The following is a 57,671-nucleotide window of genomic DNA, read 5'->3' as shown; positions in this document are numbered from 1 at the left end:
GAATACAAGACCCTCTCGGTGAAGGTGCCAGCCGGTGTCGACACGGGCGATCGTATCCGCCTGTCCGGCGAAGGCGAGGCCGGGCCTCAAGGTGGTCCCGCCGGAGATCTGTACGTGGTGATCAGCGTGCGCGAGCACGCGATCTTCCAGCGCGATGGCAAACACCTGTATTGCGAAGTGCCAATCAGCTACACCGATGCTGCCCTGGGTGGCGAGCTGGAAGTGCCGACCCTGGATGGCCGCGTCAAGCTGCGTATCCCCGAAGGGACCCAGACCGGCAAGCAGTTCCGGCTGCGCGGCAAGGGCGTAGCGCCGGTTCGCGGTGGTGCGGCGGGCGACCTGCTGTGCCGCGTCGCGGTGGAAACGCCGGTCAACCTCAGCCGTCGCCAGCGCGAGTTGCTCGAAGAGCTGCGTGACTCGCTCGAGGGCGACAGCTCCCACTCACCCAAGGCCAGCGGCTGGTTCGAAGGTGTGAAGCGCTTCTTCGGCGATCTCTGACAAGGAACAGGCTATGCGACGTATTGCGGTAATGGGCGCGGCAGGTCGAATGGGCAAGACCCTCATCGAAGCCGTGCAGCAGACTTCCGGTGCCGGGTTGACGGCCGCGGTCGATCGCCCGGACAGCTCCCTGGTGGGCGCCGATGCCGGCGAGCTTGCGGCCCTGGGTCGCATCGGTGTGCTGTTGTCCGACGACCTCACCAAGGTGGTTGATGACTTCGATGTGCTGATCGATTTCACTCACCCCTCGGTGACCCTGAAGAACCTGGCGTTCTGCCGCAAGCACGGCAAGGCGATGGTCATCGGTACCACCGGCTTCAGCGTCGACGAGAAGCGCTTGCTGGCCGAGGCTGGCAAGGACATTCCCATCGTCTTTGCCGCCAACTTCAGCGTGGGCGTGAACCTGTGTTTGAAGCTGCTGGATGTCGCCGCCCGTGTCATGGGCGACGAGGTGGACATCGAGATCCTCGAGGCCCATCACCGGCACAAGGTCGATGCGCCTTCGGGCACGGCACTGCGCATGGGTGAAGTGGTGGCCCAGGCCCTGGGTCGGGATCTGGAGAAAGTGGCGGTGTACGGGCGTGAAGGGCAGACCGGCGCTCGCGAGCGCGAGACCATCGGTTTCGCCACCGTGCGCGCAGGCGATGTGGTCGGCGATCACACGGTACTGTTCGCCGCCGAAGGCGAGCGGGTGGAGATCACCCACAAGGCGTCCAGTCGCATGACGTTCGCCAAGGGTGCGGTGCGGGCTGCGTTGTGGCTGGACGGCAGAGCTGCCGGACTGTACGACATGCAGGACGTCCTGTCCTTGCATTGATCCGGCGCGCGAGTTGTCCGTGCAGCACTCGCCAGCACTCCCTGGCAGCAGCGGTACACGCCGCATTCATGGCTGGGAGTCAGGCGTTACGGCTGGCTTCGATGATCTGAGCGGAACCTGCTGGTCGCACCACTGTCTACGTACGTCACAATTGCGGTAGACCCAGCAGCAGGTTTTCTGTAAACTACAGCTTTAGTGTATCCACTAAAAGCGCGCAGTGAATTGAATTCAGCACATAAAAAGCGGGGTGACGTATCCATACGGCACTCCGCTTTTTTGCAACCTGCGATCGCCCCTTCATGCGTCACTTACGGGAGGTCTTCTTGACAAAGCCAGCCATACTCGCCCTTGCTGATGGCAGCATTTTTCGCGGTGAGGCCATTGGGGCCGACGGGCAAACCGTTGGTGAGGTGGTGTTCAACACCGCTATGACCGGCTACCAGGAAATCCTTACAGACCCTTCCTACGCCCAACAGATCGTCACGCTGACCTATCCGCACATCGGCAACACCGGCACCACCGCCGAAGATGCCGAGTCCGATCGCGTCTGGTCGGCCGGCCTGGTGATCCGCGACCTGCCGTTGCTGGCCAGCAACTGGCGCAACACCCAGTCGCTGCCGGACTACCTCAAGGCCAACGGCGTGGTCGCCATCGCTGGCATCGACACCCGTCGCCTGACCCGCATCCTGCGCGAGAAGGGCGCCCAGAACGGCTGCATCCTGGCCGGTGACGATGTCACCGAAGAGGCGGCCATCGCCGCAGCTCGCCAGTTCCCCGGGCTCAAGGGCATGGACCTGGCCAAGGAAGTGTCGACCAAGGAGCGCTACGAGTGGCGTTCGAGCGTCTGGGAACTGAAGACCGACAGCCATCCGACCCTCGAAGCCTCCGAGTTGCCCTACCACGTCGTGGCCTACGACTACGGCGTCAAGCTGAACATACTGCGCATGCTGGTCGCCCGTGGCTGCCGCCTGACCGTGGTGCCGGCGCAGACCCCGGCCAGCGAGGTCCTGGCGCTCAACCCCGATGGCGTATTCCTGTCCAACGGTCCCGGTGATCCGGAGCCGTGCGACTATGCCATCCAGGCGATCAAGGACATTCTCGAAACCGAGATCCCGGTGTTCGGCATCTGCCTGGGTCACCAGTTGCTGGCCCTGGCCTCCGGCGCCAAGACCCTGAAGATGGGCCACGGCCATCACGGTGCCAACCACCCCGTGCAGGACCTGGACTCCGGTGTGGTCATGATCACCAGCCAGAACCATGGCTTCGCCGTCGACGAGGCCACGCTGCCTGGTAACGTGCGTGCCATCCACAAGTCGCTGTTCGACGGCACCCTGCAAGGCATCGAGCGCACCGACAAGAGCGCGTTCAGCTTCCAGGGTCACCCTGAAGCGAGCCCGGGCCCGACCGACGTCGCGCCCCTGTTCGATCGTTTCATCGATGCCATGGCCAAGCGCCGCTGAGCATCCTGCATCGAGGCCCCGGACCGGCGAGCGCCGTGTCCGGAAGCGCCTGACCCAGATTGTTCAAGACGGCTTGCCGACTGACCCGCGGATTTGAGTGACAACCATGCCAAAACGTACAGACATCAAAAGCATCCTGATTCTTGGTGCCGGCCCGATCGTGATCGGCCAGGCCTGTGAATTCGACTACTCCGGCGCCCAGGCCTGCAAGGCCCTGCGCGAGGAAGGTTTCCGCGTCATCCTGGTGAACTCCAACCCGGCCACCATCATGACCGACCCGGCCATGGCCGACGCCACCTACATCGAGCCGATCAAATGGCAGTCGGTGGCCAAGATCATCGAAAAAGAGCGCCCGGACGCAGTCCTGCCCACCATGGGCGGTCAGACTGCGCTGAACTGCGCGCTGGATCTGGAGCGCCACGGCGTACTGGAGAAGTTCGGCGTCGAAATGATCGGTGCCAACGCCGACACCATCGACAAGGCCGAAGACCGCTCGCGTTTCGACAAGGCCATGAAGGACATCGGTCTGGAATGCCCGCGCTCCGGTATCGCCCACAGCATGGAAGAGGCCAACGCGGTGCTGGAGAAGCTCGGCTTCCCGTGCATCATCCGTCCGTCCTTCACCATGGGCGGCACCGGCGGCGGCATCGCCTACAACCGTGAAGAATTCGAAGAGATCTGCACCCGGGGTCTGGACCTGTCGCCGACCAAGGAACTGCTGATCGACGAGTCGCTGATCGGCTGGAAGGAATACGAGATGGAGGTGGTCCGCGACAAGAAGGACAACTGCATCATCGTCTGCTCCATCGAGAACTTCGACCCGATGGGCGTGCACACCGGCGACTCCATCACCGTCGCGCCAGCGCAAACGCTGACCGACAAGGAATACCAGATCATGCGCAACGCCTCGCTGGCGGTGCTGCGTGAGATCGGTGTGGAAACCGGCGGCTCCAACGTGCAGTTCGGCATCTGCCCGAACACCGGGCGCATGGTCGTCATCGAGATGAACCCACGGGTGTCGCGTTCATCGGCCCTGGCGTCCAAGGCCACCGGTTTCCCGATCGCCAAGATCGCCGCCAAGCTGGCCGTCGGTTACACCCTCGACGAGCTGCAGAACGATATCACCGGTGGTCGCACCCCGGCGTCCTTCGAGCCGTCCATCGACTATGTGGTCACCAAGCTGCCGCGCTTCGCCTTCGAGAAATTCCCCAAGGCCGACGCCCGCCTGACCACCCAGATGAAATCCGTCGGTGAGGTCATGGCGATCGGCCGGACCTTCCAGGAGTCCCTGCAGAAAGCCCTGCGCGGCCTGGAAGTGGGCGCCTGCGGCCTCGATCCGAAGGTCGACCTGGCCAGCCCGGATGCCGCCAGCATCCTCAAGCGTGAGCTGACCGTGCCTGGCGCCGAGCGCATCTGGTACGTGGCCGATGCCCTGCGCTCGGGCATGACCTGTGAAGAGATCTTCGCCCTGACCGGCATCGACATGTGGTTCCTGGTGCAGATGGAAGATCTGATCAAGGACGAGGACAAGGTCAAGACCTTGGGCCTGGCCGACATCGACAAGGCCCAGATGCTGCGCCTGAAACGCAAGGGTTTCTCCGACCAGCGCCTGGCCAAGCTGCTTGGCGTCACCGAGAAGAACCTGCGCCGCCATCGCCACAAGCTGGACGTGCTGCCGGTGTACAAGCGCGTCGACACCTGCGCTGCTGAATTCGCCACCGACACGGCCTACCTGTATTCCACTTACGAGGAAGAGTGCGAGGCGCAGCCGTCCGGTCGCGACAAGATCATGATCCTCGGCGGTGGCCCGAACCGCATCGGCCAAGGCATCGAGTTCGACTACTGCTGCGTGCACGCCGCTCTGGCGCTGCGTGAAGACGGTTACGAGACCATCATGGTCAACTGCAACCCGGAAACCGTCTCCACCGACTACGACACCTCCGACCGCCTGTACTTCGAGCCGCTGACCCTGGAAGACGTGCTGGAAGTGTGTCGCGTCGAGAAGCCCAAGGGCGTCATCGTCCACTACGGCGGCCAGACCCCGCTGAAACTGGCGCGCGCGCTGGAAGAGGCCGGTGTGCCGATCATCGGCACCAGCCCGGACGCCATCGATCGCGCCGAAGACCGCGAGCGCTTCCAGCAGATGGTGCAGCGCCTGAACCTGCTGCAGCCGCCGAACGCGACCGTGCGCAGCGAAGACGAGGCCATCCGTGCCGCCGGCGACATCGGCTATCCGCTGGTGGTGCGTCCATCCTATGTACTGGGTGGGCGGGCCATGGAAATCGTCTATGAACTGGACGAGCTCAAGCGCTACCTGCGTGAAGCCGTGCAAGTGTCCAACGACAGCCCCGTGCTGCTCGACCACTTCCTCAACTGCGCCATCGAGATGGACGTGGATGCGGTGTGCGATGGCACCGACGTGGTCATCGGCGCGATCATGCAGCACATCGAACAGGCGGGTGTGCACTCCGGCGACTCCGCGTGCTCGCTGCCGCCTTACTCGCTGAGCCAGGACGTGCAGGACCAGGTGCGCGAGCAGGTCAAGAAGATGGCCCTGGAGCTGGGTGTGGTCGGCCTGATGAACGTGCAGCTGGCGTTGCAGGGCGACAAGATCTACGTCATCGAGGTCAACCCGCGTGCTTCGCGTACAGTGCCCTTCGTGTCCAAATGCATCGGCACTTCACTGGCCATGATCGCAGCCCGCGTGATGGCGGGCAAAACGCTGAAAGAACTGGGCTTCACCCAGGAGATCATCCCGAACTTCTACAGCGTGAAGGAAGCCGTCTTCCCGTTCGCCAAGTTCCCGGGGGTTGACCCGATCCTCGGTCCTGAGATGAAATCCACCGGTGAGGTCATGGGCGTCGGCGACAGCTTCGGCGAAGCCTTCGCCAAGGCCCAGATGGGCGCCAGCGAGGTGCTGCCCAGCGGCGGTACGGCGTTCATCAGTGTGCGCGATGACGACAAGCCCCAGGTGGCTGGCGTTGCCCGCGACCTGATCGCCCTGGGCTTCGAAGTGGTGGCCACTGTCGGCACCGCCAAGGTGATCGAGGCCGCTGGCCTGAAAGTACGTCGCGTGAACAAGGTGACCGAGGGGCGTCCGCACGTGGTCGACATGATCAAGAACGACGAAGTGTCGTTGATCATCAACACCACCGAGGGTCGCCAGTCGATCGCCGATTCCTACTCGATTCGTCGCAATGCGCTGCAGCACAAGATCTACTGCACCACCACCATTGCGGCCGGTGAAGCCATCTGCGAGGCGCTGAAATTCGGTCCGGAAAAGACCGTTCGCCGCCTGCAGGATCTGCACGCAGGACTCAAAGCATGAGCATGACCAAGTACCCGATGACCGTTCAGGGCGCTCGCGCCCTGGAAGACGAATTGCATTTTCTCAGCAAGACCGAGCGTCCGCGCCTCAGCCAGGCTATCGGCGAAGCGCGCGAACTGGGCGATCTCAAGGAGAACGCCGAGTATCATGCTGCCCGTGAAGAGCAGGGCATGGTCGAGGCGCGTATCCGTGACATCGAGGGGCGTCTGCAGAATTCGGTGGTCATCGACGTCACCACCATTGCCCATACGGGCAAGGTGATCTTCGGCACCACCGTGGTACTGGCCAACACCGAAACCGATGACGAGGTGTCCTACCAGATCGTCGGTGAGGACGAGGCCGACGTGAAGCAGGGCAAGCTGTCGAGCAGCGCGCCCATCGCCCGTGCCATCATCGGCAAGGAAGAAGGTGATACCGTCGTGGTCAAGACGCCCAGTGGTACGGTCGAGTACGAGATTGTCGAAGTCAAGCACATCTGACCGGCGCCAGCGAGCGCCTTCCCTGGAGGGAATCCTCTGGCAACTGGCCCAGGTGTTCTGGGTCGGCGGCCTGTGGGTCTTTCATGTCGGATTGATTCCCGCGCTCAAGGTCAGTGGCCTGGCACCCTTACTGGTGCAGGACATCGCCGGTCAGATCGACCGTTGGCTGATTGGCGTGGCGTTGCTGGGGCTGCTGACTCAACTCGCCGTGCTCTGGCGAGTGGAAGGGTTGGCCGCCTGGTGGCGACAATTCCGCGGGCAGATGCTGCTACTGGGCCTGGGCGCCTGCGTGGGGTACTACACCCTGCGCTACGGTATCTCCGTCGCGGAGCGCTGGCAGATGTTCTGCTTCCTGGTGCTGGGCTTCTCAGGCATCGTGCTGGTGGCCCAGCCGGTGCCGATCAGGGCGCGCAAACCGCGCCCCTGACCGGGCAGCCATCACTTGTAGCGATGGATGTTGGACAACTGCTTGTTCGGCTGTGGATTCTTGCGGTAGATCAGCGCCTTCTTGCCAATGGTCTGCACCCGTTCGGCGCGACCGACCTTGCACAGTTCGTCAATCGTAGCAGCGCGCTCTTCGCGATCTTCCGAGCGGATCTCGATCTTGATCAGTTCGTGATCGGTCAACGCGCGCTCCAGTTCGGCGATCACGCCCTCGTTGACGCCATTTCCCGCGACGATCAGGACCGGCTTCAGGTCATGGCCAATGGACTTGTACTGTTTCTTCTGCTCGTTATTGAGCGGCATAATCTGACCCTTTTCGTCTGATTCTGTAAAATTGGTAGCCATTTTACCCGAGGGCCACTGGCTCCGCCCAGTCAATCACGACGCTAATCATCGAGGTGCCCCGTGGCGCAGCGTTCCAAAAGCAGCCATAACTGGCTCAGAGAGCATTTCAACGACCCCTTCGTCAAACAGGCACAGAAGGACGGGTACCGGTCTCGCGCCAGCTATAAATTGCTGGAGATCCAGGAAAAGGACCGGTTGATCCGCCCTGGCATGAGCGTGATCGACCTGGGCGCCGCGCCTGGAGGCTGGTCGCAGGTCACCAGCCGGCTGATCGGCGGGCAGGGGCGATTGATCGCTTCGGATATCCTGGAAATGGATTCCATCCCCGATGTCACGTTCATCCAGGGCGACTTCACCCAGGACGCCGTGCTCGAGCAGATCCTGCAGGCCGTCGGCGATTCCCATGTGGACCTTGTGATTTCCGATATGGCCCCCAATATGAGTGGTACGCCTGCCGTGGATATGCCACGCGCCATGTTCCTCTGCGAGCTGGCCCTGGACCTGGCAGCCCGTGTACTCAAGCCTGGAGGCGACTTTCTGATCAAGATCTTCCAGGGCGAGGGGTTCGACGTGTACCTCAAGGACGTGCGCAGCAAGTTCGACAAGGTACAGATGCGCAAGCCGTCGTCCTCCCGGGATCGCTCCCGGGAACAATACTTGTTGGCGCGGGGATACAAGGGTGAGTGAGCGGCAAGGCCCACGGTGGCCGATAGTAATTTCCAATCGGCCATGAAATCAGCAGCGTCCGAACTTCGTGTAGTCTAGGTTCACAAAGGGTTACAGACGGTGCCTGCGGATGCGCAGGTAATGTAGTAAGTTAGGGCGGTGATTATCATGCGAGGCACGGCTGCGTCGTGCGCCGACCTCAGAGGGTAGCTAATTGAACGACATGGCAAAGAATCTGATCCTGTGGTTGATCATCGCCGCCGTCCTGGTGACGGTGATGAACAACTTCTCCAGCCCTAACGAGCCGCAGACCCTCAACTATTCCGATTTCATCCAGCAGGTCAAGGAAGGCAAGGTCGAGCGTGTCACCGTCGATGGCGCCGTCATCACCGGCAAGCGCACCGACGGCGACAACTTCAAGACCGTTCGCCCGGCCATCGCCGACAATGGCCTGATCGGCGACCTGGTGGACAACCGCGTGGTCATCGAAGGCAAGCAGCCGGAGCAGCAGAGCATCTGGACGCAGTTGCTGGTCGCCAGCTTCCCGATTCTGGTGATCATCGCCGTGTTCATGTTCTTCATGCGGCAGATGCAGGGCGGTGCAGGCGGCAAGGGTGGCCCGATGAGCTTTGGCAAGAGCAAGGCTCGCCTGCTTTCCGAGGATCAGGTCAAGACGACCCTGGCCGATGTCGCCGGTTGCGACGAAGCCAAGGAAGAAGTCGGCGAGTTGGTCGAGTTCCTGCGTGATCCGGGCAAGTTCCAGCGCCTGGGCGGTCGCATCCCCCGCGGCGTACTGATGGTCGGCCCGCCCGGTACCGGCAAGACCTTGCTGGCCAAGGCGATCGCCGGCGAGGCCAAGGTGCCGTTCTTCACCATCTCCGGTTCGGACTTCGTCGAGATGTTCGTCGGTGTGGGTGCCAGCCGTGTGCGCGACATGTTCGAGCAGGCCAAGAAGCACGCGCCGTGCATCATTTTCATCGACGAGATCGACGCGGTCGGCCGTCACCGTGGCGCCGGCATGGGCGGCGGTCATGACGAGCGCGAGCAGACCCTCAACCAGTTGCTGGTGGAGATGGACGGGTTCGAGATGAACGATGGCATCATCGTCATCGCGGCCACCAACCGTCCTGATGTGCTCGACCCCGCGTTGCTGCGTCCTGGTCGCTTCGACCGCCAGGTGGTGGTCGGCCTGCCGGACATTCGTGGCCGCGAGCAGATCCTCAAGGTGCACATGCGCAAGGTGCCGGTCAGCGAGAACGTCAATGCTGCCGTCATCGCCCGCGGTACGCCTGGCTTCTCCGGTGCCGACCTGGCCAACCTGGTCAACGAGGCGTCGCTGTTCGCCGCTCGGGCCAGCAAGCGTCTGGTCGAAATGAAGGAGTTCGAGCTGGCCAAGGACAAGATCATGATGGGTGCAGAGCGCAAGACCATGGTCATGTCCGAGAAGGAGAAGCAGAACACGGCCTACCACGAGGCCGGTCATGCCATCGTCGGGCGTATCGTTCCCGAGCACGATCCTGTCTACAAGGTCTCGATCATCCCGCGCGGACGCGCCCTGGGTGTGACCATGTTCCTTCCGGAAGAAGATCGCTACAGTCTGTCCAAGCGCGCATTGATCAGCCAGATCTGCTCGCTGTACGGCGGCCGTATCGCCGAAGAAATGACTCTGGGCTTCGATGGCGTCACCACCGGTGCCTCCAACGACATCATGCGCGCCAGCCAGATCGCCCGTAACATGGTCACCAAGTGGGGATTGTCCGAGAAACTCGGGCCGCTGATGTACGCCGAAGAGGAGGGCGAGGTATTCCTGGGGCGCAGCGCCGGCAGCCAGCAGTCCAGCGTGTCGGGTGAAACGGCCAAGCTGATCGATTCGGAAGTGCGCAGCATCATCGATCACTGCTATGCCACGGCCAGGCAGATCCTCACCGACAACCGCGACAAGCTCGACGCGATGGCCGAGGCGCTGATGAAGTACGAGACCATCGATGCCGATCAGATCGACGACATCATGGCTGGCCGCGCCCCGCGCGAACCGCGTGACTGGGACAACGACGCAGGCACCTCGGGTACATCGGCTGCCCAGGGGGACCGTCCCGAGTCGCCGATCGGTGGTCCAGCGGCTCAACACTAAGGGTTTCCATGTCCCTCCAGCAGTATCCGACCCGGTTGCCATGTGGCAACCGGGTTCTTGATTTGTCCCGTACCCATGTCATGGGTATTCTCAATGTCACCCCAGACTCCTTTTCCGACGGCGGGCGCTTCGACCAGCGCGACGCCGCGTTGCGTCATGCGCAGTCCATGGTCGACGCGGGCGCGACCCTGATCGACGTGGGTGGCGAGTCCACTCGGCCAGGCGCCCGTGTGGTATCGGCGGCCGAGGAGCTGGAGCGCGTGGCCCCGATCGTCGAGGCCATCGCCAGTCGGCTGGACGTGATCGTCTCGGTCGATACCTCCACGCCTGTGGTGATGCGCGAGGTCGCCCGGCTGGGCGCCGGCCTGATCAACGACGTTCGCGCGCTGGAGCGTGACGGCGCGCTGGCCGCAGCGGCAGAGACAGGCTTGCCCGTGTGTCTGATGCACATGCGCGGCGAGCCGGGTAACATGCAGGATGACCCGCGCTACGACGACGTCACCGCCGAGGTGGCACGGTATCTCGAGCAGCGCATGGCGGCCTGCGCAGCGGCGGGGATCGAGGCTGAACGCATCGTGCTCGACCCCGGTTTCGGCTTCGCCAAGACCCTGGCGCACAACCTGAGCCTGTTCAAGCACATGCAGGCGCTGCATAGCCTGGGGCGCCCGATTCTGGTGGGTGTGTCACGCAAGAGCATGATCGGCCTGGCGCTCGACCGCCCGGTCGGTGAGCGTCTGTACGGCAGCCTGGCGCTGGCGGGGTTGGCCATGACCATGGGAGCGCGCATCCTGCGCGTGCATGACGTGGCCGAGACCGTCGATGTGGTACGCATGATCGCCGCTGTGCAGAACGCCGAATAAGAACGTTTGGAGACCCTATGAGCAGGAAATACTTTGGTACCGATGGTATCCGTGGCCGCGTCGGCGAATTCCCGATCACCCCCGACTTCATGCTGAAGCTCGGCTGGGCGGCGGGCATGGCATTTCGCAAGCAGGGCCATTGCCGAGTTCTCGTGGGCAAGGACACGCGAATTTCCGGTTACATGTTCGAGTCGGCGCTGGAAGCCGGTCTTTCTGCGGCAGGCGCGGATGTCATGCTGCTCGGGCCCATGCCCACCCCGGCCATCGCCTACCTGACGCGCACGTTCCACGCCGAGGCGGGGATCGTCATCAGCGCTTCGCACAACCCCCACGACGACAACGGCATCAAGTTCTTCTCGGGCAACGGCACCAAGCTGCCGGATGAAGTGGAGTTGATGATCGAGGAGCTGCTGGATCAGCCGATGAGCGTGGTGGAGTCGAGCAAGCTCGGCAAGGTGTCGCGCATCAACGATGCGGCTGGGCGCTACATCGAGTTCTGCAAGAGCAGCGTGCCCAGCAGCACCGACTTCGCCGGCCTCAAGCTGGTGGTCGACTGCGCCCACGGCGCGACCTACAAGGTCGCCCCCAGCGTGTTCCGCGAGTTGGGTGCCGACGTCACGGTGCTCAGCGCTCAGCCCGACGGGCTGAACATCAACGAGAACTGCGGCTCCACACACATCGAGTCGCTGCAGGCCGCGGTGCTGGTGGGGCATGCCGATCTGGGCATCGCCTTCGACGGTGACGGCGACCGGGTGTTGATGGTCGATCACACGGGTGCCATCGTCGATGGCGACGAGTTGCTGTTCATCATCGCCCGCGACCTGCAGAACCGCGGCAAGCTGCAAGGCGGCGTGGTGGGTACGTTGATGAGCAACCTGGGCCTGGAGTTGGCACTCAGGGACCTGGATATCCCATTCGCGCGCGCCAAGGTCGGCGATCGCTATGTCATGGCCGAACTGCTCGAACGCGAGTGGCAACTCGGTGGCGAGAATTCCGGGCACGTGGTGTGCTGCAATCACACCACCACGGGCGATGCCATCATTGCCGCGCTGCAGGTCCTGATGGCGCTCAAGCGCCGCGGTGAAACCCTTGCCCAGGCGCGTCAGACCATTCGCAAATGCCCTCAGGTGCTGATCAATGTCCGCTACGGCGCAGGCAGTGGCGATCCGCTGGAGAATCCTGCGGTGCAGGATGCCAGTGCGAAGGTGACGGAGGCCATGGCGGGGCGCGGGCGCGTGTTGCTGCGCAAGTCCGGCACCGAGCCGCTGGTGCGGGTGATGGTCGAAGGTGACGATGAAAACCAGGTGCGCGGCCATGCCGAGGCTCTGGCCAAGGTGGTTGCCGAAGTTTGTGCCTGAAAGACGCTTGCCAGCGCGATTCTGGTTGGGTAAGATCTGCGCCCACTTTGACCGACGAGGTAGAGCATGCGTCGCCCCATGGTAGCTGGTAACTGGAAGATGCACGGTACCCGCGCCAGCGTCGCTGAGCTGAGCCTGAACCTGAAGAATCTGGTTCTTCCGGGAAGTGTCGAAGTGGCGGTGTTTCCGCCGGCATTATTTATCGAGCGTGTGCTTGAGGAATTGGCCGACAAAGGAATCGTCGTTGGAGCACAGAATTCTGCAGTACAGCCCGAACAGGGCGCGCTGACCGGCGAAGTTTCACCGAGTCAGTTGGCCGAAGTCGGTTGCAAGTTGGTGTTGATTGGCCATTCCGAGCGCCGCCAGATTGTCGGTGAAACGGATGAAGTGATCAGCCGAAAGTTTGCAGCGGCTCAGGCGGGTGGATTGAAGCCGGTACTTTGCGTGGGGGAGACCCTAGAAGAGCGCGAGGCTGGCAAGACGCTCAAAGTGGTTGGGCGGCAACTAAGCAGTATTACCGATGCATTGGGTATTGCTGCCTTTGCCAATGCTGTCGTCGCTTATGAGCCTGTCTGGGCCATCGGCACGGGTTTGACGGCCTCGCCACAGCAAGCTCAGGATGTGCATGCCGCCATCCGGGCTCAGCTGGCGGCGCTGGACGCTGAAGTTGCAGCCAATGTGCAGCTTCTCTACGGCGGTAGCGTGAAGGCGGCCAATGCGGCCGAACTGTTCGGCATGCCGGATATTGATGGGGGGCTCATTGGTGGAGCATCCCTGAACGCAGACGAATTCGGTGCAATTTGTCGCGCCGCAGGAAACTGAACATATGCTGGAAACAGTCGTAGTTGTTTTTCATCTGTTGGCTGCACTGGCGCTGGTGGCGCTGGTATTGATGCAACAGGGTAAAGGTGCGGAAGCAGGTGCATCTTTCGGCGCAGGCGCTTCGAATACTGTGTTCGGAAGTCAAGGTTCTGCTACCTTCCTGAGTAAATTCACTGCTATACTTGCTGCCACTTTCTTTTTGACTGCACTTGGGTTAGGATACTTCGCCAAGCAGCAGGCACACCAGCTGACTCAAGCCGGTTTGCCAGATCCAGCGGTACTGGAAGTCAAAGAGCAAAAGCCGGCAGTCAATGATGATGTACCGGTGCTCCAGGAACAGAAGAGTGATGTTGCCCCGAAAGGTGATGTTCCATCTTCGACCGAAGAGCAGAAGTAACGGGTTTCAAGTTGTAAAATTGCCGAGGTGGTGGAATTGGTAGACACGCAACCTTGAGGTGGTTGTGCCCATAGGGTGTAGGGGTTCGAGTCCCCTTCTCGGTACCAATTGAAGCATGAAGGCCCGCTTTGCGCGGGCTTTCTTGCAGGTGCAAGTCGGATTGACCCAGTAGCGGGTTCGGTCTTATACTTGCGCCCCAGCTTTGTCGCGGGGTGGAGCAGCTTGGTAGCTCGTCGGGCTCATAACCCGAAGGTCGTTGGTTCAAATCCAGCCCCCGCAACCAGTATTAGCGGAGCCCCTTTTCAGGGGCTTTTTGCTAGCTGGACAGTTCTTCGCGTCGTTGTTCAACGGCGCTTTCAGGGATGGGCGCTTCGCCCATTTTTTATTTGCACAGCATGCACGAGGGGGTTCAGGTGTCGAGCAAGCTAGAACAGTTGCAGGCCTTGTTGGCCCCGGTTGTCGAGGGTCTGGGCTATCAGTGCTGGGGGATCGAATACGTTTCCCAAGGCAAGCACTCGGTACTGCGCATCTATATCGACAAGGACGGCGGGATCCTGGTGGACGACTGCGAAGCGGTCAGCCGCCAGGCCAGTGCCATCCTCGACGTCGAAGACCCGATCAGCAGTGAATACACCCTCGAGGTGTCCTCTCCAGGCATGGACCGCCCGCTGTTCACACTGGAACAGTTTGCTTCGCATGCGGGCGAGCAAGTGAAGATCAAGCTGCGTACGCCTTTCGAAGGGCGGCGTAACTTCCAGGGCCTCCTCCGCGGTGTGGAGGAACAGGACGTGGTGGTTCAGGTGGACACCAACGAATTCCTGCTGCCGATCGACTCGATCGACAAGGCCAATATTATTCCCAGTTTTGACTGAGACGTGCCGGGCCCGGTGCACATTCCGGGCCTAATGGCTTGCGCAAGGCGAGGCGTACGATGAGCAAAGAAGTACTGCTGGTTGTTGAATCGGTATCCAACGAAAAGGGTGTACCGCCCGGCGTCATTTTCGAAGCGCTCGAGGTGGCGTTGGCCACCGCGACCAAGAAGCGGTTCGAAGACGAGGTCGATCTGCGTGTGGAAATCAACCGCCACACCGGTAGCTATGAAACTTTCCGTCGCTGGACCGTGGTCGACGAAAACGATCTGGACGATCCGGCGATCGAGACCTGGCTGGACAAGATCAAGGATACGCATCCGCAAGCCAAGATCGGCGACGTGATCGAAGAGAAGATCGAGTCCATCGAGTTCGGCCGCATCGCTGCCCAGACCGCCAAGCAGGTCATCGTGCAAAAGGTCCGCGAGGCCGAGCGCGCCCAGGTGGTCGACGCCTACCGCGAGCGTGTCGGCGAGATCATCTCCGGCACCGTGAAGAAAGTCACCCGCGACAACGTCATCGTCGACCTGGGCAACAATGCCGAGGCGCTGCTGGCCCGTGAAGACATCATCCCGCGCGAAACCTTCCGAGTCGGCGTGCGCTTGCGCGCGCTGCTGAAGGAAATCCGCACCGAGAACCGCGGTCCGCAGCTGATCCTGTCGCGCACCGCGCCGCAGATGCTGATCGAACTGTTCCGCATCGAGGTGCCGGAAATCGCCGAAGGGCTGATCGAGGTGATGGCGGCCTCCCGTGACCCGGGATCGCGGGCCAAGATCGCCGTGCGCTCCAAGGACAAGCGCATCGACCCGCAAGGCGCCTGCATCGGCATGCGTGGTTCGCGTGTACAGGCCGTTTCCGGCGAACTGGGCGGCGAGCGCGTCGATATCGTCCTGTGGGACGAGAACCCGGCGCAGTTCGTCATCAACGCCATGTCGCCGGCCGAAGTCGCGGCGATCATCGTCGATGAAGATGCCCATGCCATGGACATCGCTGTCGCCGAAGACAACCTGGCCCAGGCCATCGGTCGTGGCGGTCAGAACGTTCGCCTGGCCAGTCAGCTGACTGCCTGGACACTGAACGTGATGACTGAAAAGGATATCCAGGCCAAGCAACAGGCTGAAACAGGTGACATCCTGCATAACTTCATCGAGGAACTGGAGGTCGACGAAGAGCTGGCACAGGTGCTGGTCGACGAAGGCTTCACCAACCTCGAAGAAATTGCTTACGTACCGTTGGAAGAAATGCTCAACATCGATGGCTTCGACGAGGAAATCGTCAACGAGCTGCGTGCTCGTGCCAAGGACCGTTTGTTGACCAAAGCCATCGCTACCGAAGAAAAACTGGCAGACGCCCATCCGGCCGACGACCTGCTCTCCCTCGAGGGCATGGACAAGGATCTGGCGGCGGAACTGGCGGTGCGCGGCGTGGTTAACCGCGAAGACCTGGCCGAGCAGTCGATCGACGACCTGCTCGACATCGACGGCATCGACGAAGAGCGTGCCGGCAAGTTGATCATGGCCGCCCGAGCCCACTGGTTCGAGTAATTAGGCGCGGCCTGAGGAGAGAAGTGCATGACGCAAGTCACGGTGAAAGAACTGGCCCAAGAGGTCGAGGCACCGGTAGAGCGCCTGCTGCAGCAGATGCGTGAGGCAGGTCTGCCGCACACCGACGCCGGTCAGGTAGTGACCGACAATGAGAAGCAGGTTTTGCTGACTCATTTGAAGAGCAGCCACAAGAGCAAGGCGGAAGAGCCACGCAAGATTACCTTGCAGCGCAAGACCACCAGCACCCTGCGTGTCGCCGGTAGCAAGAGCATCAGCGTAGAAGTACGCAAGAAGAAAGTATTCGTGCAGCGCAGCCCGGAAGAGATCCAGGCCGAGCAGAAGCGTGAAGCCGACGAGCGCCGTGCTGCCGAAAACGCCGCGCGCGAGAAGGTCGAGGCCGAAGTTCGCCAGCGCAACGAAGAGCAGGCACGCCGTCAGGCCGCCGATGCTCCCGCCGCGCCCGCCGCTGCCCCCGCCGCGCGCGTCGAATCCGCACCTGCTGCCCAGCCTGTCGTGGCCGAGGCGCCGGTGTCCGAAGACGCCGCTGCCCGCGCTGCCGAGCGCAAGAAGGACGAAACCCGTCGCAACGAAAGCCGCGGCCGTGACGACGATCGTCGTGGTGGTGCTGGCGAGCGCCGCGGCGAGGCGCCGCGCGTGTCCATCAAGGTCAAGGTCAAGGAGAAGGAAAAAGCGCCGACTCCACGTGCTGCTCCGCGCACCACGGACGAAGAAAGCGATGGGGCACGGCGTGGTCGTGGTGGCAAGGGCAAGCTGAAGAAACGCAATCAGCATGGTTTCCAGAGCCCGACCGGCCCGGTCATTCGCGACGTCAGCATCGGCGAGACCATCACGGTTTCCGAGCTGGCCCAGCAGATGTCGGTCAAGGCCGCCGAAGTGGTCAAGTTCATGTTCAAGCTGGGGACTCCGGTCACCATCAACCAGGTGCTCGACCAGGAGACCGCTCAGCTGGTCGCCGAAGAGCTTGGCCACAAGGTCAAGCTGGTCAGCGACACTGCCCTGGAAGACTCCCTGGCCGAATCGCTGAAGTTCGAAGGTGAAGCCGAGTCCCGCGCGCCGGTCGTGACCGTCATGGGTCACGTCGACCACGGCAAGACCTCGCTGCTGGACTACATCCGTCGTGCCAAGGTCGCCGCAGGCGAGGCCGGTGGTATCACCCAGCACATCGGTGCGTACCACGTGGAAACTGACCGAGGCATGGTCACCTTCCTCGATACCCCGGGCCACGCCGCGTTCACCCAGATGCGTGCCCGTGGTGCCAAGGCCACCGACATCGTCATCCTGGTGGTGGCGGCGGACGACGGCGTGATGCCGCAGACCAAGGAAGCCGTTCAGCATGCCAAGGCTGCTGGCGTTCCACTGGTCGTCGCGGTGAACAAGATCGACAAGCCGGGTGCCGACCTCGATCGCATCCGTAACGAACTGGCCGTCGAAGGCGTCACCTCCGAGGACTGGGGCGGTGAAACCCCGTTCGTCAAGGTTTCGGCGAAGATGGGTACCGGTGTCGACGAGCTGCTCGAAGCGGTGCTGCTGCAGGCCGAGATTCTCGAGTTGACCGCTACGCCGACCGCGCCGGGTCGTGGTGTCGTCGTCGAGTCGCGCCTGGACAAGGGCCGTGGTCCGGTGGCCACCATCCTGGTTCAGGACGGTACGTTGCGCCAGGGCGACATGGTCCTGGTCGGCTCCAATTATGGCCGCGTGCGCGCCATGCTGGACGAGAACGGCAAGCCCGTGAAGGAAGCCGGCCCGTCGATTCCGGTCGAGATTCTCGGCCTGGACGGCACGCCCGAAGCCGGTGACGAGATGTCCGTGGTCGCCGACGAGAAGAAGGCGCGTGAAGTGGCCATGTTCCGTCAGGGCAAGTACCGCGAGGTCAAGCTGGCCCGTGCTCACGCCGGCAAGCTGGAAAACATCTTCGAGACCATGGGTCAGGAAGAGAAGAAGACCCTCAACATCGTGCTCAAGACCGACGTGCGCGGCTCCCTGGAAGCGCTCCAGGGCTCGCTCGGCAGCCTGGGCAACGACGAGGTTCAGGTTCGCGTGATCGGCGGCGGCGTCGGTGGTATCACCGAAAGCGACGCCAACCTGGCACTGGCTTCCAATGCGGTGCTGTTCGGCTTCAACGTGCGTGCCGATGCCGGCGCGCGCAAGATCGTCGAGCAGGAAGGTCTGGATATGCGTTACTACAACGTGATCTACGACATCATCGAGGACGTGAAGAAGGCCCTGACCGGCATGCTCGGCAGCGATGTTCGCGAGAACATCCTGGGTGTGGCCGAGGTGCGTGACGTGTTCCGTTCGCCGAAGTTCGGCGCCATCGCTGGCTGTATGGTCATCGAGGGCACCGTGTACCGCAACCGTCCGATCCGCGTACTGCGCGAGGACGTGGTCATCTTCGAGGGCGAACTGGAATCGCTGCGTCGCTTCAAGGACGATGCTGCCGAAGTGCGTAACGGCATGGAGTGCGGTATCGGCGTCAAGAGCTACAACGACGTCAAGGTCGGGGACAAGATCGAAGTCTTCGAGAAGGTCCAGGTTGCTCGTACCCTTTAAGGTGCGGGCTTGGCCACCGTCCTGCCGCGCTGCGGTGGGGCCGGCCTCTGCAGGCAGCGCCCGGTCAGGCTCAAGCGTCTGACCGGGCGTTTGCCGCTTCAAGATACAGGTAGCAAGAATGGCAAAAGAATACAGCCGTACCCAACGTATCGGTGACCAGATGCAGCGCGAGCTGGCCGATCTGATCCGCCGTGAAGTCAAGGATCCGCGCGTCGGCCTGGTGACCATCACCGCGGTCGATGTCAGTCGTGACCTCGGTCATGCCAAAGTCTATATCACCGTCATGGGTGAGGAAGGCAGCGATACCGTGGCGCAAACGCTCAAGGCCCTGAACAGCGCAGCCAGCTTCCTGCGCCTTCACCTGGGACGCGCCATGCAACTGCGCAGTGTGCCGCAGCTGCATTTCCATTTCGATGAGAGCGTCAGCCGGGGCGTACACCTGTCGGCCCTCATCGAACGTGCGGTGGCCGAAGACCGCCTGCACAAGGACGCCGACGAGCTGGACGCCAAGGAGTAAGCGGTGGCCCAGGTCAAACGCATCCGCCGCAATGTCAGCGGCATCATTCTGCTCGACAAGCCTCTGGGCTTCACTTCCAACGCTGCCTTGCAGAAGGTGCGTTGGCTGCTCAACGCCGAGAAGGCCGGCCACACCGGCAGCCTGGATCCGTTGGCCACGGGCGTACTGCCGCTGTGCTTCGGTGAGGCGACCAAGTTTTCCCAGTACCTGCTCGATTCCGACAAGGGCTACGAGACGGTCATGCAACTGGGGCAGACGACCAGCACGGCCGACGCCGAAGGCGAAGTCCTGCAGAGCCGCGAAGTGACCGTTGGTCGTGCGGACATCGAGGCCGTTGTTCCGCAGTTTCGCGGCGAGATCCGCCAGATTCCGCCGATGTACTCGGCGCTCAAGCGCGATGGACAGCCACTGTACAAGCTCGCTCGCGCTGGAGAGGTAGTGGAGCGCGAGGCGCGTTCTGTTACTATTAACCGGCTGGAGCTGCTCGAATGCGAAGGCACCCGCGCGCGCTTGTCGGTGGGTTGCAGCAAAGGCACCTATATTCGCACCCTCGTGGAGGATATCGGTGAGGTTCTGGGCTGTGGGGCTTACGTTGCTGAATTGCGACGCACTCAGGCCGGACCTTTCATGCTGGCGCAGACGGTCACGCTCGAGACGCTCGAGCAGGCTCACGCCGAAGGCGGCAACGAGGCGCTCGATCGCTTCCTCATGCCCTCCGACAGCGGGTTGCAGGACTGGCCATTGGTGTTGCTGTCCGAGCACAGCGCATTCTACTGGCTCCATGGCCAACCGGTGCGGGCGCCCGACGCCCCGCAGTTCGGCATGGTGCGAGTACAGGATCACACAGGTCGCTTCATCGGGATCGGTGAAGTGAGCGAGGACGGGCGCATCGCGCCGCGTCGACTGATTCGGTCGGAATGACCGAAACCGCAGGGCAGGGCTTCGGTCAGGTCTTGCGGGTACGAGGATGGCTGTCAGTAGGCACGGTCACCCCTCTTTTATTCATACAGGGAGAAATCCCTGGCCTATTGGACCCCGTTCGCGGGATCCGTTTGATTGGAGAAGCCAGATGGCCCTCAGCGTCGAAGAAAAAGCTCAGATCGTTACCGACTATCAGCAAGCCGCCGGCGATACCGGTAGCCCGGAAGTGCAGGTTGCTCTGCTGACCGCCAACATCAACAAGCTGCAAGGCCACTTCAAGGCCAACGAGAAAGACCACCACTCCCGTCGTGGTCTGATCCGTATGGTCAACCAGCGTCGTAAGCTGCTGGATTACCTGAAGGGCAAAGACACCACCCGTTACAGCGCCCTGATCGGTCGTCTGGGCCTGCGTCGCTAATAGCGGCTCGGCCAGTGGTGTGCATGGCGTTGCGCATGCATGGGAGGCGCTGCCTGGCAGCGCTATCCCTGGGAACGCCAGGCGTATCTTCGAGGTTGGCAGTCTGCTGCCGTCGTGCGTGATGTACGCCCGGCGCTCAGGCTCCCAGCCTCGTGTTGTATCTGGACGGCCGATGGAGACGACGCTCCTCACCGCCCCCCTATTCGCAAGATCTCGTATTCCAAGTTCCCCCAAGAGCCACTGAAAAGGTAGGAAACCGTGAACCCGGTAATCAAGACGTTCCAGTTCGGTCAGTCGACCGTCACTCTCGAAACGGGCCGCATCGCCCGTCAGGCCACCGGCGCCGTGCTGGTCACCATCGACAACGATGTCACCGTGCTGGTGACCGTGGTCGGTGCCAAGCAGGCTGATCCAGGCAAGGGCTTCTTCCCGCTGTCCGTGCACTACCAGGAAAAGACCTACGCTGCCGGCAAGATCCCAGGCGGTTTCTTCAAACGCGAAGGTCGTCCTTCCGAGAAAGAAACCCTGACCTCGCGCCTGATCGACCGTCCGATCCGTCCGCTGTTCCCGGAAGGGTTCATGAACGAAGTGCAGGTCGTCTGCACCGTGGTTTCCACCAGCAAGAAAACCGATCCTGATGTCGCGGCGATGATCGGCACCTCCGCCGCCCTGGCGATTTCCGGTATTCCATTCGAAGGCCCGATCGGCGCTGCACGCGTTGCCTTCCACGAAAGCACCGGCTACCTGCTGAACCCCACCTACGAGCAACTGCAGGCTTCGAGCCTGGACATGGTCGTGGCCGGCACCGAGACTGCCGTGCTGATGGTGGAGTCCGAAGCCAAGGAGCTGACCGAAGACCAGATGCTGGGCGCCGTGCTGTTCGCCCACGATGAGTTCCAGGCTGTCATCAAGGCCGTCAAGGAGCTGGCTGCCGAAGCGGGCAAACCGACCTGGGACTGGCAGCCTGTGGCCGCCAACACCGAATTGCTCGACCGCGTGCGCGGCGAGTTCGGCGAGGCCATTTCCCAGGCCTACACCATCACCCAGAAGGCTGATCGCTACAACCGCCTGGGCCAGCTGCGCGACGAAGCCATCGCCCGTCTGTGCAACGAAGAGACCGGCCCGACCGCCGGCGCCATCAAGGACATCTTCGGTGAGCTGGAATACCGCACCGTTCGCGAGAACATCGTCAACGGCAAGCCGCGTATCGACGGTCGCGACACCCGCACCGTGCGCCCGCTGAACATCGAAGTCGGTGTACTGCCCAAGACCCACGGTTCGGCATTGTTCACCCGTGGCGAGACCCAGGCGCTGGTCGTAGCGACCCTTGGCACCGCTCGCGACGCTCAACTGCTCGACACCCTTGAAGGTGAGAAGAAAGACGCCTTCATGCTGCACTACAACTTCCCGCCGTTCTCGGTTGGTGAGTGCGGTCGCATGGGGGGCGCTGGTCGTCGTGAAATCGGTCACGGCCGTCTGGCCCGTCGCGGCGTCCAGGCCATGCTGCCGAGCGACAGCGAGTTCCCGTACACCATTCGCGTGGTGTCGGAAATCACCGAGTCCAACGGTTCCAGCTCCATGGCGTCGGTGTGCGGTGCCTCCCTGGCACTGATGGACGCTGGTGTGCCCATGAAGGCACCGGTGGCCGGTATCGCCATGGGTCTGGTCAAGGAAGGCGACAAGTTCGCGGTCCTGACCGACATCCTGGGTGACGAAGACCACCTGGGCGACATGGACTTCAAGGTAGCCGGTACCGCCAAAGGCGTCACCGCGCTGCAGATGGACATCAAGATCAACGGCATCACCGAAGAGATCATGGAAATCGCCCTGGGCCAGGCCCTGGAAGCGCGCCTGAACATCCTCGGCCAGATGAACCAGATCATCGCCCAGTCGCGTACCGAACTGTCGAGCAATGCGCCGACCATGATCGCCATGAAGATCGACACTGACAAGATTCGTGACGTCATCGGTAAAGGCGGCGCCACCATTCGTGCGATCTGCGAAGAGACCAAGGCCTCGATCGACATCGAGGATGACGGCTCGATCAAGATCTTCGGCGAAAGCAAGGAAGCGGCAGAAGCGGCCAAGCAGCGCGTGCTGGGCATCACCGCCGAGGCCGAGATCGGCAAGATCTACGTGGGCAAGGTCGAGCGTATCGTCGATTTCGGCGCCTTCGTCAACATCCTGCCGGGCAAGGACGGTCTGGTGCACATCTCCATGCTCAGCGACGCTCGGGTCGAGAAGGTAACCGACGTACTGAAGGAAGGCCAGGAAGTCGAAGTACTGGTGCTGGACGTGGACAACCGCGGGCGTATCAAGCTGTCGATCAAGGACGTCGCTGCCGCCAAGGCATCGGGTGTCTGAGCCTGACTGGCGCTGACTGAGAGAGGACCTCTACGGAGGTCCTTTTTTTATGTCTGCGAAAAGCCAGGCGGTCCTTGCATCTTGCATGCGATTTTCTTGCGGGACTTGCAAATTGCACGAATTGGTCAGATTGTGTTTTTTATTAAGCTATTGATATATATAGTTTTTTAAGAATTCTGAAAGCTGGCACAGCCCCTGCAACTACCTCATTACCTGCTGCCAGGAACCGAGGCGCAGATCTTTCGATAAACAGGAGTGACCCATATGAAGAAGTTCGCTATTGCTGCCGCTGCTGCTACCGCTCTGACTATGTCCATGGCTAGTGCCGTGTTCGCTGCTGAAGCGACTCAAGCCCCGGTAATGCTGGCTTCCAACCAGCCAGCAGCAGATGCCAAGCAAGAAACCGTGGACACTTGGATCACCACCAAGGTCAAGGCCGACCTGCTGACCGAGAAAGGTATTCCGGGCTCCGATATCAAAGTCGAAACCACCCATGGCGTGGTCGCCCTGTCCTCCAAGGATGGCGTCACCCTGACTTCGACTCAGAAAGAAACCGCTGTAGCAATCGCCAAAAAGATCAAAGGCGTGAAGAGCGTTACCGCTGAAGCACTGAAGGCTCAGTAAGTCTTAGTGCTAGGCCCGATGGAACGGGCCAGATAAAAGAAAGCCCTGGCCATTGGCCAGGGCTTTTTAGTTGGTTAGGGGACAGCTAGTCGGTTTGTTCGGCATTCACTCCGCGTCCAGATGCATCGGTGTCACCACCCACCCACTCTTCTGCGCTTGTCCAAGGGACGTGTCGATGAAGTACACCCGGTCGTCTTCCAACTTGCCTTTTTCCACCAGGTAGTCTTTGATGCTGCTGGCCCGGTCCTGAGCCAGGGTCCGCAACAGTGCCGTACTTTGTGCCCAGGATTGAATGACTGCATCGCGCAGCTTGCCGGTGCGCTCGTCGCGGCCGAGCTTTTCCCACTCCGCAGGCGGCTGTTGTTTGAGGCGTGTACGGTAGATGCCTTCCAACATGGCAGGCTTGTCACCGTCATCCACCTTGAGCAAGGACGCATTGGCCGGCACCTTGTCGCCGCGGCGCTGCAGAATCTTGTACCAGGTGGTCTGGTATTCACGCTCCAGGCGCTCTTGTGCGATCAAAGGCCCATCGCTGCTCTGAGCGCTGGTGCCTTCGATCTCGAGCTTCAATTCAGGCCGCTGCTTGAGCGCGGCGGCCAGTTTGTCCAGATCGGCCTGGGCACCCGTGCTCAGCTCGCTGGTGCCAGGCGCGAAGGACACCGTGCCCAGATCCTGAGAACCGCCGCCGGCGATCAACCCTCCGATGAATTTGAACGGTGCCTGGGCGGCCCGCAGCACCAGATTGCGCATCGTCTGCCAGACGATGGGCATGACGCTGAACTGGGGATTGTTCAAGTCGCCCGCCACGGGCAGCTCGATGGAGATCCTACCCTGGGTGTCCTTGAGCAAGGCAACGGCCAGACGAATCGGCAGATCCACGGCGTCGGGACTGTCGACCCTCTCGCCCAGTTGCAGTTGTTCGACCACCACCTTGTTTTCGGCCTTGAGTTGACCTTTGGTGATGACGTAATGCAGGTCCAGATCCAGACGTCCCTTGCGGATGCGATAGCCGGCGAACTTGCCGGAATAGGGCGTCAGGGTGGTCAGCTCGACTCGACGGAAACGCGTGGCGATGTCCAGGCTGGCCATTGGATCGAATGGATTGAGCGCCCCTTTGATGGTGACTGGCGCGTAGCGGTCGACCTTGCCTTGCACGTCGACCTTGGCCGGCTGTGACTGGCGATTGTCGAGAGTGCCGATCTGGCCGTTGAGTTGTTGCACGGCAGTGGCGAAGTTCGGCGTGAGCGTCAGGTCGGCGAAGTTGGCCGAACCGTCGTCGATGTCGATCCGACCGATACGGATGCCCAGGGGTTTTTCATTGCCACTGCGTGCCGGCTTGGTTTGCGGGCTGGGCTGTGTGTCCTTGGGTTGTGGGATCAGCAGGTCGTCGATGCTGGTGGTGCGGTCTTCGTTGATGATGAAGCGTGCGTAGGGCTGCTCCAGGGTGACTTTGTCGATGGTCAGCGCATCGCCGTGCACATAGGAGAGGCCATCGACGTTGACCTGCTGCCATTTTACGAAGTCGCGGCTTTTGATGGTGTCGAGGGTATGCAGTTGGTTGACCTGAGCCTTGCCGGTGATGCTGAGCGCCAGCGGCTCGGTGCTTTTCAGGTTCACGTCCAGATCGCTGGCGAGCATGCCGCTGCGCAGCTCCAGGCGGATGAACGGACTGATGTAGGCCTGGGCCACCCGCAGATCGATGTCCTGTGTGCTGACATGCAGCTTGGCCGAGACCGGTGCCAGATTCACCTGGCCTGACGCCTGAAGCTTGCCCTGACGGCCCACACCACTGTCCAGCTTCAGCGTGAAGGGCGTCTTGTTGAGGCTGTCGAAGCCTTTCAGGTCGAGATTGAGCGGCCCGACGTCGAGGTCTACAGGTTCGGCGCGGCTACGATCGGCCAGGTGGATCAGGTAGTTGCGCGCCTGTACATCCTTGAGCAGTACCTGCCAAGGCTTGGCTGGCACTTTGGGAGTGGGCGCATCGGTACGCGCGGCCACTGCGGCGGGTTCGGCCTGGGGCTTGGACGTGGCCTTGTCCGGCGAACTGGCGAACAGCTTCTGCCAGTCGAGCTGGCCGTCACGTTCCAGCGCCGCCCAGGTCTCGAGTTTGTCGCTGCGCACCTTGCCGACGATCACTCGCTGCTTGGCCAGGTCGACCGAGGTGTCACTGATCTGCAGGTTGGCCAGGCGTGCCAACTGGCGACCATCCGGCGCCTTGATGGCGAACGGCGCGATGCGTAGCGAGGCCTTGTCCAGTAGCAGCTCGGTATTTTCGGCCAGGTTCAGGCTGTAGTGGGTGTCTAGACTGAGCGTGCCATTTTCCAGCACCAGTGGCACGGCGTCGCGCACGTAGGGCCAGAACAGCTTCATCTTGCCGTCGGTGATCTTCAACGTGCCTTGCGAGGCGATCGGCGACAGGCTCAGGTTGCCGGTCCAGTCGATACGGCCGCCGTTCGGCCCATTGGCCACCAGGGTCATGTCGGCGCTGTCGTCCGGCAGGGTGCTGAGGTTCTTCAGCTCCAGGTTGAGCGAGTCGTAGAGAAACTCGATGGGCTCGCTGGGACGCTGGTCCTCGAAATGCAGATAGCCTTCGCTGAGCTTGATGCTGGCGATGCGCAGCGGGAACGGCTTGCCGGGCGCTTCGTCCGGCTTGGCCTCGCTGGCAGGCAGGTTGAACAGGTGGGACAGGTTGAGCGTGCCATCCTTGGCGAACAGCAGTTCGGTGCGCGGCTTGTCCAGCTCGACGGCCTCCAGGCGCAGTGCTCCGGTCCACAGGCTGGCGAGCGACAGGTTGGCGTAGAGACGCTCGAAGCCGACCTGCTCCTTGCCCGGTTCACCGATCTGCAGCCCCCATAGGGTCAATTCCAAGGTGAAGGGGTTGAGCTCGACGCGTTGCAGATGGGCCGGCACGGTAGCGTAGTGGGCCAGTTGCTGATTGGCGATACGCAGGGCGATGCCAGGGAGGATGAAAAAGCCGAGCAGGCTGTACAGGGCCAGGAGGGCCAGCAGGGCGCCAATGGCGCGGATCAATCCTTTGGGCATGTGCAGGCGTCATCTGTCGCGAACGGAGGTGCCTTGGAGTATGGCACGGCTCATCGGTTCCGAAACATCCGGCTATTCCTACAGCAGGCCCATGCGCCGCCGAGCGCGGAGTGCGGAGCCATCACGCAACGCCCAACGCATCACCGGCGCCACGCCCTTCACGCCCAGGCGTAGCAAGTGCCGCTGCAGGGTCCCCTGGCGCTGGCCCAGCAGGTCTCTGGCCCAATCAGGCAGTAGTTCGATGCCGGCGTGCAGCATCAGCGTGCCGGCTGGCTGCGTCAGGCGACTGGGCGCCGGTGCGGCCAGGAGCACCTGCAGCACTTCCAGGCTGCGGGCATCGCATTGCAACTGGGCACGCATGCCTTGCAGATACTCGTCGACCTGCTGGCACGACTTGGGCACGTTGCGTGCGCCCAGCCGCTCGGCGATCAGGGCGATTTCAGCGTAGTAAGCGTCTTGTGCGCCTGGGGGCAGGTGAGGGTTGCGGTAGCGCAGGTGAGCGCTCAGGAAGCTGCTGACCTCAGCGACATGCACCCAGGTGAGCAGGTCCGGGTCACTGGCCGCATATGGCCGTCCGTCCGCTGCGGTACCGACCACCTGCAGATGGATCCGCCGCACCCGCTCGATCAACCACTGGGCATCCCGGGTCGAACCGAAGGTCGTGCCGGAGATGAACTGGCTGGTGCGACGCAGGCGACCGAGCAGATCCTCGCGGAAGTTGGAATGGTCCCATACTCCGGCCAGCGCCAAGGGATGCAGCAATTGCAGCATCAGTGCGCTGATGCCCCCGATCAGCATGCTGGGAAAGTCGCCATGGACCTGCCAGCTCATGCTTTCGGGGCCGAACAGCCCAGGGTCGCCCTTGGGTGACTCCAGGTCGAGCTGGCCGAGGGCGAGCCCGGTCATGCTCATGAGTTGGGTTTCGAGGCGACGACGCAAGGCGAACATGATGACCTGCACTGGCCACAACGGGACCTTTGGAAAAGCGCGGGCCGATTCTACCAGTGCAGCCCTACGTCAGGGTTCACAGGCTTCGCTTGGTGTAGAACGCCCCGGTCACAGCCGGGGCGTAACCAGGCGCATCAGCCGCGATGACGTCCACGGAAGTAGTTGATCAGGCCCTGGGTCGAGCCATCCTCGGCGCTTTCTTCCTGGCTTCCTACCAGACGCTGATAGACCCCTTTGCCCAGCTCCTTGCCCAGCTCGACGCCCCATTGGTCGAAGGCGTTGATGCCCCAGATCACGCTCTGCACGAACACCTTGTGCTCGTACATCGCCACCAGCGCACCGAGTCGCCGTGGGCTGATGCGCTCGACCACCAGCGTGTTGCTCGGGCGGTTTCCAGGAATCACCTTGTGTGGCGCGAGCCTTTCGACATCGGCTTCGTTCAGGCCCTTGGCGCGCAGCTCGGCTTCGGCTTCATCGCGAGTCTTGCCAAGCATCAGTGCCTGGCTTTGCGACAGGCAGTTGGCATACAGCCACTGGTGGTGGTCGGCGACCGGATTGAAGCTGACCACCGGTACGATAAAGTCCGCCGGGATCATCTGGGTGCCTTGGTGCAGCAACTGATGGTAAGCGTGCTGACCATTGCAACCGACGCCGCCCCAGATCACCGGCCCGGTTTCGGTCTTCACTGCTGTACCATCGGTCAGCACGCTCTTGCCGTTGGATTCCATGTCCAACTGCTGCAAGTGCTTGGTGATGTTGCGCAGGTAATGGTCATAGGGCAGGATCGCGTGGCTGCTGGCTTTCCAGAAGTTGCCGTACCACACGCCGAGCAAGGCCAGCAGTACCGGCATGTTCTTGTCGAACGGCGCGGTCTGGAAGTGCTGGTCCATGGTGTAGGCGCCGGACAGCAGTTCCTTGAAGTTGGCGGTGCCGATGGCCAGGGCGATCGGCAGGCCGATGGCCGACCACAGCGAATAGCGTCCGCCGACCCAGTCCCACATCGGGAAGATGTTCTCCTCACGAATCCCGAAGGCCACCGCCGCCGTCTTGTTGCTGGAGACGGCGATGAAATGCCGATACAGCTCAGCCTCCGAACCGCCCTGGGCCAGGTACCAGGTGCGCGCGGCCTGGGCGTTCTTCAGCGTTTCCAGGGTGTTGAACGACTTGGACGAGACGATGAACAAGGTGGTCTCGGCGCGCAGCTTGGCCGACAGCTCGTGGAACTCGCTGCCATCGATATTGGCCAGGTAGTGGCAACGCACGCCGCGCTGGGCGTAGGGCAGCAGCGCCTCGGAAACCAGTTCGGGGCCGAGGAAGGAGCCGCCGATACCGATATTGACCACGTCGGTGATGGGTTTTTCGCTGTAGCCGCGCCACAGCCCATCGTGAATGCGTCCGACCAGCTCGGTGATCTGGTTGAGCACCTTGTGCACTTCGGGCATCACGTTCACGCCGCCCACGTTCAGCTTGTCGCCGACCGGGCGACGCAGTGCGGTGTGCAGCACCGGGCGGCCTTCGGATCCGTTGATGATCTCGCCACTGAACATGGCCTTGATCGCATCGGCCAATCCGACTTGCTGGGCCAGGTCGACCAGCAGGTCGCGGGTCTGTTCGGTGATCAGGTTCTTCGAATAGTCCAGGAACAGGCCGCAGCTGCTGAGCGAGAAATGCTCGAAGCGTAGTGGGTCGGCGGCGAAGGCTTCACGCATGCTGAATCCCTGCATGGCTTGGCGGTGCTGTTCGAGCGCTTGCCAGGCGGGGAGGGCCGTCACATCGTGGGGAGTGCGGTAATACGCCATTGCGGGTAGTTTCCTTCAGGCATGATCTGGCTTGGACACTGGCACTCATTGCCAGTTGCAAGAAAAGGCCATTATAGGCATTGGTCCGCCGACGGGAATGGCTGGGGATGTGGCCAGAGATGAAATTTTCCAGGCTCACCTGGAGGACGGGCCGACGGTCGAGGCCGCCGAGCCCGCGAGAGCATCAGGCCGTAGGCTCGTCCAGATGCAGGTAGAGGTTGTCGATCAGGCGCGTGCTGCCCAGGTAGGCCGCGCCCAGTATCACCAGATCGCGATCGTCGAACCGTGCCGGTTGCAGCGTGACGGCGTGGCGCAGCTCCAGGTAGTCCGGACGCAGAGCCGCCGCCGCCAGTTGCGCCTTGCCTTCGTCCAGCAGCGTGGGGAAATCGCGTCGCCCGCGTTGCAGGCTCTGTGCCAGATCGTTAAGCGTGCGATAGAGCGCGGGCGCCACGGCGCGCTGTTCAGGGCTCAGGTAGCCGTTGCGTGAGGACAAGGCCAGGCCGTCTTCGGCACGTACCGTCGGCTCTCCAATGATCTGGATAGGCATGTTCAGGTCCCGCACCATGGCGCGGATGACTGCCAGTTGCTGGTAGTCTTTTTCTCCGAACACAGCCAGGTCAGGTTGGACCATGTTGAACAACTTGTTCACCACCGTCGCCACCCCTTCGAAATGGCCGGGTCGGCTGGCGCCACACAGGCCCTCGGAAAGGCCTGGGACACTCACCCGTGTCTGCCCGCCCATGCCCTGGGGATAGATGTCCTCCACCGTCGGGGCGAACAGCAGATTGCAGCCGGCCTGCAGCAAGGTCGCCTGATCGGCGACGAGCGTGCGAGGGTACTTGTCCAGGTCCTCGCCCACACCGAACTGCAGGGGGTTGACGAAGATGCTGGCGACCACGAAATCGGCGCGCTGTGCGGCCTTGACCACCAGGGCTGCGTGGCCGCTGTGCAGGTTGCCCATGGTCGGCACGAAGGCGATTCGCTTGCCTTCGCCGCGGGCACGCGCGATGGCGGCGCGCAGTTCTCGAACGGTCTTGACGGTATTCATGCGCTGAACCCATGTTCGGGGGCAGGGAAGGTCGTGTCCTTGACCGCCTTGACGTAAGCGGACAAGGCGCTGGGGATGTCCGGCTGGTCGGCCATGAAGTTCTTCACGAACCTGGGTACCCGACCGCTCAACGACAGGCCGAGCATGTCATGCAGCACCAGCACCTGGCCGTCGGTGCCGCTGCCGGCGCCGATACCGATCACCGGAATGCTCACGGCCTGGGCGATCTCGCTGGCCAATGCACTGGGCACGCACTCGAGCAGCAGCATGGCCGCGCCGGCCTGTTCCAGCGCCACGGCATCGGCACGCAGTCGTTGTGCCTGGGCGTGTTCACGGCCCTGCACCTTGTAGCCGCCGAGTACGTTGACCGTCTGTGGGGTCAGACCCATGTGCGCGCACACCGGCACGCCGCGATCTGCCAGCAGGCCAATGGTCTCGGCCAACCACGCAGCGCCTTCGACCTTGATCATGTGCGCCCCGGCGCGCATCAACTGGGCACAGTTGGCGAAGGACTGCTCGAGGGTGGCATGGGCCATGAACGGCAGGTCGGCCAGGATCAGCGCGCCCTGGTTACCGCGCTTGACGCACGCGGTGTGGTAGGCCATCTCGGCAATGGTCACCGGCAAGGTGCTGTCATGGCCCTGCAGGACCATGCCCAGCGAATCGCCGACCAGCAGCACTTCGACGCCCGCCTGGCTGGCAGCCTTGGCGAAGGTGGCGTCGTAGCAGGTGAGCATGGTGATTTTCTCGCCCTTGGCCTTCAGGCCGTGCAGGGTGGTGAGGGTGATGTCAGGCATGTAGCGAGATCCTCGTTCAGGCGCCGTGAAAAACGACTGCGTTCAACGCGTGTATTCATCTTCCGGAGCGGCACATCATCGGGCGTGATGTTCGGGTCACAGGGCTGTCCGGGCCTAAATGGGTGGGTGCGGCCGACAGGCGCCGCGGGACGCCTATAGTCGTGAGCGGGTTGGGCGAAGTCAATGACCCTGTTACCGCATTGTTACGCCTTGGGTGACACTTGCGTCACCCCAAGACGAGCGGCCGGCTCACAGTCGCTCCAGTCCGACGAATGGGCAATCCTGGAGCAGTTGGGCAAGGCGACGACCGTCTGCCAGAACGAAATCGGCGTCTACCAGCTCTGCCAGAGGGTAGAGCACGAAAGGCCGGGCGTGGAGGTGGTAATGGGGGACTTTCAGGCGCGGGACATCGATGACTCGATCACCGAACAGCAGCAGGTCGAGGTCCAGCGTGCGCGGCCCCCACCGCTCCTTGCGCACGCGGCCCTGATCGTTCTCGATCTTTTGCAGGGCATCGAGCAAGGCTAGGGGTTCGAGCCCGGTGTCCAGCGCTGCCACCGCATTGGTGTAGCGCGGTTGGCCCGCAAGCAGAGAATCGCTGCCGTACAGGGCCGAGCTGGCGACCAGGCGCGTCGATTCGACTCGGTCCAGGGCCTGCAGTGCGCAACGCAGTTGCGCGTCGGGCGCGTCGAGGTTGCTGCCCAGACCGATGTAGGCGCGTACCGTCATGTTCAGTCGGACGCGCCGTCGCCGCCGGACTTGCGTTTGCTGGGGCTGCGCTTGCGCTTGCGCGGGGCGGCCGCGCTGTCGTCACGGCTGCCCAGCTCGCGGATCATGTCGCGACGCTCGCTGTCGTTAGCCTCTTGATAGTCGGTCCACCATTGGCCGAGATCGTCGGTCGCTTCCCCAGCGCTCTCGCGCAGCAGCAGGAAGTCGTAACCGGCGCGGAAGCGCGGATTGTCCAGGAGCATGTCGGCGCGTTTGCCGCTGCGGCGGGGCAGGCGCTCCTGCATGTCCCAGATTTCACGGATCGGCAGGGTGAAGCGCTTGGGAATCGCGATGCGCTGGCACTGTTCGGCGATCAGGTCATGGGCGGCTTCGTTCAGCGCCGGAATAGGCGGTACTCCCTGGCTCTGCAGGAACAGCGAGCGAGCCGGAAGCGCCGGCCAGAGCAGCGCCGCGAAGAGAAACGCGGGGGTCACCGGCTTGCCCTGCTCGACGCGCAGGTCAGTGTTGCTCAGCGCCTGGCTGATCAAGGTGTGGGTGTAGGTCGGGCGCTCGTCCAGGGCCTGGGCGCTGGCGGGGAACAGCGGCTCGAACAGCTCCAGGTCGACCAGCATCTCGAAGGCGATCGCGCCCTGGCCCGACAGGAACAGCTTGAGCACTTCCTCGAACAGCCGTGCCGGCGGGATCTCGCGCAGCAGCTTGGACAATTGGCGGATCGGCTGCACCGTGTGCTTCTCGATGCCGAAGTCCAGCTTGGCCGCGAAGCGCACGGCGCGCAGCATGCGCACCGGGTCTTCCTGATAGCGATGGGTCGGATCGCCGATCAGCCGCAGCAGGCGGTTGCGAATGTCGTGGAGGCCATTGGCGTAGTCGAGGATGCGCTCGTTGACCGGGTCGTAATAGAGCGCATTGATGGTGAAGTCACGGCGCTGGGCATCGTCTTCGAGGGTGCCGTAGACGTTGTCGCGCAGGATTCGCCCGCTGGCGTTGTGCGAGGACCGGTGACTGTCGCCCTGGTCTTCTTCGCTGTGGTGGGCGCGGAAGGTGGCGACCTCGATGATGTCGCGGCCGAAATGGATATGGACCAGCTTGAACCGCCGACCGATGATCCGGGCGTTGCGGAACTCGGCGCGCACCTGTTCGGGCGTGGCGCTGGTGGCGACATCGAAGTCCTTGGGCGTGATGCCCAGCAGCAGGTCGCGTACGCAGCCGCCCACCAGGTACGCCTGGTAGCCCGCGCTCTGCAGGCGCTCGACGATGCTCACGGCGTGGCGGCTGAACTGGCTGCGTTGCAGCGAGTGCTGGTTCTGGTTGATCACCTCGGGCGTGGTGCGCCTGTGGTGCTGACCACCGAGGGGAGGACGGAACGACTGGAACAGCTTCTTCAGCATGGGATGCACTGTGTGAAGGAATGTTCGGCCAAAGCTAGGAGAATGGCCGCATGATGGCGGGGGATTCTAGCATTTACTGTCGGGATGGTGTAGGCGGTGCCGTCAAGGGAATTCCGGCAGCGGAGAAACGACATGGGGAGCCAAGGCTCCCCATCAAGTCGTTGCGTGCTCTTATTGTTGTATTTCGGGCTTCTTGTTTTTGTCAGGTGCCCTGTCCATAGGCTGCAAAGCCATGGAAACCCCCATTCGGGGGTGAAGAGCAAACGGATTGCTTTGGTCGCTGAATCATGTTGATCATCGATCCAACCAGTTCGGGCACTGCTTTAGTGCAGTTCTTGTTGTTCTCTGCCTGGTTGTGGGGCAAGCCCCAAACACAACGCCTCTCCAAAAGAATCAGTTAGCTGCGCCTCCGCCGTGTTGTTCTTGTTATGCGTGAGCCGTTTCGTCTTGTTCTTATTATGAATTGCCGTGCTTGTTATTGTTCTTGTACGAAAGATATAGCAGGTGGCGTGCCAACTTTTTGAAACCCAACAAAATCAGGGGTTTGATGGGTTTTCGCGCCAGGGGACGGTAGGAGGATCGGGGCCTTTTCGTTACCGTATGCCTCGAATTGTTACGCTGAGACAGGTGTGGGTAACAGATTTTTCACAACGAGGCGTGTGCGGTCAGGCGAGGAGGGTGCTTCGCACAGCCCTCTCGTTCGGCCAGGGGCCATCGCAGGGCTGTGCGAAGGGTGATGGTTCAGTTTTCGCTGGCCATGTTGCTCTTGCGCCTCGGGATTCCCAGGCGCTGGCGGCGTTCCCACAGGCACTTGCGGCTGACCCCGAGCTTGCGCGCCAGCTCGGTCTCGGTCATGTGATCCTGGTGCTCGAGCACGAAATGCTGGAAATAGTCTTCCAGCGACAGGTCTTCGGTGGGCTCGTGGCTGGCATTGCTGCTGCCGCCCCCCGTGGCCACGTGCAGAGCTCCGAGGTCGTCGTCCTCCAGGTCGCTCAGCTCGATGTCGATGCCCAGTAGCTCGGCCGAGATTTCCGGACTCTCGCTCAGGATGACCGCGCGCTCGACGGCGTTTTCCAGTTCGCGCACGTTACCTGGCCAGCTGTAGTGACGGATGGCCTGCTCGGCATCGGCGGCGAAGTGAAGGTCGTCCCGGCCGATGCGCGCGCTCTGGCGCGCCAGGAAAGCGTCGGCGATCTGATTCACGTCGCTGCCGCGTTCGCGCAGTGCCGGCAACTTCAGGGCGATGACGTGAAGGCGGTAATAGAGGTCTTCGCGGAACTGCCCGGCCTTGGCCAGGCTCTTCAGGTCGCGGTGGGTCGCGGCGATCAGGCGCACGTCGACCTTCTGCGACTGCACAGAGCCGACCCGACGAATCTCGCCCTCCTGCAGAACGCGCAGCAGGCGTGCCTGGGCCTCGAGCGGCAACTCGCCGATCTCGTCCAGGAACAGCGTGCCGCCGTCCGCGGCTTCCACCAGTCCAGCACGCCCAGCGCTGGCACCGGTGAACGCGCCTTTTTCATGGCCGAACAGTTCCGACTCGATCAGGGTTTCCGGGATCGCCGCGCAGTTCACCGAGATCATCGGTGCCTTGGCGCGGCGCGATAGATTGTGCAGCGCACGGGCGACCAACTCCTTGCCGGTACCGGATTCGCCCTGGATCAGCACATTGGAGTCGGTGGGCGCGACCTTGCGGATCTTGCCGAACAGGTCCTGCATGGGCGCGCAGGCGCCAATGATGCCTATTTCGCCGTTCGCCGCGGCGTTGCCCGGCCTGTCGCCTGCCGAACTCTTGGCGGCGCTGCGCGGCTCGGCGACAGGGGCTGGCGCGGCCGCGAGGTTCTGTCGATCGCGCAGAATGCGCGCGACCGCCTGGAGCATTTCGTCGTGATCGAAAGGCTTGGCGATGTAATCCACCGCGCCCATTTTCATCGAGTCGACGGCCGAGCGCAGACTGGCATAGCTGGTCATGATCAGCACGGGCTTGCCCTCGCCGAGCTTGATCAGCTCGGTGCCAGGTGCGCCGGGCAGGCGCAGGTCGCTGACGATCAGGTCGAAGGAGGCAATGCTGAAGCGTTCCTGTGCTTCCTGGACCGAGCCGGCTTCGCTGACCTGATACTGGTTGCGCTCCAGCAGTCGGCGCAGGGCCGAGCGAATGATGGTTTCGTCTTCGACGATCAGAATGTGCGGCATTGATTCAATTCTCTCGACGGTCTCGAATGTCTGGGGACGTCGCTACGACATGCCTGGGCAGGGTCACGCGGATCCGGGTGCCGCATTGCCGATCGAGATCGGCCGGGCTGTCGATGGTGATTTGTCCATAATGCTCTTCCACAATGGAATAGACCAGAGCGAGGCCCAGTCCGGTCCCTTCGCCAGGGTCCTTGGTGGTGAAAAAGGGCTCGAACAGCCGGTCCATGATGCCCTTGGGAATCCCGCTGCCTTCGTCTTCGACGATCAAGTCAACCGTGTGCTCGCTCGCTTCGCTGCGCACGCGCACGGCACTGCCCGGGGGCGAGGCGTCGCGGGCATTGGACAGCAGATTGATGAGCACCTGGGCCAGGCGTTGCGGGTCGCCTTCGGCCCAGTGCTCGGGGTCGCACAGGTTGAAGAACTGCACCTCGAAATTGCGCCGGTTCAGTGCCAGCAGCCCGATCGCGTCCTGCGCCACCTCGGCCAGGGACACCGGCTCCTCGTTGTTCTGATGACTGCCGCCAGCGTGGGCGAAACTCATCAGCGACTGGACGATGCGCGATACGCGTTTGGTCTGCTCGAGGATCTGGCTGGACAGCTCGATGATCTCGACATCGTCTTCGCGCTCTTCACGCAGGTTCTGCGCCAGGCAGGCGATGCCGGTGATGGGATTGCCGATCTCGTGGGCCACGCCGGCGGCCAGGCGGCCGATGCTGGCCAGGCGTTCGGAGTGCACCAGTTTTTCTTCCAGCGCCTGGTTTTCCGTGAGGTCTTCGACGAGCAGCACCAGACCGCTGTTGCCCGGTGCCAACGGCTCGTCGATCGCCGCCTTGTGCAGGTTGAGCCAGCGCGGCTGGCCATCGAGGGCCAGCCGCTGCTTGTGCAGGTGCTCGTCGGGCAGGTCGATGAATCCTTGGAGCAGGCCGCGCCAGGGCTCACCGATGGTGATCAGCCGCGAGCCGACCACATGCTTGGCGGCGATCCCGGTCAGTTCTTCCATGGCCCTGTTCCACATCAGGATTTCCTGGTCCTTGGCCAGCGAGCAGACGCCCATGGGCAGCTCCTGCAGGGTCTGGCGGTGGTAGCGGCGCAGGGCGTCGAGCTCCGCAGCCAGGCCAGTGAGGCGTGAGTGGTAGTCCTCCAGCCGGCTCTCGATGAAGTGGATGTCCTCGGTGACGTAGTTCTCGTTGCCTGACTTGTAGGGCAGGAAGGTTTCGACCATGTCCTGGGCCACGCTCGGGCCCATCAACCCCGACAGGTTGGCTTCGATGCGGTCGCGCAGCCGGCGCAGGGCGTACGGCCGGCGCTCGTCGAACGGCAGGTAGAGGTCGCGCAGGGCCTGCTCGACTTCCTTCTGCGCAGCCTTGGCGCCCAGCGGCTTGGCCAGCTGGGTGGCGAACTCCTGAGGCGAAGCGGCGTGCAGTTCACGGCGCTGCGGCCGGCGCACGTTGTCCACCGCGCAGGCCTCGGCCGCGCTGACCTCCTCGCTGCTGGCATTGGTGAACAGCGAGATCAGGGTGAACAGCAGTACGTTGGCTGCCAGCGAGGCGATGGCCGCCATGTGCCAGCTGGTGTCGTCCAGCACGTAGATCATGTCCAGCAGCGGGATGTAGAACCCCTGCACGTTGCCCAGCAGCGGCAGCAGCATAGCCACCAGCCAGACCAGCGTGCCCGCGATCAGGCCAGCGATGAAACCCCGTCGATTGGCGGTGGGCCAGTACAGCACGGACAGCACACCCGGGAGGAATTGCAGCGTGGCGACGAAGGCGACGATGCCCAGGTTGGCCAGGCTCTGGTGGGTGTTCTGGGTCAGGTAGAACATGAAGCCAGCGGTGATGATCGCCACGATCAGCGCGCGGCGAGTCCATTTCAGCCAGCGGTAGATGTTGCCCTCGGCCGGTGGCTGGTACAGCGGCAGCACCAGGTGATTGAGCGCCATGCCCGACAGCGCCAGGGTGGTGACGATGATCAGGCCGCTGGCCGCCGATAGCCCGCCGACATAGGCGAGCAACGCCAGGGCCTGGTTGTCGGCGGCGATGCCCAGCCCCAGGGTGAAGTACTCCGGATTGGTACTGGCCCCCAGGCGCAAGCCGGCCCACAGGACCAGGGGCACTGCCAGGCTCATCAGCAGCAGGAACAGCGGCAGGCCCCAACTGGCGCTGACCAGCGCGCGCGGGCTGAGGTTCTCGGTGAACGCCATGTGATACATGTGCGGCATGACGATGGCCGAGGCGAAGAACACCAGCAGCAGCGTTCGCCATGGCCCTTCCTGCAACGGCGTGTGCAGTGCCGCCAGGGCGGTCTGGTTCTGCAGCAGCCAGACCTCCAGCTCGTGCGGACCGCCAAACACGCCATACAGCGCATACAGGCCGATCCCGCCCAGGGCCACCAGCTTGATCACCGACTCGAAGGCGATGGCGAACACCAGGCCCTCGTGCTTTTCACGCGTAGCGATATGCCGCGAGCCGAAGAAAATGGTGAACAGCACGATCAGCACGCAGAAGGCGAACGCCACCCGCGCCTTGACTGGCTCGCCGGTCAGGATGCTGATGGAGTCGGCGACCGCCTGGATCTGCAAGGCCAGCAGCGGTAACACGCCGATCAGCATGATCACGGTGGTGAGGGCGCCCGCCCAGGTGCTGCGAAAGCGAAACGCCAGCAGGTCGGCCAGCGAGGAGAGCTGGTAGGTGCGGGTGATCTTGAGAATCGGGTAGAGCAGCACCGGGGCCAGCAGGAAGGCACCGGACACGCCCAGGTAACAGGCCAGGAACCCATAGCCATATTGATAGGCCAGGCCGACCGAGCCATAGAATGCCCAGGCGCTGGCGTAGACGCCCAGCGACAGGGTATAGGTCAGCGGGTGACGGATGACCGAGCGCGGGATCACGCCGCGCTCACTGATCCAGGCCACGCCGAACAGCACCAGCAGGTACGCGGCGCTGATCAGGATCATCTGGGTCAGGCTAAAGCTCATCGGCATCTCGTTGGCTCTGCAGGATGAAGGTGACGACGATCAGGATCAGCCAGAGCAGGTAAGGGCGGTACCAGGCTCCGGTCGGTTCGATCCACCAGTCCATGATGGCCGGGGAAAACAGGTAGATACCCACGACCAACAGCAGGACCAAGCGATAGATATACATGCGGGCCTCGATGGCAGGGCGCCGGGTTGGCTTCTCGTCATTGGCGCAAGGAGTCGGGGGATGCTAGCGGGATTCGTGCAGGTTGGCCAAGGATTTGAGTCGTCTGGGCATGCGCCGTCCGCTCGGGTAGGCGCTGGGGTGCGCGTGCGAGCGCTCGGTGCAATCAGCGCAGGTCTGCCTCGGGTATGCAGGGGCGCATCGGAATCGCTTCGGGGCGCCACAGGACCACTGCCTCGGCCAGCACTTCGCTGGGTGGTGCGTCGGTCGGCATGTTCGCAACGGGCTGCCCCAGTGCTCTCAAAGCTCTCAGCAACAGGGGGGTAACCTGCTCGGTCGCCAGCGGCGGGGAGCGGTAGGACTTGCCCAGCTTGTGGCCGTCCGGTTGGGTGATCAGGGGAATGTGCAGGTAGCGCGGTTGAGAGAAGCCAAGCAGCTCCTGAAGGTAGAGCTGGCGCGGGGTGTTGTCGAGCAGGTCGGCGCCACGCACGATGTCGGTCACGCCCTGCCAGGCGTCGTCGAGCACCACCGCCAGTTGATAGGCATACAATCCGTCCCGGCGCTGGATGATGAAGTCGCCCACCTCGCGGCCCAGGTGCTGCTGAAAATGCCCCTGCACTCGATCGTCGAAAGCGTAGGTCAACTCGGGCACGCGGATACGGATCGCTCCCGCCTCGCGTGGGTGTCCGGCGTTGCGGCAATAACCTGGGTAGAGACCGCCCACCCCTTCGAGCTGCCTTCGCGAACAGGTGCAGGTGTACGCCAGCCCCATGTTGAACAGGCGCTCGACCACCGCAGCATAAGCCTCGTGACGTTGGCTCTGGAACACCACTTCACCATCCCAGTGCAGGCCATAGCCCTCCAAGGTCTGCAGGATGGCATCGCGCGCACCGGGCATCTCCCGCGGCGGATCGGTATCTTCCATGCGCAACAGCCAGCGCCCGCCTGCTGCGCGCGCATCGAGCCAGGAGGCGAGGGCGGCGACCAGGGAGCCAAAGTGCAGATAGCCGCTGGGGGTGGGGGCGAATCGACCTGTGTAGTGACGGTTGGTCATGGGCGTATCAGGCTATAAATGAAAAGGGGCGCATGATGCGCCCCTTCGGATGACGTCGGAATCAGCCTTTACCGGCCGATTTTTCCTTTTTCTCGGCAATTTCCTTGCAGTCGAAGCACAGATCGGCGGTAGGGCGGGCTTCCAGTCGGCGCAGGCCGATCTCGATGCCGCAGGTGTCGCACCAGCCATAGTCTTTGTCCAGGATCTTCTGCAGGGTCTTGTCGATCTTCTTGATCAACTTGCGCTCACGGTCGCGGTTACGCAATTCGAGCGCGAATTCCTCTTCCTGGCTCGCACGGTCGGCGGGGTCCGGGAAGTTGGCTGCCTCGTCCTTCATGTGATCCACGGTACGGTCCACACTCTGCATCAACTCGCCCTTCCAGGCGTTGAGCAGCTTGGTGAAGTGGTTGCGCATGGGCTCGCCCATGTACTCTTCACCTTTGGTCTCGACATAGGGCTCGACACCGTACAGGGTGGTTTTTTGCTTTTCTACGGTGGACATGAATAGACCGCCTCTCACTCATCTGATCCAATGCGCAGGATGCTCCATTTCCGGCGACCGCCGGCCCTGCGACTGCGAGCCGCCGAACTTACCAGATAGATCGGGGGTTGCGCTAGCCCGCCCGATCCGAGGTATTGACAGCGGCCCGTGGCGTCCGTTCTGTGGTTTTGCACAGTTGATTCACCAGTCTAGTTCAAACGAGAGGCGGCAATGGCCCACTCCTACAGCGCGCGCAGCCGCGCCATCGAACCTTTTCATGTCATGGCGCTGCTGGCGCGGGCCAATGCGTTGCAGGCGGCAGGCGAGGACGTCATTCACCTGGAGATCGGCGAGCCTGACTTCACCACCGCCGCACCGATCGTCGAAGCCGGTCAGGCTGCATTGGCTGCCGGCCACACCCGCTACACCGCCGCCCGGGGCCTGCCCGCCCTGCGCGAGGCGATCGCCGGTTTTTATGCGCAGCGTTACGAGGTGTCGATCGATCCTGAACGTATCCTCATCACGCCGGGCGGTTCCGGCGCGTTGCTGCTGGCCAGCAGCCTGCTGGTGGATCCGGGCAAACACTGGCTGCTGGCCGATCCGGGGTATCCCTGCAATCGCCATTTCCTGCGCCTGGTGGAAGGTGGCGCGCAACTCGTGCCAGTGGGGCCAGAAGTCAATTACCAGCTCAGCGAGGAACTGGTGAGACGACACTGGCACGCCGACACCGTGGGCGCCCTGGTCGCCTCGCCGGCCAATCCCACCGGGACGGTACTGGACCGCCAGGCACTTTCCGGCCTGTCCGAGGCCACGCGCGAGCACCATGGGCACCTTGTGGTAGACGAGATCTACCATGGCCTGACCTACGGCATGGAAGCCCCCAGCGTGCTCGAGGTGGATGACGAGGCATTCGTCCTCAATAGTTTTTCCAAGTATTTCGGCATGACCGGATGGCGCCTTGGCTGGCTCGTTGCCCCACCCTCGGCGGTGGCCGATCTCGAGAAGCTGGCCCAGAACCTGTACATCAGCGCGCCGAGCATGGCCCAGCACGCGGCGCTGGCCTGCTTCGAGCCGCACACCCTGGCCATTCTCGAAGAACGCCGCGCCGAGTTCGCTCGCCGTCGCGACTACCTGCTACCCGCTTTGCGCCAGCTCGGTTTCAGGATTGCGGTCGAGCCTCAGGGCGCCTTCTATCTCTATGCCGACATCAGCGCTTTCGGCGGCGATGCCTACGCGTTCTGTCAGCATTTTCTGGAAACCGAATACCTGGCCTTCACCCCGGGGCTGGACTTCGGTCGCCACCAGGCCGGCCACCATGTGCGCTTCGCCTACACGCAGAGCCTGCCGCGCCTGGAAGAGGCCGTACAACGCCTGGCCCGTGGCCTGCGCAGCTGGAGGGGCTGATGGAGTTTTCTCCGGCACTGGAGCCAGCGCGTCTGCTGCGCCGCTACAAGCGCTTTCTCGCCGATATCGAATTGCCCTCTGGCGAACAGATGACCATTCATTGTCCCAATACCGGCTCGATGCTCAACTGCATGCGCGAGGGCGGCCTGGTCTGGTTCAGCCGCTCCAATGACCCGAAGCGCAAGCTTCCCGGTACTTGGGAAATCAGCGAAACGCCCCAGGGGCGGCTGGCGTGCGTCAACACCGCCAGGGCCAATGGGCTGATCGAAGAGGCCCTGCGCGCCGGGGTGATCCGCGAGCTGGCCGGGTTCACCGCATTACGCCGTGAAGTGGCCTATGGCGAAGAAGGCAGCCGCATCGATTTTCGCCTGGAGTTAGATACCGCTGCGGCCTATGTCGAGGTGAAGAGCGTCACCTTGGGCTACCCCGATAGCACCGTGGCGGCCTTCCCCGACGCGGTCACCCAGCGCGGAGCCAAGCACCTGCGCGAGCTCGCGGCCCTGGCACGGCAGGGCATTCGCGCCGTCCAGTTGTACTGTGTCAACCTCTCCGGCATCGAAGCGGTGCGCCCGGCCGAGGAGATCGACGCCGCCTACGCGCGCGCATTGCGTGCGGCGGTCGCCGATGGCGTCGAGGTTCTGGCCTATGCGACCCGTCTGGACGCCGAGCGCATCGTGGTCGATCGACGCCTGCCGGTACTGCTCACGCCATGAGCCAGATCCCGGCGCTGTCTTCGTGACAGGCCAGGGCCTGCAAGGCCTCGCCTTCGCAGGGGCCGGACACGCACTCGCCAGACTCGATCAGAAACAGCGCACCATGGTGGGCGCAACGGATCAGGCTGGCGCTGTCGTCGAGAAAAGCGTCCGCTGTCCAGTTCAGTCCGATGCCGCGATGGGGACAACGGTTGCGGTACAGGTAGACCTGCCCCTGACGGCGAATCGCCAACAGCGAGCGACCGGCCAGGCTGAAGCCGCGGCTGCAGCCTTCGGCGAGTGAGTCGGTGGAGCAGAGCAGGTGCATGACAGCGGACACTCCAGGTCATTAGTGATCGCTTGACGCTTCAATGCGAATAATTATCAAATTGACGGTATCCGCTGCGCCAGCCCTCTCATGGTGCGCAGTTGCGCCGGCCACCACAAGGTGCCAGCCCTTTGAAGCGAAGGAATTCGACGATGCGCCGTACTGCTGCCCTGTTTGCCTTCTGCGCCGGTCTTGCCCTGGGTTCACAAGCCCTGGCGGCCGATCCGCCCCAGCGTTGGGTCAGTGCAGGAGGTGCGTTGAGCGAGTGGATTGCGGCACTGGGCGGCGAAGCGCGGCTGGTGGGGGTGGACACTACCAGTCAGCACCCACCTTCGCTCAAGGCGTTGCCGAGCATCGGTTATCAGCGCCAGCTCTCTGCCGAAGGTATCCTCAGCCTGCGTCCGGACCTGTTGGTGGGAACCGAGGAAATGGGCCCGCCGCCGGTGCTGGCGCAAGTGCGGGCAGCCGGTGTACGTGTGGAGCTGTTCTCCGCCGAGGCCGACCTGACGGCCCTCGATCGGAACCTCGAGCACCTTGGCGCGCTGCTCGGCGCCGAAAAGCCAGCCCGCGAACTCAGCGCTCGCTACCACGAGAAACTCGACCAATTGAAAGGCAGGCTCGCGCAAGCCCAGACGCAGCAGAAGGCACCAGGGGTGCTGCTGCTGGTCGGGCATGCGGGTGCCAAACCGCTGATCGCGGGCCAGGGCACGGCCGGTGACTGGCTGCTGCGACAGGCGGGTGGACGCAACCTGGCCGAGCATCAGGGCTACAAGAATTTTTCCGTCGAAGCCCTGGCCGGTCTGGACCCCGACGTGGTGGTGTTCTCCGACCGAGCCTTGGACGGCGAACAAGCGTTGACCGCCTTGCTCAAGGAGAACCCCGGGCTGGCAGCCTCGCGTGCGGCCCGTGACAAACGCCTGGTCGCGCTTGATCCGACCTTGCTGGTCGGTGGGCTGGGGCCGCGTCTACCGGCCACCCTGGACGAACTGGCGGCAGCCTTCTATCCGGCCGCCAAGGCCAGCCTCGCGCCATGAGGCAAAGGATTCGGCCACGCACTTTGTTCATCTGGCTGATATCACTGTGCTTGCTGGCCGTGTGGCTGTCCCTGGCGCTGGGGCCGGTGAGCCTGCCGTTGCTGGACGTCCTGCGCGCCGGTGGGCGGCTGCTGGGATGGCCACTGCCGGGCGCAGGACTGGAGCAGGCCGAATTGATCCTGGGACAGATACGCCTGCCTCGAACGCTACTGGGTCTCACCGTCGGCGCCGTGCTGGCGCTGTCCGGCGTGGCGATGCAGGGGCTGTTTCGCAATCCGCTGGCCGACCCCGGACTGGTCGGCGTCGCCAGTGGTGCGGCCCTCGGTGCCGCGGTCGCCATCGTCGGCGGCAGTTGGCTGGGCCCAGTGCCTGAGGTCATGGCGCCCTATCTGCTGTCGCTCTGCGCCTTCGTCGGCGGCCTGGGGGTGACGGCGCTGGTGTACCGGTTGGGTCGCCGAGAGGGACAAACCGACGTGGCGACCATGCTGCTCGCCGGTATCGCCATGACCGCCCTGGGGGGCTCGGCCGTCGGCTTGTTCACCTATCTGGCCGACGACGCCACCTTGCGTACCCTGACCTTCTGGAACCTGGGCAGCCTCAATGGCGCCAGCTACCAGCGCCTGTGGCCACTGTTGCTGGTGGCGCTCGGGGTGAGCCTGTGGTTGCCGCGTCGCGCCCAGGCGCTCAATGCCTTGCTGCTGGGTGAATCCGAAGCCCGTCACCTGGGCATCGAGGTGGAGTCGCTGAAGCGCGAGCTGGTGCTCTGTACGGCACTGGGCGTCGGTGCGGCAGTGGCGGCGGCGGGCCTCATCGGCTTCATCGGTCTGGTGGTACCGCATCTGGTACGACTGGTGGCCGGGCCGGATCATCGCGTGCTACTGCCCGCCTCTCTGCTGGCCGGGGGCGCCCTGTTGCTGTTTGCCGACCTGATCGCGCGCCTGGCGCTGGCACCCGCGGAGTTGCCGATCGGCATCGTCACGGCGTTCATCGGTGCACCGTTCTTCCTGTTTCTCCTGGTCAGGAGGGCACGCTGATGATGGAGGTCGAGGACCTCTGGCTGTCGCGCGGCGGCGTCGACGTGCTGCAGGCCATCGACTTGCGAGTGCGCGCCGGACAAGTGCTGGGCGTGCTAGGGCCCAATGGCGCCGGCAAGAGCAGTCTGCTGGGTGCCCTGAGCGGCGAATTCACACCCAGCCGTGGCCGAGTGACGCTGCTGGGACGAGAGCTGGCGCAGTGGTCCGGTCCTCAGCGTGCCAGGCATCTGGCCGTACTGCCCCAGGCCTCCAGCCTGGGATTTGCGTTCAGGGTCGAGGAAGTCGTGAGCATGGGGCGCCTGCCCCATGACAGTGGCCTGCTACGCGACCGTGAAATCGTCGAGGCGGCGTTGCAAGCGGCCGATGCCGAGCACCTGGCTGCCCGCAGCTACCTGGCGTTGTCCGGGGGCGAACGCCAGCGTGTTCATCTGGCGCGGGTGTTGGCGCAGCTGTGGCCGGGTGGCGAAGGGGCGACACTGCTGCTAGACGAACCCACGTCGGCCCTCGACCCGCGGCACCAGCACACCACCTTGCAGGCGGTACGTCACTTCGCGAATCAAGGTGCTGCCGTGCTGCTCATCGTACATGACCTCAACCTGGCAGCGCGCTACTGCGATCAGGTCCTGCTGCTGGAGCGAGGGCGCAGCCACGCCTGTGGAGCGCCGACCGAAGTGCTCACGCGCCAGGCGCTCAAGGCTGTATTCGATATCGATGTGCTGGTGCACGCTCATCCTGAACTCGGCCACCCGCTGATCATCGCCCGCTGACGATTGAGGGCAAGGCCGCTTTGCCGCATGGCCAGCGCACGGGCAAAAAAAGACCCGGCAAAAAGCCGGGTCAATAACCGTGATTAGCCTGATGAGGAGATAATCTGAGAGTCCGAACCAAGGTCTTTCAGCTTATCCAACCAGTCTCGCGACCAGTTGTGATAATCATAACGATTCTCATTACGCAGTCAACCTCTTTTTATCGTCCTCACGATTTTTTTTGCGATGCTGCCTTGGCATTCAACTGCTGGTTCAATGCCTGCTTGCGTTCGGGCGGCAGGTCGTTCCAGTGCATGTCGAGCAACGCCGCCTCAATGGCGTACAGCAGTACTTTCGACGCACGAAATCCCCGGGTTCTGACAGCCTGGTAAGCACCTACCGCACCCAGACGGCGCAAATCGGAGACGCTGTGGATGCCGGAGGCGTGCAACCACTGCGCGGAGGTCTTGCCCAGATTCTTCAGATGCTGCAGTTCATCGTTCATCGAGCCTCCCTGCGTTGGCCGATCGGTTCTGTGGATAAATCGCGAGCGGTCAGTCTGCAGTGTAGCGGGGCCTGGCAAAGGTGCGGCCATTTGCCAGGTGGTCTCCACGAACTCAGACTCAGGACGGTGCCGCAGACCCTGCGCCGTAGGTAGGGCCTGCCGCAGAGGCGATAAAGCTGATGCGCGGTGGCTCTGCCTGGTGAGGCATCACAATCCAGGCAGACGCTGACGGATCTGCTCGATCAACTGGTCCATGCTGCCGCTTTCATGGGTGTCGACGCGCTTGCCATGCAGCGCTTCGTCGTCGTCCAGGGGTTCGCGGCTCGCCTGCTGGGCCTTCACGACCTCCAGGGTGGCGTCGGAAGGATCGACATTTTCCGTCTGACGCTGCTCCAGCCAACTGATGATCACGGCCTCGGGCGCCTGGCAGTCCAGGATCAGGAAAGGCACTCCGGTGCTGCTGGCCACCTGAGCCGCCGCCCGGCGCTGTTCGCGCTTGAGGTAGGTGGCGTCGAGTACCACTGGGAAGCCGGCCTGCAGAATGGTCTGGGCCAAGCCGTGCAGGCGCTGGTAGGTCGCTGCGCTGGCGTCCTGATCGTAGATACCCGCTTGCAGCTCACCGAGGTTCCCGGCGTCCTGCTGGCCGAACAGACGCTTTCGCTCGACGTCCGAGCGAACACGAATCGCCCCCAGCGACTCGACCAGGCGCATGGCGACATGGCTCTTGCCGACCGCAGAGACCCCATGGGTGATGGCCAGTAGGCGAGAAGGGATGGCGCTGTAGCTTTCGGCAAGGTCGGCATACTTGCGGTAGGTGCGCAAGGTGGTGGCGCGCTGCACGCCGCTGGCGTCCGGAGCCAGGCTGAACAAGGCGACTTTCGCGCGCACCAGGGCTCGATAGGCCTTGTAGAAGTTCAGCAACTCCAGGCCCTGATAATCGCCAGTGAGTTCCAGGTACTGGCTGATGAAGCGTCGGGCCAGGCACTTCAGGCCACGGTCCTCCAGGTCCATGGCCAGGAAACCGACGTCGGCATAGACGTCTGTCAGGCGAAATGGCTCGTTGAACTCGATGCAGTCGAAGATCACCACTTTATCGTCGATCAACGTGGCGTTGCCCAGATGGATATCGCCATGGCATTCGCGGATGAAACCCTCGCGCTTGCGCGTTTCGAGCAGGCCGTGGAGGCGGTCGAAGCTGCTGCGCGCCCAGGCTTGCAGGGCATCGAGTTGTTGCAGGTCGGCCTTTTCGCTGAGGAAGGGCCGGATCTGCTCGAAATTCTGCTCCACCGGCGCCATCACGGCATCCGGAGTGCCCAGGGGGTGCTCGACCGGTACCTGCGGGGCCTGCAGGTGGAAGTCGGCGATCTGCCGCGCCATCTGGTCGATGTGCCCGGCGGTGAGCTCGCCGTTGGCTTGCAGCGTGCCCAGCAGTTGGCCCTGGGGGAACTGGCGCATCTTCAGTGCGTATTCGATCACCTCGCCGCTGCCACCCAGTTGCGGGGCGTCGGCAGAGCCGGTGATCGGCAGCACGTCCAGGTACAGGCCGTCGGTCAGGCGCTGGTTCAGGCGCAATTCTTCGTTACAGAAATGCTGGCGCTGCTCCAGGCTGGTGAAATCGAGGAAGCCGAAGTTCATCGGCTTCTTGATCTTGTAAGCGTAGTCACCGGTGAGCAGCACCCAGGAGATGTGCGTCTCGATGAGCTCGAAACCCTTCACGGGATGAGGGTAGAGGGCGGGGTTCTGCAGCGCGCTGATCAGGGCTTGGCTCACGGAGATCCTTCCGATGTAGGGGAATTCGAAGCCACTATTATGGTCAATGCTGGCGCCCCTGCCTACCGCCGCAGGCCGACCCCAGCCCTGCGCAAAATGCGTATAATCCGCCGCCATGACTCGTACTCGAAACTCCCGAACCCCGAAAAAACGTCCGCCCAGCCGCTCCCGTGTCTGGCTGGGCTGGGCGCTCAAGCTCAGCCTGGTCGGCCTGGTGGTGATCGCCGGCTTCGCGGTGTACCTCGACGCCATCGTCCAGGAGAAATTCTCCGGCAAGCGCTGGACCATCCCCGCCAAGGTCTATGCCCGGCCGTTGGAATTGTTCGTCGGCCAGAAACTGGGCAAGGACGACTTCCTCACCGAACTCGACGCCCTTGGCTATCGCCGCGAGACGGCGGCCAATGGCCCGGGCGAGGCTTCGGTCAATGGCGCGACGGTCGATCTCAATACCCGCGGCTTCCAGTTCTACGAGGGCATGGAGCCGGCGCAGTTCGTGCGCGTGCGTTTCTCCGGTGACTATGTCGCCGGGCTCGCCGGGGCCAATGGCGCCAAGCTCGACGTGGTGCGCCTCGAACCCTTGATGATCGGCGGTATCTACCCGAAGAACCTCGAGGACCGCATCCTGATCAACATCGATCAGGTCCCGCCCTATCTGCTCGACACCTTGATCGCCACCGAAGACCGTGACTTCTACAGCCACCACGGCGTTTCGCCCAAGTCCATCGCCCGGGCGATGTGGGTCAATACCTCGTCCGGCGCCATGCGTCAGGGTGGCAGTACGCTGACTCAACAGCTGGTGAAGAACTTCTTCCTCACCAACGAGCGCAGTCTCAGCCGCAAGCTGACCGAAGCGATGATGGCGCTGTTGCTCGAGTTGCACTACGACAAGCGCGAGATACTCGAAGCCTACCTCAACGAGGTCTTCATCGGGCAGGACGGCCAGCGAGCGGTGCACGGCTTTGGTCTGGCCAGCCAGTTCTTCTTCAGCCAACCGCTGTCGGAGTTGAAGCTGCACCAGATCGCCTTGCTGGTCGGCATGGTCAAGGGCCCGTCCTACTACAACCCGCGTCGCTATCCCGAGCGCGCCCTGCAGCGCCGCAACCTGGTGCTGGACCTGCTGGCGCAGCAGGGCGTTGCCAGTCAGGAAGTGGTCGATGCGGCGAAGAAGATGCCGCTGGGCGTGACCAAGCGCGGCAGCCTGGCCGACAGCTCGTTCCCGGCCTTCCTCGACCTGGTCAAGCGTCAGCTGCGTCAGGACTATCGCGACGAGGATTTGACCGAAGAAGGCCTGCGCATTTTCACCAGTTTCGATCCGATTCTGCAGATGAAGGCCGAATCGGCCATGACCGAAACCTTCAAGCGCCTGGCAGGGCGCAAGGGCGCCGAAGACGTCGAGTCGGCCATGGTGGTGACCAACCCGGAAACCGGCGAAGTGCAGGCATTGATCGGCAGTCGCCAGTCGGGCTTCGCAGGGTTCAACCGGGCCATCGATGCCGTGCGGCCGATCGGTTCGCTGGTCAAGCCGGCGGTCTACCTTACCGCCCTCGAACAACCCAGCAAGTACACCCTGACCAGCCTGGTGCAGGACGAGCCGTTCTCGGTCAAGGGCGCCGATGGTCAGGTATGGCGTCCACAGAACTACGATCGCCGTCCCCATGGCACCATCTATCTGTACCAGGGCCTGGCCAACTCGCTGAACCTGTCCACGGCCAAGATCGGCCTGGAAGTGGGCGTCCCCAATGTCATCAAGACCATTGGCCGCCTTGGCGTGCAGGTGGACTGGCCGGCGTTCCCGTCGATGCTGCTCGGCGCGGGTGGCTTGTCGCCGATGCAGGTCGCGACGATGTACCAGACCATCGCCAATGGCGGTTTCAACACCCCGATGCGCGGTATCCGTAGCGTGTTGACGGCCGAAGGCGAGCCGCTCAAGCGCTACCCGTTCCAGATCCAGCAGACCTTCGATCCAGGCGCCATCTACCTGGTGCAGAACGCCATGCAGCGGGTGATGCGCGAGGGTACCGGGCGGTCGGTGTACAACGTGCTGCCGAACAACCTCACCCTGGCGGGCAAGACCGGCACCAGCAACGATTCGCGTGACAGCTGGTTCTCCGGCTTCAGCCAGGATCTGCTGGCGGTGGTCTGGCTCGGCCGCGACGACAACGGCAAGACGCCCTTCACCGGTGCCACTGGCGCCCTGCAGGTGTGGACCAGCTTCATGCGCAAGGCCGATCCGCTGCCGCTGGACATGCCCCAGCCGGACAACGTGGTCAAGGCCTGGATCGATCCCAATACCGGACAGGGTTCAGACGCCAGCTGTCCGGGTGCGGTGCAGATGCCGTATATTCGCGGCAGCGAGCCGCAGCCAGGCACGGCGTGTGGCGGCGAGCAGAATACTGGCGAGTCGGTCATGGACTGGGTCAAGGGCTGGATGAATTGAGCGGCCTGCACTGCGGCCTGTACTGAAGAGGGTTTGACGTGAACAAGTGGTGGTTTCCTGCCTTGACTGCGCTGGCCGTGTTGCACGGCTGCGCCAGCGTCCCGCGTGGCGCCATTCCGGTGGTCGATTCGAGCACCCGGGTCTCCAACAGCGAGCGCGTCACCGCCAACCGTGGCGCGACGGCGCGCACGCCTAGCACGGGCACCGCCCAGGCGCAGTCGCTGCCGGAGGAGTCGGGCGTCACGGTGATGATTCCGCAAGGAGCAGGCTCGGCGCCGATCCAGACCTACCCGGCGCAGACCGCCTCTGCGCCACTGAGCACTGGCCCGATCACCACCAACCCCAACCCGGCGGGTGACGAGCCCTTCGACATCGCGGCCATGAGCAGCGCGCCAGCGGCCACGGCGCCGACCGGCATTCCGCGCAGTGGCGGTGGTGGCCTGTCTGCCGACGAACAGCTCGACGGCCCTGTCCTGGCCTTGCTCACCACCGCCCAGCAGCAGCAGGGTGGCGGCGACTTCAACGGTGCCGCGTCGAGTCTGGAGCGCGCTCAGCGTATTGCGCCACGTGAACCTCAGGTGCTGTTCCGCCTGGCCCAGGTGCGTTTGTCCCAAGGCGATGCCGCGCAGGCCGAGCAGTTGGCTCGCCGAGCCTTGACCTACGCCAATGGCCGGCCCGACCTGCAAGGAGAGCTGTGGAACATCATCGCCCAGGCGCGCGAGAAGCAGGGTGACAGCGCCGGCGCTGCCACGGCCCGACAGAAAGCCCGTACCGCGTCATGACCGAGCAGCGCATTCTCGACATCGCCGACCAACTGTTGCTGATCGAACGCGAATTGCAGGTGCAGGGGTGGTGGGACGAGTCTGCGCCCAGCGCCGAGGCGTTGGCCAGTACCGTACCGTTCGCAGTCGATACGCTGAAGTTCGAGCAGTGGCTGCAATGGATCTTCCTGCCACGCATGACACTGATTCTCGAGCACGGTCACCCGCTGCCCAGCGCGTCGGGCATCCTGGTGATGGCCGACACCGTGTTCTCCGATCGTCCGGAGCAGAGCCAGGAGCTGCGGCGCCTGTTGGCAGCATTCGACCGAACCATCAGCCTATCTGCCTGATTTTCTCCGTTTTTCCTTCAAGGGCCGCAGAATGTGGCCCTTTTTTATGGAAAACTTTATTTTCCTGCTGCTGACAATGATTTTCGTGGTGGCGGAATTTCATCTGATCCAAAAGTTGGCAATAATTTTTCTTGACTTGGGCGTGCTGAATCAGAAGAATCCAGTTTCCGCTGTAGGGGGACTGCCAGAAGCAGACCCGCTAGGCAGATCATGAGGCGCACACCCGCGCCGACTCGCTACACCCCGCAACGCGTTACCTCGCGCTGGGTGGGAAGACCCCGCAACACTCAGGGGCGCTCCCAATACTTGCTCAGTCAGTGCTGACGTTCGCTCATGCTCTGCTTGGCAGTAAACCTATTAAGACCCGCCCGGATGGGGCGGTATTCTGGCGTTTTAGAGGTGAACAACGTGGAGCTTTTATCTGGCGCTGAGATGGTCGTCCGCTTCTTGCGTGACGAAGGCGTTAAGCACATCTACGGGTACCCCGGTGGTGCTCTCCTGCATGTCTACGATGCCCTGTTCAAGGAACCGGAAGTCGAGCACATCCTGGTTCGTCACGAACAGGCTGCCACCCACATGGCCGATGGTTATGCCCGCGCCACCGGCAAGGCCGGTGTGGTCCTGGTGACCTCCGGCCCCGGTGCGACCAACGCCATTACCGGCATCGCCACGGCCTATATGGACTCGATCCCGATGGTCATCCTGTCGGGTCAGGTGCCCAGCACCATGGTCGGCACCGATGCCTTCCAGGAAACCGACATGATCGGCATTTCGCGACCGATCGTGAAACACAGCTTCATGATCAAGCACCCCAGCGAGATCGCCGAGACGCTCAAGAAAGCCTTCTATCTGGCGCAATCCGGTCGTCCAGGCCCGGTCGTGGTCGATATCCCGAAGGACATGACCAACCCGGCCGAGAAGTTCGAGTACGTCTATCCCAAGAAGGTCAAGCTGCGCTCGTACAGCCCGGCGGTCCGTGGCCACTCCGGCCAGATCCGCAAGGCTGCCGAGATGCTCGTGGCCGCCAAGCGTCCGATCGTCTACGCCGGCGGCGGCGTGATCCTGGGCGGCGGCTCCGAAGCGCTGACCGAAATCGCCAAGTCGCTGAACCTGCCGGTGACCAACACGCTCATGGGTCTGGGTTGCTTCCCGGGCACCGACCGTCAGTTCCTCGGCATGCTGGGCATGCACGGCAGCTACACCGCCAACCTGGCGATGCACAACGCCGATGTCATCCTTGCGGTCGGTGCTCGCTTCGACGATCGCGTGGTCAATGGTCCGGCCAAGTTCTGTCCGAACGCCAAGATCATCCACATCGACATCGACCCTGCGTCGATCTCCAAGATGATCAAGGCCGACGTGCCGATCGTCGGTCCGGTCGAGAGCGTGCTCGGCGAAATGCTGACCATCCTCAAGGAAATTGGCGAGAAGCCCGAGAAGGCTGCGCTGGATGCCTGGTGGAAGCAGATCGAGGAGTGGCGCGGTGACCGTGGCCTGTTCCCTTACGACAAGGGCGACGGTAGCGTGATCAAGCCGCAGCAGGTCATCGAGACCCTGTGCGAAGTGACCCATGGCGATGCTTTCGTCACCTCCGATGTGGGCCAGCACCAGATGTTCGCGGCGCAGTACTACCGGTTCAACAAACCCAATCGCTGGATCAACTCCGGCGGCCTGGGCACCATGGGCTTTGGCTTCCCCGCCGCCATGGGCATCAAGCTCAACTTCCCGGATCAGGACGTGGCCTGCGTCACCGGCGAAGGCAGCATCCAGATGAATATCCAGGAGCTGTCCACCTGCATGCAGTACGGCCTGCCGGTGAAGATCGTCAACCTGAACAACGGTGTGTTGGGCATGGTTCGCCAGTGGCAGGACATGGCCTACAACGGCCGTCACTCCCACTCCTATGTCGAGTCGCTGCCCGATTTCATCAAGCTGGCCGAGGCCTATGGCCATGTCGGCATTCGCATCACCAGCCTCGAGGACCTCAAGCCGAAGCTGGAGGAGGCCTTCGCGATGAAAGACCGTCTGGTGTTCATCGACATCGCGGTGGACCGATCCGAGCACGTCTATCCAATGCAGATCAAGGATGGCTCGATGCGTGACATGTGGCTCAGCAAGACGGAGCGTACCTGATATGCGGCATATCATTTCCCTGCTGCTGGAAAACGAACCCGGTGCCCTGTCGCGCGTGGTCGGCCTGTTTTCCCAGCGCAACTACAACATCGAAAGCCTGACCGTCGCGCCGACCGAAGATCCGACGCTCTCGCGCCTGACGCTCACCACCGTCGGTCATGACGAGGTGATCGAGCAGATCACCAAGAACCTCAACAAGTTGGTGGAAGTGGTCAAGCTGGTCGACCTCTCGGAAAGCGCCCATATCGAGCGCGAGCTGATGCTGGTCAAGGTCAAGGCGACCGGTGCCCAGCGCGCCGAGATCAAGCGCACCACGGACATCTTCCGTGGCCAGATCGTCGATGTCACCGCCAGCGTGTATACCGTGCAACTGAGCGGCACCAGCGACAAGCTGGACAGCTTCATCCAGGCCATCGGTACCGCCTCGATCCTCGAAACCGTGCGCAGTGGCGTCACCGGTATCGCCCGTGGCGACAAAGTCCTCAGCATCTAACATCATCAATTAGCGATGGCCCTGCGGGGCCGAGATATAACCAGGGGTATTTCCATGAAAGTGTTCTACGACAAAGACTGCGACCTCTCGATCATCCAGGGCAAGAAGGTCGCCATCATCGGCTACGGCTCCCAGGGTCACGCCCAGGCGTGCAACCTCAAGGACTCCGGTGTGGACGTCACCGTCGGTCTGCGTAAAGGTTCGGCCACCGTGGCCAAGGCAGAAGCCCACGGCCTGAAGGTCGCCGACGTGGCCAGCGCCGTCGCTGCCGCCGACCTGGTCATGATCCTGACCCCGGACGAGTTCCAGGGCGCGCTGTACAAGAACGAGATCGAGCCGAACATCAAGAAGGGCGCAACCCTGGCCTTCTCCCACGGTTTCTCGATCCACTACAACCAGGTCGTTCCGCGTGCCGACCTCGACGTCATCATGATCGCGCCCAAGGCCCCGGGTCACACCGTGCGCTCCGAGTTCGTCAAGGGTGGCGGCATCCCCGACCTGATCGCTGTCTACCAGGACGCCTCGGGCAACGCCAAGAACGTCGCGCTGTCGTACGCCGCCGGCGTGGGCGGTGGCCGTACCGGTATCATCGAAACCACCTTCAAGGACGAGACCGAAACCGACCTGTTCGGTGAGCAGGCCGTTCTCTGCGGTGGCACTGTCGAGCTGGTCAAGGCCGGTTTCGAAACCCTGGTCGAGGCTGGCTACGCCCCGGAAATGGCCTACTTCGAGTGCTTGCACGAGCTGAAGCTGATCGTCGACCTCATGTACGAAGGCGGTATCGCCAACATGAACTACTCGATCTCCAACAACGCCGAGTACGGTGAGTACGTCACTGGCCCCGAGGTCATCAACGAAGAATCCCGCAAGGCCATGCGCAATGCGCTGAAACGTATTCAGGATGGCGAATACGCGAAGATGTTCATCAGCGAAGGCGCTACCAACTATCCTTCGATGACCGCCAAGCGTCGCAACAACGCCGCCCACGGCATCGAGATCATCGGTGAGCAACTGCGCTCGATGATGCCTTGGATCTCGGCCAACAAGATTGTCGACAAGACCAAGAACTGAGTCTGTTTCGATCGGTGAAAAACGCGGCTTTGGCCGCGTTTTTTCGTTTAGACGGTGCGCTTCTGGTATAAAGCGACCCAGGGCCTGTTGTCAGAACCTGTCTCGCCGGCCCCTGTCGAACCTATTCCACCCCGCTGCAAGGTACTTTTCATGACCGAACGTCCCGAAGAGCCGAACAAGCCCTCCGACGCCGAAAGCCTGCTACCTGTCGATGAGCATGTCGAAGAAGGTCACGACGCCGAAGGGCGCAAGGTCCGGCACCGCGGTATCTATCTGCTGCCCAACCTCTTCACCACGGCCAACCTGTTCGCCGGCTTCTACTCGATCATCAATTCCATCAGTGCGCAGAGCGCCTTGAGTGCAGGCGATCCGCGCGAGGCGAGCAAGTACTTCGCTTTCGCTGCCATCGCCATCTTCGTCGCCATGGTCCTCGACAGCCTCGATGGCCGCGTGGCGCGCATGACCAATACCCAGAGCGCCTTCGGTGCCGAGTACGACTCGCTGTCGGACATGGTCGCCTTCGGCGTCGCCCCTGCCTTGCTGGCGTTCGGTTGGGCCTTGGGCGACATGGGCAAGGTCGGCTGGATGGTCGCCTTCATCTATGTGGCCGGTGCTGCGCTGCGTCTGGCGCGCTTCAACACCCAGGTCGGCATCGCCGACAAACGCTACTTCATCGGCCTGGCCAGCCCGGCCGCAGCCGGCGTAGTAGCCGGTACGGTGTGGGCATTCAGCGATTACGGCATCCAGGGTTCGAAGTTGTCGTTCCTGGTCGCCCTGCTGGTGGCGGCGGCTGGCATGCTCATGGTCAGCAACATCAAGTACAACAGCTTCAAGGAGCTGGACCTGAAGGGCCGCGTCCCCTTCGTCGCCATCCTGGCGGTAGTGCTGGTGTTCGCCGTGGTGTTCAGCGACCCGCCGCGTATCCTGCTGCTGATCTTCCTTGGCTACGCAGCGTCCGGGCCGGTGCAGTATCTGCTGCGTGCTCGTCGCCGCAAGCGCTGAAATAAATGTTAATGCTGGAATAACCTTCCGGCTCCAGAGTCCTACTGGTACATCCGTCACCCGTGCTCTGGAGCCGCCATGCTCATCAAGCTTCCCAGGTCGTCCGACTGCCGCGAGTCGGAAGTCACGCCCGAAAGTCTCTACTTATCGCGTCGCTCCGTGCTCGGTGCTTCCCTGGCCGGGTTCGCCCTGGGTGCCCTGCCTGCATTTGCCCAGGCCGACCAGCCCTCGCGCTATGCCGATGTCGAATCCGGGGCAGCGCCTGGCTGGTTCGATGACAAGCTTGGAACGGCTCGCTGGCAGGCGGTGACCGTCAAGGACGAGGCGATCACCCCGTTCAAGGACGCCACCCACTACAACAACTTTTACGAGTTCGGCCCTGACAAGGGCGACCCGGCCGCCAATGCGGGCAGTCTCAAGACCGAGCCCTGGAGCGTGGTGATCGATGGTGAGGTCGGCAAGCCCGGTCGCTACGCGCTGGAAGACTTCGTCAAACCGCTGCAACTGGAAGAGCGTATCTACCGTCTTCGTTGCGTCGAAGCCTGGTCCATGGTCATTCCCTGGCTGGGCTTTTCCCTGGCGGCGGTGCTCAAGCAGGTGGAGCCCACTTCCAAGGCGCGCTACGTGCGCTTCGAGACCTTGAAGGATCCCGAGCGCATGCCTGGGCAGCGCTCCGGTTTCGCGCTGATCGACTGGCCCTATGTCGAGGGGTTGCGCTTGGACGAGGCGATGAACCCGTTGGCGATTCTGGCGGTGGGCATGTACGGGCGTGAGCTGGTCAACCAGAACGGTGCGCCTCTGCGCCTGGTGGTGCCGTGGAAGTATGGCTTCAAGAGCATCAAGTCGATCGTGCGCATCAGCTTGGTGAGTGAGCAGCCCAGTACCACATGGCAGGGCCTGGCGCCTACCGAGTATGGGTTCTACGCCAACGTCAATCCCGAGGTCGATCACCCGCGCTGGAGCCAGGCTCGCGAACGAAGGTTGCCCAGCGGTCTGTTCAGTCCTAATGTCCGGGCTACCCAGATGTTCAATGGCTATGAGCAAGAGGTCGCTTCTCTCTATAGCGGTCTTGATCTGCGGAAGAATTATTGATGCGCTATCCCTGGTTTCGCCTGGCGATCTTCGTGGGTGGATGCCTTTTTCCGGCCTGGTGGTTGTATGAAGCGGCGATGAACCTGCTGGGCCCCGATCCAGGCAAGGTATTGATGGATCGCGTAGGGCTCGGCGCATTGATCTTTCTGCTCATCAGCCTGGGTATGACGCCTCTGCAGAAATTGTCGGGATGGTCTGGCTGGGTCGTGGTCCGGCGGCAGTTGGGGTTGTGGGCATTCGCTTATATCGTGCTGCACATCCTGGCCTACCTGTTCTTCATTCTCGGATTGGACTGGGGGCAATTGACCGTCGAGCTGCGTAAGCGACCGTACATCATCGTGGGGGCGCTCGGATTTCTGGGGTTGCTGACGCTGGCAGTCACGTCCAACCGCTACAGCCAGCGTCGGCTGGGCGCGAGGTGGAAGAAGCTGCACCGTCTGGTCTATGCCGTACTGGCACTCGGTTTGTTGCACTACCTGTGGATCGTTCGCTCGGATCTGCGTGAGTGGGCGATCTATGCAGTTGCCGGAGGGGTGTTGATGGCGTTGCGGATTCCGGTTGTCGCTCGACGGCTAGGGCAGATTGGGCGCCAGCGGGTGAGGGCGGGTTAGGCCGACAGGGTCCCTGGCGCCTAGGCCTGCCATTATTCTCGGACGGTGCCAATGAAATATCCGTTTCAGTGCCCATTTGGTGTTTATTTCAAATTAACCCTTGACCGTTTCTCGGATCCCCTTATAATGCGCCCCACTTCCGCAGCAAACGGAACGCAAAAC

Annotated in this window: 51 protein-coding genes and 2 tRNA genes (1 of these 53 running past the window's edge); 37 read left to right on the top strand and 16 right to left on the bottom strand. The window is 62.7% G+C overall.

The window, feature by feature from the left end; all coding sequences use genetic code 11:
- From dnaJ to IAE34_RS21880, 6 genes are all read left to right on the top strand, one after another.
- Positions 1-498, top strand: partial view of a molecular chaperone DnaJ gene (gene dnaJ / locus IAE34_RS21905; RefSeq protein ID WP_200141046.1) — the 3' end only. Its footprint begins 627 nt before the window's first position; 498 of the gene's 1,125 nt are visible here — the last part of the coding sequence; the start codon falls outside the window, past its left edge; its stop codon occupies positions 496-498.
- 13 nt (positions 499-511) lie between these two features.
- Positions 512-1,315: a 4-hydroxy-tetrahydrodipicolinate reductase gene (gene dapB, locus IAE34_RS21900; protein ID WP_200141045.1), complete on the top strand. Its 804-nt coding sequence runs from the start codon at positions 512-514 to the stop codon at positions 1,313-1,315.
- Positions 1,316-1,638: 323 nt separating this feature from the next.
- A complete protein-coding gene (gene carA / locus IAE34_RS21895) occupies positions 1,639-2,775 on the top strand; it encodes a glutamine-hydrolyzing carbamoyl-phosphate synthase small subunit (protein ID WP_200141044.1) in 1,137 nt (378 codons plus the stop codon).
- Between the two features lie 106 nt (positions 2,776-2,881).
- Positions 2,882-6,103, top strand: coding sequence for a carbamoyl-phosphate synthase large subunit (gene carB, locus IAE34_RS21890; protein ID WP_200141043.1), 3,222 nt, complete (start codon positions 2,882-2,884; stop codon positions 6,101-6,103).
- Positions 6,100-6,582 (top strand): transcription elongation factor GreA, encoded by a 483-nt coding sequence (gene greA / locus IAE34_RS21885; protein WP_200141042.1) that lies wholly within the window; start codon positions 6,100-6,102, stop codon positions 6,580-6,582. The genes carB and greA overlap by 4 nt, the downstream gene beginning before the upstream one ends.
- Entirely contained in the window at positions 6,560-7,009 is a 450-nt protein-coding gene (locus IAE34_RS21880) for an MFS transporter (RefSeq protein WP_200141041.1), read from the top strand. Before greA ends, IAE34_RS21880 begins: the two co-directional genes overlap by 23 nt.
- A gap of 11 nt (positions 7,010-7,020) precedes the next feature.
- Here IAE34_RS21880 and IAE34_RS21875 read toward each other — a convergent pair whose 3' ends face one another.
- A complete protein-coding gene (locus tag IAE34_RS21875; protein ID WP_200141040.1) occupies positions 7,021-7,329 on the bottom strand; it encodes a YhbY family RNA-binding protein in 309 nt (102 codons plus the stop codon).
- 102 nt (positions 7,330-7,431) lie between these two features.
- Between IAE34_RS21875 and rlmE the strand changes: the two genes are divergently transcribed.
- The 16 genes from rlmE (at position 7,432) to IAE34_RS21795 (ending at position 23,433) form a co-directional block, all read left to right on the top strand.
- Entirely contained in the window at positions 7,432-8,058 is a 627-nt protein-coding gene (gene rlmE, locus IAE34_RS21870; protein ID WP_200141039.1) for a 23S rRNA (uridine(2552)-2'-O)-methyltransferase RlmE, read from the top strand.
- A 202-nt stretch (positions 8,059-8,260) separates the two neighbouring features.
- The gene (ftsH, locus tag IAE34_RS21865) at positions 8,261-10,168 is read left to right on the top strand and encodes an ATP-dependent zinc metalloprotease FtsH (protein ID WP_200141038.1); all 1,908 of its coding nucleotides are present in this window, start codon (positions 8,261-8,263) and stop codon (positions 10,166-10,168) included.
- An 8-nt stretch (positions 10,169-10,176) separates the two neighbouring features.
- Positions 10,177-11,028 (top strand): dihydropteroate synthase, encoded by an 852-nt coding sequence (folP, locus tag IAE34_RS21860; protein WP_200141037.1) that lies wholly within the window; start codon positions 10,177-10,179, stop codon positions 11,026-11,028.
- Between the two features lie 17 nt (positions 11,029-11,045).
- Entirely contained in the window at positions 11,046-12,386 is a 1,341-nt protein-coding gene (gene glmM / locus IAE34_RS21855; RefSeq protein ID WP_200141036.1) for a phosphoglucosamine mutase, read from the top strand.
- 66 nt (positions 12,387-12,452) lie between these two features.
- Positions 12,453-13,208 carry a triose-phosphate isomerase gene (gene tpiA, locus IAE34_RS21850; RefSeq protein WP_200141035.1) on the top strand — a complete coding sequence of 252 codons (756 nt, stop codon included), beginning with the start codon at positions 12,453-12,455 and terminating at the stop codon, positions 13,206-13,208.
- A 4-nt stretch (positions 13,209-13,212) separates the two neighbouring features.
- On the top strand, positions 13,213-13,605 hold the full coding sequence (secG, locus tag IAE34_RS21845; RefSeq protein WP_200141034.1) for a preprotein translocase subunit SecG: 393 nt from the start codon (positions 13,213-13,215) through the stop codon (positions 13,603-13,605).
- 21 nt (positions 13,606-13,626) lie between these two features.
- A tRNA-Leu gene (locus IAE34_RS21840) sits at positions 13,627-13,712 on the top strand.
- Positions 13,713-13,811: 99 nt separating this feature from the next.
- Positions 13,812-13,888: transfer RNA gene (locus IAE34_RS21835), tRNA-Met, on the top strand.
- Between the two features lie 130 nt (positions 13,889-14,018).
- Positions 14,019-14,477 carry a ribosome maturation factor RimP gene (gene rimP, locus IAE34_RS21830; protein ID WP_200141053.1) on the top strand — a complete coding sequence of 153 codons (459 nt, stop codon included), beginning with the start codon at positions 14,019-14,021 and terminating at the stop codon, positions 14,475-14,477.
- Positions 14,478-14,536: 59 nt separating this feature from the next.
- Entirely contained in the window at positions 14,537-16,018 is a 1,482-nt protein-coding gene (gene nusA / locus IAE34_RS21825; RefSeq protein ID WP_200141033.1) for a transcription termination factor NusA, read from the top strand.
- A gap of 27 nt (positions 16,019-16,045) precedes the next feature.
- Positions 16,046-18,589 carry a translation initiation factor IF-2 gene (gene infB, locus IAE34_RS21820; protein WP_200141032.1) on the top strand — a complete coding sequence of 848 codons (2,544 nt, stop codon included), beginning with the start codon at positions 16,046-16,048 and terminating at the stop codon, positions 18,587-18,589.
- A 118-nt stretch (positions 18,590-18,707) separates the two neighbouring features.
- Positions 18,708-19,106 (top strand): 30S ribosome-binding factor RbfA, encoded by a 399-nt coding sequence (gene rbfA, locus IAE34_RS21815; protein WP_200141031.1) that lies wholly within the window; start codon positions 18,708-18,710, stop codon positions 19,104-19,106.
- Positions 19,107-19,109: 3 nt separating this feature from the next.
- A complete protein-coding gene (truB, locus tag IAE34_RS21810; RefSeq protein WP_200141030.1) occupies positions 19,110-20,027 on the top strand; it encodes a tRNA pseudouridine(55) synthase TruB in 918 nt (305 codons plus the stop codon).
- A 148-nt stretch (positions 20,028-20,175) separates the two neighbouring features.
- The gene (gene rpsO, locus IAE34_RS21805; protein WP_200141029.1) at positions 20,176-20,445 is read left to right on the top strand and encodes a 30S ribosomal protein S15; all 270 of its coding nucleotides are present in this window, start codon (positions 20,176-20,178) and stop codon (positions 20,443-20,445) included.
- A 258-nt stretch (positions 20,446-20,703) separates the two neighbouring features.
- Complete coding sequence (gene pnp, locus IAE34_RS21800; protein ID WP_200141028.1) at positions 20,704-22,809, top strand: polyribonucleotide nucleotidyltransferase; 2,106 nt, start codon at positions 20,704-20,706, stop codon at positions 22,807-22,809.
- Positions 22,810-23,073: 264 nt separating this feature from the next.
- The gene (locus IAE34_RS21795; RefSeq protein WP_200141027.1) at positions 23,074-23,433 is read left to right on the top strand and encodes a BON domain-containing protein; all 360 of its coding nucleotides are present in this window, start codon (positions 23,074-23,076) and stop codon (positions 23,431-23,433) included.
- A 105-nt stretch (positions 23,434-23,538) separates the two neighbouring features.
- On the opposite strand, the gene IAE34_RS21790 is transcribed toward IAE34_RS21795, so the two are convergent.
- The 12 genes from IAE34_RS21790 to dksA form a co-directional block, all read right to left on the bottom strand.
- Positions 23,539-26,475, bottom strand: coding sequence for a DUF748 domain-containing protein (locus tag IAE34_RS21790; protein ID WP_200141026.1), 2,937 nt, complete (start codon positions 26,473-26,475; stop codon positions 23,539-23,541).
- A 78-nt stretch (positions 26,476-26,553) separates the two neighbouring features.
- A complete protein-coding gene (locus IAE34_RS21785; RefSeq protein ID WP_200141025.1) occupies positions 26,554-27,423 on the bottom strand; it encodes an oxygenase MpaB family protein in 870 nt (289 codons plus the stop codon).
- A gap of 134 nt (positions 27,424-27,557) precedes the next feature.
- A complete protein-coding gene (pgi, locus tag IAE34_RS21780; RefSeq protein ID WP_200141024.1) occupies positions 27,558-29,222 on the bottom strand; it encodes a glucose-6-phosphate isomerase in 1,665 nt (554 codons plus the stop codon).
- A gap of 184 nt (positions 29,223-29,406) precedes the next feature.
- Positions 29,407-30,270 (bottom strand): pantoate--beta-alanine ligase, encoded by an 864-nt coding sequence (gene panC / locus IAE34_RS21775; RefSeq protein WP_200141023.1) that lies wholly within the window; start codon positions 30,268-30,270, stop codon positions 29,407-29,409.
- Entirely contained in the window at positions 30,267-31,067 is an 801-nt protein-coding gene (gene panB / locus IAE34_RS21770) for a 3-methyl-2-oxobutanoate hydroxymethyltransferase (RefSeq protein ID WP_200141022.1), read from the bottom strand. Before panB ends, panC begins: the two co-directional genes overlap by 4 nt.
- A gap of 249 nt (positions 31,068-31,316) precedes the next feature.
- The gene (folK, locus tag IAE34_RS21765) at positions 31,317-31,796 is read right to left on the bottom strand and encodes a 2-amino-4-hydroxy-6-hydroxymethyldihydropteridine diphosphokinase (protein WP_200141021.1); all 480 of its coding nucleotides are present in this window, start codon (positions 31,794-31,796) and stop codon (positions 31,317-31,319) included.
- 2 nt (positions 31,797-31,798) lie between these two features.
- Positions 31,799-33,184 (bottom strand): polynucleotide adenylyltransferase PcnB, encoded by a 1,386-nt coding sequence (locus IAE34_RS21760; RefSeq protein WP_200141020.1) that lies wholly within the window; start codon positions 33,182-33,184, stop codon positions 31,799-31,801.
- 741 nt (positions 33,185-33,925) lie between these two features.
- The gene (locus IAE34_RS21755; RefSeq protein WP_200141019.1) at positions 33,926-35,374 is read right to left on the bottom strand and encodes a sigma-54-dependent transcriptional regulator; all 1,449 of its coding nucleotides are present in this window, start codon (positions 35,372-35,374) and stop codon (positions 33,926-33,928) included.
- Positions 35,375-35,378: 4 nt separating this feature from the next.
- Entirely contained in the window at positions 35,379-38,354 is a 2,976-nt protein-coding gene (locus IAE34_RS21750) for a sensor histidine kinase (protein ID WP_200141018.1), read from the bottom strand.
- Positions 38,338-38,514 (bottom strand): hypothetical protein, encoded by a 177-nt coding sequence (locus IAE34_RS21745; protein WP_003250005.1) that lies wholly within the window; start codon positions 38,512-38,514, stop codon positions 38,338-38,340. Before IAE34_RS21745 ends, IAE34_RS21750 begins: the two co-directional genes overlap by 17 nt.
- A gap of 163 nt (positions 38,515-38,677) precedes the next feature.
- Positions 38,678-39,565, bottom strand: coding sequence for a tRNA glutamyl-Q(34) synthetase GluQRS (gene gluQRS, locus IAE34_RS21740; RefSeq protein WP_200141017.1), 888 nt, complete (start codon positions 39,563-39,565; stop codon positions 38,678-38,680).
- Positions 39,566-39,626: 61 nt separating this feature from the next.
- On the bottom strand, positions 39,627-40,067 hold the full coding sequence (dksA, locus tag IAE34_RS21735; RefSeq protein ID WP_200141016.1) for an RNA polymerase-binding protein DksA: 441 nt from the start codon (positions 40,065-40,067) through the stop codon (positions 39,627-39,629).
- Between the two features lie 210 nt (positions 40,068-40,277).
- Here dksA and IAE34_RS21730 point away from each other — a divergent pair, with 210 nt between their 5' ends.
- Both IAE34_RS21730 and sfsA read left to right on the top strand, forming a co-directional pair.
- On the top strand, positions 40,278-41,450 hold the full coding sequence (locus tag IAE34_RS21730; protein ID WP_200141015.1) for a pyridoxal phosphate-dependent aminotransferase: 1,173 nt from the start codon (positions 40,278-40,280) through the stop codon (positions 41,448-41,450).
- Positions 41,450-42,163: a DNA/RNA nuclease SfsA gene (sfsA, locus tag IAE34_RS21725; RefSeq protein ID WP_200141014.1), complete on the top strand. Its 714-nt coding sequence runs from the start codon at positions 41,450-41,452 to the stop codon at positions 42,161-42,163. Before IAE34_RS21730 ends, sfsA begins: the two co-directional genes overlap by 1 nt.
- Here sfsA and IAE34_RS21720 read toward each other — a convergent pair.
- A complete protein-coding gene (locus IAE34_RS21720; RefSeq protein WP_200141013.1) occupies positions 42,153-42,470 on the bottom strand; it encodes a Rieske (2Fe-2S) protein in 318 nt (105 codons plus the stop codon). The two genes, sfsA and IAE34_RS21720, sit on opposite strands and share 11 nt — an antisense overlap.
- A gap of 152 nt (positions 42,471-42,622) precedes the next feature.
- Between IAE34_RS21720 and IAE34_RS21715 the strand changes: the two genes are divergently transcribed.
- Genes IAE34_RS21715 through IAE34_RS21705 form a run of 3 tightly spaced genes read left to right on the top strand, consistent with a single transcriptional unit; the run spans position 42,623 to position 45,305 of the window.
- Positions 42,623-43,504, top strand: a complete 882-nt coding sequence (locus IAE34_RS21715; RefSeq protein ID WP_200141012.1) for a heme/hemin ABC transporter substrate-binding protein — start codon at positions 42,623-42,625, stop codon at positions 43,502-43,504.
- Between the two features lie 50 nt (positions 43,505-43,554).
- Positions 43,555-44,538: a FecCD family ABC transporter permease gene (locus IAE34_RS21710; protein WP_200141052.1), complete on the top strand. Its 984-nt coding sequence runs from the start codon at positions 43,555-43,557 to the stop codon at positions 44,536-44,538.
- Complete coding sequence (locus IAE34_RS21705; RefSeq protein ID WP_200141011.1) at positions 44,538-45,305, top strand: heme ABC transporter ATP-binding protein; 768 nt, start codon at positions 44,538-44,540, stop codon at positions 45,303-45,305. Before IAE34_RS21710 ends, IAE34_RS21705 begins: the two co-directional genes overlap by 1 nt.
- A 208-nt stretch (positions 45,306-45,513) precedes the next feature.
- On the opposite strand, the gene IAE34_RS21700 is transcribed toward IAE34_RS21705, so the two are convergent.
- Both IAE34_RS21700 and IAE34_RS21695 read right to left on the bottom strand, forming a co-directional pair.
- Entirely contained in the window at positions 45,514-45,789 is a 276-nt protein-coding gene (locus IAE34_RS21700; protein WP_200141010.1) for a TfoX/Sxy family protein, read from the bottom strand.
- Positions 45,790-45,996: 207 nt separating this feature from the next.
- Positions 45,997-47,559, bottom strand: coding sequence for a bifunctional aminoglycoside phosphotransferase/ATP-binding protein (locus IAE34_RS21695; protein ID WP_200141009.1), 1,563 nt, complete (start codon positions 47,557-47,559; stop codon positions 45,997-45,999).
- A 115-nt stretch (positions 47,560-47,674) separates the two neighbouring features.
- On the opposite strand from IAE34_RS21695, the gene mrcB reads away from it, so the two are divergent.
- The 10 genes from mrcB to msrQ all read left to right on the top strand — a co-directional run bounded on the left by mrcB (position 47,675) and on the right by msrQ (position 57,509).
- On the top strand, positions 47,675-49,996 hold the full coding sequence (gene mrcB / locus IAE34_RS21690; RefSeq protein WP_200141008.1) for a penicillin-binding protein 1B: 2,322 nt from the start codon (positions 47,675-47,677) through the stop codon (positions 49,994-49,996).
- Between the two features lie 38 nt (positions 49,997-50,034).
- Positions 50,035-50,778 carry a tetratricopeptide repeat protein gene (locus IAE34_RS21685; protein ID WP_200141007.1) on the top strand — a complete coding sequence of 248 codons (744 nt, stop codon included), beginning with the start codon at positions 50,035-50,037 and terminating at the stop codon, positions 50,776-50,778.
- Positions 50,775-51,107 carry a YqcC family protein gene (locus IAE34_RS21680; protein WP_200141006.1) on the top strand — a complete coding sequence of 111 codons (333 nt, stop codon included), beginning with the start codon at positions 50,775-50,777 and terminating at the stop codon, positions 51,105-51,107. Before IAE34_RS21685 ends, IAE34_RS21680 begins: the two co-directional genes overlap by 4 nt.
- A gap of 46 nt (positions 51,108-51,153) precedes the next feature.
- Positions 51,154-51,321, top strand: a complete 168-nt coding sequence (locus IAE34_RS21675) for a hypothetical protein (protein WP_200141005.1) — start codon at positions 51,154-51,156, stop codon at positions 51,319-51,321.
- Between the two features lie 194 nt (positions 51,322-51,515).
- The gene (locus IAE34_RS21670) at positions 51,516-53,240 is read left to right on the top strand and encodes an acetolactate synthase 3 large subunit (protein ID WP_200141004.1); all 1,725 of its coding nucleotides are present in this window, start codon (positions 51,516-51,518) and stop codon (positions 53,238-53,240) included.
- A gap of 1 nt (position 53,241) precedes the next feature.
- Positions 53,242-53,733 carry an acetolactate synthase small subunit gene (gene ilvN, locus IAE34_RS21665; RefSeq protein ID WP_003250040.1) on the top strand — a complete coding sequence of 164 codons (492 nt, stop codon included), beginning with the start codon at positions 53,242-53,244 and terminating at the stop codon, positions 53,731-53,733.
- A 54-nt stretch (positions 53,734-53,787) separates the two neighbouring features.
- Positions 53,788-54,804 carry a ketol-acid reductoisomerase gene (gene ilvC, locus IAE34_RS21660; RefSeq protein ID WP_200141003.1) on the top strand — a complete coding sequence of 339 codons (1,017 nt, stop codon included), beginning with the start codon at positions 53,788-53,790 and terminating at the stop codon, positions 54,802-54,804.
- Positions 54,805-54,954: 150 nt separating this feature from the next.
- Positions 54,955-55,806, top strand: a complete 852-nt coding sequence (pssA, locus tag IAE34_RS21655; RefSeq protein ID WP_200141002.1) for a CDP-diacylglycerol--serine O-phosphatidyltransferase — start codon at positions 54,955-54,957, stop codon at positions 55,804-55,806.
- A 78-nt stretch (positions 55,807-55,884) separates the two neighbouring features.
- Positions 55,885-56,898: a protein-methionine-sulfoxide reductase catalytic subunit MsrP gene (msrP, locus tag IAE34_RS21650; RefSeq protein WP_200141001.1), complete on the top strand. Its 1,014-nt coding sequence runs from the start codon at positions 55,885-55,887 to the stop codon at positions 56,896-56,898.
- A complete protein-coding gene (msrQ, locus tag IAE34_RS21645; RefSeq protein WP_200141000.1) occupies positions 56,898-57,509 on the top strand; it encodes a protein-methionine-sulfoxide reductase heme-binding subunit MsrQ in 612 nt (203 codons plus the stop codon). The genes msrP and msrQ overlap by 1 nt, the downstream gene beginning before the upstream one ends.
- Positions 57,510-57,671: the final 162 nt, after the last annotated feature.

Origin of the sequence: Pseudomonas sp. S30 (genome assembly GCF_016518545.1) — a bacterium.
Classification (GTDB): domain Bacteria; phylum Pseudomonadota; class Gammaproteobacteria; order Pseudomonadales; family Pseudomonadaceae; genus Aquipseudomonas.
The sequence above is the reverse complement of the archived record's forward strand: the minus strand, read 5'-3'. Positions and strand labels throughout refer to the sequence as shown.

Excerpts from the sequence above, each read along its gene's own strand:
- msrQ (WP_200141000.1), top strand. The coding sequence starts at position 56,898 with ATGCGCTATCCCTGGTTTCGCCTGGCGATCTTCGTGGGTGGATGCCTT.
- glmM (WP_200141036.1), top strand. The coding sequence starts at position 11,046 with ATGAGCAGGAAATACTTTGGTACCGATGGTATCCGTGGCCGCGTCGGC.
- panC (WP_200141023.1), bottom strand. The coding sequence starts at position 30,270 with ATGAATACCGTCAAGACCGTTCGAGAACTGCGCGCCGCCATCGCGCGT.
- greA (WP_200141042.1), top strand. The coding sequence starts at position 6,100 with ATGAGCATGACCAAGTACCCGATGACCGTTCAGGGCGCTCGCGCCCTG.
- secG (WP_200141034.1), top strand. The coding sequence starts at position 13,213 with ATGCTGGAAACAGTCGTAGTTGTTTTTCATCTGTTGGCTGCACTGGCG.
- IAE34_RS21760 (WP_200141020.1), bottom strand. The coding sequence starts at position 33,184 with ATGCTGAAGAAGCTGTTCCAGTCGTTCCGTCCTCCCCTCGGTGGTCAG.
- folP (WP_200141037.1), top strand. The coding sequence starts at position 10,177 with ATGTCCCTCCAGCAGTATCCGACCCGGTTGCCATGTGGCAACCGGGTT.
- IAE34_RS21750 (WP_200141018.1), bottom strand. The coding sequence starts at position 38,354 with ATGCCGATGAGCTTTAGCCTGACCCAGATGATCCTGATCAGCGCCGCG.
- IAE34_RS21785 (WP_200141025.1), bottom strand. The coding sequence starts at position 27,423 with ATGTTCGCCTTGCGTCGTCGCCTCGAAACCCAACTCATGAGCATGACC.
- panB (WP_200141022.1), bottom strand. The coding sequence starts at position 31,067 with ATGCCTGACATCACCCTCACCACCCTGCACGGCCTGAAGGCCAAGGGC.
- sfsA (WP_200141014.1), top strand. The coding sequence starts at position 41,450 with ATGGAGTTTTCTCCGGCACTGGAGCCAGCGCGTCTGCTGCGCCGCTAC.
- gluQRS (WP_200141017.1), bottom strand. The coding sequence starts at position 39,565 with ATGACCAACCGTCACTACACAGGTCGATTCGCCCCCACCCCCAGCGGC.
- rpsO (WP_200141029.1), top strand. The coding sequence starts at position 20,176 with ATGGCCCTCAGCGTCGAAGAAAAAGCTCAGATCGTTACCGACTATCAG.
- pssA (WP_200141002.1), top strand. The coding sequence starts at position 54,955 with ATGACCGAACGTCCCGAAGAGCCGAACAAGCCCTCCGACGCCGAAAGC.
- nusA (WP_200141033.1), top strand. The coding sequence starts at position 14,537 with ATGAGCAAAGAAGTACTGCTGGTTGTTGAATCGGTATCCAACGAAAAG.
- ilvC (WP_200141003.1), top strand. The coding sequence starts at position 53,788 with ATGAAAGTGTTCTACGACAAAGACTGCGACCTCTCGATCATCCAGGGC.
- IAE34_RS21745 (WP_003250005.1), bottom strand. The coding sequence starts at position 38,514 with ATGTATATCTATCGCTTGGTCCTGCTGTTGGTCGTGGGTATCTACCTG.
- ilvN (WP_003250040.1), top strand. The coding sequence starts at position 53,242 with ATGCGGCATATCATTTCCCTGCTGCTGGAAAACGAACCCGGTGCCCTG.
- carB (WP_200141043.1), top strand. The coding sequence starts at position 2,882 with ATGCCAAAACGTACAGACATCAAAAGCATCCTGATTCTTGGTGCCGGC.
- mrcB (WP_200141008.1), top strand. The coding sequence starts at position 47,675 with ATGACTCGTACTCGAAACTCCCGAACCCCGAAAAAACGTCCGCCCAGC.
- infB (WP_200141032.1), top strand. The coding sequence starts at position 16,046 with ATGACGCAAGTCACGGTGAAAGAACTGGCCCAAGAGGTCGAGGCACCG.
- IAE34_RS21675 (WP_200141005.1), top strand. The coding sequence starts at position 51,154 with ATGGAAAACTTTATTTTCCTGCTGCTGACAATGATTTTCGTGGTGGCG.
- folK (WP_200141021.1), bottom strand. The coding sequence starts at position 31,796 with ATGACGGTACGCGCCTACATCGGTCTGGGCAGCAACCTCGACGCGCCC.
- IAE34_RS21755 (WP_200141019.1), bottom strand. The coding sequence starts at position 35,374 with ATGCCGCACATTCTGATCGTCGAAGACGAAACCATCATTCGCTCGGCC.
- dksA (WP_200141016.1), bottom strand. The coding sequence starts at position 40,067 with ATGTCCACCGTAGAAAAGCAAAAAACCACCCTGTACGGTGTCGAGCCC.
- IAE34_RS21680 (WP_200141006.1), top strand. The coding sequence starts at position 50,775 with ATGACCGAGCAGCGCATTCTCGACATCGCCGACCAACTGTTGCTGATC.
- rbfA (WP_200141031.1), top strand. The coding sequence starts at position 18,708 with ATGGCAAAAGAATACAGCCGTACCCAACGTATCGGTGACCAGATGCAG.
- IAE34_RS21715 (WP_200141012.1), top strand. The coding sequence starts at position 42,623 with ATGCGCCGTACTGCTGCCCTGTTTGCCTTCTGCGCCGGTCTTGCCCTG.
- dapB (WP_200141045.1), top strand. The coding sequence starts at position 512 with ATGCGACGTATTGCGGTAATGGGCGCGGCAGGTCGAATGGGCAAGACC.
- IAE34_RS21705 (WP_200141011.1), top strand. The coding sequence starts at position 44,538 with ATGATGGAGGTCGAGGACCTCTGGCTGTCGCGCGGCGGCGTCGACGTG.
- IAE34_RS21730 (WP_200141015.1), top strand. The coding sequence starts at position 40,278 with ATGGCCCACTCCTACAGCGCGCGCAGCCGCGCCATCGAACCTTTTCAT.
- ftsH (WP_200141038.1), top strand. The coding sequence starts at position 8,261 with ATGGCAAAGAATCTGATCCTGTGGTTGATCATCGCCGCCGTCCTGGTG.
- tpiA (WP_200141035.1), top strand. The coding sequence starts at position 12,453 with ATGCGTCGCCCCATGGTAGCTGGTAACTGGAAGATGCACGGTACCCGC.
- IAE34_RS21700 (WP_200141010.1), bottom strand. The coding sequence starts at position 45,789 with ATGAACGATGAACTGCAGCATCTGAAGAATCTGGGCAAGACCTCCGCG.
- pgi (WP_200141024.1), bottom strand. The coding sequence starts at position 29,222 with ATGGCGTATTACCGCACTCCCCACGATGTGACGGCCCTCCCCGCCTGG.
- IAE34_RS21790 (WP_200141026.1), bottom strand. The coding sequence starts at position 26,475 with ATGCCCAAAGGATTGATCCGCGCCATTGGCGCCCTGCTGGCCCTCCTG.
- IAE34_RS21720 (WP_200141013.1), bottom strand. The coding sequence starts at position 42,470 with ATGCACCTGCTCTGCTCCACCGACTCACTCGCCGAAGGCTGCAGCCGC.
- msrP (WP_200141001.1), top strand. The coding sequence starts at position 55,885 with ATGCTCATCAAGCTTCCCAGGTCGTCCGACTGCCGCGAGTCGGAAGTC.
- IAE34_RS21875 (WP_200141040.1), bottom strand. The coding sequence starts at position 7,329 with ATGCCGCTCAATAACGAGCAGAAGAAACAGTACAAGTCCATTGGCCAT.
- IAE34_RS21795 (WP_200141027.1), top strand. The coding sequence starts at position 23,074 with ATGAAGAAGTTCGCTATTGCTGCCGCTGCTGCTACCGCTCTGACTATG.